The following is a 57671-nucleotide window of genomic DNA, read 5'->3' on the forward strand; positions in this document are numbered from 1 at the left end:
TGACGAGATCGAACTCCAGCCCCTTGGCGCTCACCGGCGTCAAGGACAGCACGCGCTCGTCGCCGGCGAAGTCCGCATCTGCGATGACGCAGGCCGTTCCCTCGGCGTGCGCGGCCCGCCACTCAGCGATGATCGCGGGCAACTCCGCGCGTGTGCGGTAGCGGACGGCACGGCTGGTATGCCGCACGGATGTCGGGATCGGCGCGTCCGGGACGGCGGTCACGATCTCGGCGGCGGCCGCGGCCATAACCTCGGCAGGTGTGCGGTAGTTCACCGTGAGCCTCGCGGTCCGGGCCGCTGGGAGCCCGGCGGCGGCGAGCCTGGCCGGCCACGTCCCGGTGAATCCCGCTCGCGCCTGCGCCCGGTCGCCGACGACCGTGAAGTCACGCGAGGGACACCGCGCCAACAGCATCGTCCACTCGGCGTCAGTGAGTTCCTGCGCCTCGTCGACGACGATGTGCCCGAACGGCCCGGCCAGCGGGTCGCGCGCTTCCTCGTGCCCGGACTGATCGACTAGCGCGGCCCGCAGATCCAACCCACGGAGCATCGACATCACCTGCATCTCGGAGTCGTCGGCGGCGACGAGATGGTCGACGACCGCGTCCATCTCCTGGCGCTGGGCGGCCAGCGCAGCCTCGCGCCGCCGGGTGCGCCGGGCGCTGTCGGGGTCGCCGATGCGGCGCCGAGCCGCATCCAGCAAGGGCAGGTCGGACACGGTCCAGGCAAGGGGGTCGAGCCGCGTCAGTGTCCGAATCTGGGCGGGAGTCAGCCCCGGTGCGCAATGGCGCAGGAATGCCGGGACCGTTAACAGATCCCCGGCGATATCCGTCGGCTGCAGCAGGGGCCACGCGCGGTTGACCGCGGTGCGCATGGCAGGACTCGCCGCCAGGCGGCGTCGCCGCTCGTCCGTCTCGCCCTCAGCGTCGGAGTCCGCGTCGTTCGCGGTGTCGAGCACGATCTCCAGCAGGGTCGACCAGACGGCTTCGCGGGACTCGTTGTGCGAGGCCGCCGGATCGACGGCCGCAACGGCCTCCGCCCAATCGTCGGCGCTGATCCACAGGTCCTCCGACTCGGTCTCGACCAGTTGCCCGCTCGTGGGCGGCTCCTCGTAGAAGCGTGCCGCGGCGTCGATCGCCTCGACCAGGACGGTGCTCGCCTTGAGCCGGGCCACTTCGGTATCGGGCTCGTCCGGCGCGGTGGCCCCTTCGGGGACCAGGTCGCACAGCGTGCACATCCGCACACCGTCCTCCCCCAACCCGGGCAGCACGTCCTCGACATAGGACAGGAAGTGCTGGTTGGGCCCGACGAAAAGCACGCCGCCGCGTCCGGCGGCGAGGTTGGGATCGGCATACAGCAGGTATGCCGCCCGGTGCAGCGCCACGACCGTCTTCCCCGTTCCAGGGCCCCCGTCGACGACGAGCACGCCTCGTGCCGGCGCGCGGATCACCGCGTCCTGGTCGGCTGCGATGGTGCCGAGGACATCGCGCATCCGGCGCGTGCGCGCCTGTCCCAGAGTGGCGATGAACGCCGACTGGTCGTCCAGGGACGCTGGGTTGATCGCCGCGTCGAGGTCGAACACCTCGTCCCAGTAGTCGATCACCCGGCCGGCGTACCAGCGGTAGCGGCGTCGGCTGGTCAACCCGCACGGGTTGGCCAGCGTCGCGGCAAAGAAGGGCTCCGCGGCGGGGGCTCGCCAGTCGAGGAGGAGGTGGTTGCCGTCCGGGCCGCGCATTCCGATGCGGCCGATGTAGACCGGCGCCTCGCCGGCCGGAACGATGCGTCCGAGGCACAGGTCGGCGCCATACCTGCGGAGGAGGTCGATCCGCGCGGCCAGCCTGCGGGCGGCTGCGTCTCGGTCGAGGGCTTCTTGACCCATGCGGGTGGGGCGGCGACGGACTCGGGTTAGTTCCTCGTCGAGGTTGGCCAGGTCGAGCCGGATGCCGGTCTCGATCGCGCTGAACTGGGCGAGGTCCGGCCCGATGAGAGCTGGATCGGCTTTGCGGGCTCGCGACGACGGGATGGCGTAGAACTCCTCAAGGCCCCCCGGCTGAATCGGGTCTGACATGCTGCCTCCTTTGAGTCGCTTGCCGTTGATCTGGTGAAAGGCCCACTTGCACAGTGGATTCCTAGACCGGCATGGGCATGGCGACGCTGCTGAAGTGAGGATTCTGCCCCCGGTGGGGGGCCTTGCCGCAAGGCCCCCCGGGCGGTATAGATTGAATAGCGAGGGGACGTCGTGGGATCGTGGGCGGGACTGCGCCGAGGGGTCACCACGGCTGACGAAACCGAGGCCAGGGCCACCGCCGCGCTGCTGCCCGCCGTGCCTGCGCCGAGGGGTCACCACAGCTAACGAAATCGAGCATGTGCGCGGGCCGGTGAGAATTGCTGGGGACAGGTCTGCCAGGTGCTTCTCGCGCTCCACCACCCCGACCTGCAGGGGGTGCGGTATACCTCACCTTCTGCGGGTCGGCCCCCGCGGGTCTGGCAGTTGGCCTTGTCCCTCGGTGTATTCCTGACCTCAGAAGGGAGGTTCGTCGTCGGTGGGGTCGGGCCGGGGGATGTCGATGTGGACCGGGTGCGGGTAGGTGTGGTTGGGGCAGGTGATGGTGTCGCTGCGGATGGGCCGGCCGGTGCTGACCGTGGCCTCGCCGTTGCCGTCGGGGTAGAGCCGGGCCAGGTCGCGGGTGAGCTGAGCGTGTTCTCGGGTTCGCTGGGGGGCGGCGGTCTCGGTGTGGGCGTCGGCGATGGCGTGTTCGAGGTGGTACTCGAGGGCGGTGATCCGGTCGGTGGGCCGGGTTCGGCAGCCGCGTGGCGGGTGGTGGTCCTGCCGGTGGGCGCCGCGGGCGCGCCGGTGGTCTCGGTATCGCTTGCCCCGGGCTCGGCGGGAACGGTTCTCTCGGCCGCAACGGTGGTCTCGGCGGCAACGGTTGTCTCGGCGGGCCGCGGCTCGGCGGCAGCGTTTGTCTGATCGGTCGCGGTTTCGTCTCTCGGGAGGGTCGAGTCGGTGCGCGCCGTCCCCGGCCCAGGATCTGGCCGGGGATCTGGTTCGGGATCTGGTTCGGGGTCGGGCAGGACGATGGTGTGCAGGCGGTCGATGGGCATGCTCGATTGAACGGTGGCGGTGGGGCTGGTCCAGGTCACCGTCCCATCGGGGTGCAAACGGACGTGCCAGCCGGGGCGTTGTTTGATCCGGTGGTGGCGCCGGCACAGGCAGATCAGGTTGCTCGCGGCGGTCGGGCCGGTGGGCCAGGCGCGGACGTGGTCGAGGTCGCAAAACCGTAGCCCGATCGGGCAGCCGGGGAAGCGGCAGCGCCCGTCCCGGGCGCGCACCAGGGCGGTCAGGTCTTTGCCGGGGCGGTAGGCGGTGGTGGCCAGCCGGTCACCGATATCGAGCAGGGCCCCGGTGACCGGGTGGCACGGAGCCCGGGTGATCGTGGCGGTCGCGGCGATTGCTTCGAGCCAGGCGCGGGTGACCAGCCAGGGCGCGGTCGCGGTGCCGGTCACGATCTCGATTAGGTCCCCACCCGCCGTGCGGGGCGGGCAGCCCGCGCCGCGCACACCGGTGCCGGCGAAGCCAGTACCGCCGGTCTCGTCGGTGTCGTCGGTGTCGCTGCCGGCGGGAGCGAAGGCGGTGCCGGCCAGGTCGCGCGCGGCCCGTTCCTCGCCGGCGTCGCGGTCACCCGGCGCCGGCTGCGCCTCGTCGATGTGCGCGTCGGTGCCTGGGCCCTGACCCGCCAGGTCATCGCGGGTGTCGCCGTCGTCGCTCTCGTCGTCGGTGTCACCGTCGCTGTCGTCGCCGCTGCCGTCGTCGGTGTCGGTGTCGTCGCTGTCGGTGTCGGTGTCGTCGCTGTCGGTGTCGGTGTCCCGGCTGCCAGTGTCCGGGGTGCCGGCGTCATGATCGTCCACATTGTCGGTGCCGCGGCCGGGAGCGTCCGGGCGTCCGGCCCCGCCGGGCCCGTCACCGCGACCATCCGGAGCGTGCCCGCCGAGACCGTGACCGCTGGGGCCGTCGTCGTCCGGTCCGTGGGTGTCGTCACAGCCGGGGTGATCGGCGCGTGGCTCGTCGGTGTCGTCGTCACCAGGAATGTCGTCACCAGGAGTGTGGTCGTCGCCACCGCCGCCCATGCCGCCGGTATCGCCCGTGTCGGGGTCGCCCGGGTCGTCGGGGGTGTCGGGGGTGTCGGGGTCGAGGACGGTGGCGGGCACGCCCAGGGCCAGGGAGACGTCGATGGTCGCGTTCCCGCAGACCAGATCGGTCAACGCCTTGCCGCGGGCGGCCTCGATCGTCGGGCACACCTTGTCCGCCAGGTAGGCGTGGGCCAACGCATCCACCGCCTGCCACGCCACCAAAGCGTCCTCACACGGGAACCGGCCGATCCACTCATCGACCCCATCCCCGACCGCCCGCCGGGTCACCCCCACCCGGGCCCGCTCCCGGGTGGCACGTTGACGCACGAACTCCGGGCTAATCGACGCCAACAACCGCCGGACCCGCCGCCGCAACTGCGGCGCCGTCTCCCCCGGGAAGTACTCGCTGATCGCGGCGACCACCGCCGCCGCCACATCAGGCGGAACCTCAGCCAACTCCTGGGCGACCACCGAGGCCCGGTAACCATCCAAGGTCCCGGCCGCTTGCGCCGCCCGCAACCCGCCCAGGCCGGTGCACGCCGGCTGCGGCGGGGCACCGAGCACCGGCTCGTCCGGCAACCCGCCCGGCGGGTCCTCCCAGGAGTCTTCGTGCAGGGTGAACCGGTCCCCGGCGATCGCCAACGCCGCATCCACCCGGTGAGCGGCGAACGCCCGGGTCGCGGTCAACGCGTGCGCGACCAGGTCTTCCCCGTCCAACACCGCCCGGCCCAGCCCGATCACCCGCTCCGAAAGGGTCCCGTCCTCGTCCCAGTCGTCCTCGATCGCGACCAGCCGCACGATCGCCGCGTCCTGCGCCGCGGTCAAAGTGTTGATCGCGGCCTGGCACTGCCCGACCAGCGCCTGCCAGCCCGCCCGCGACCGGGAGGCACACCCCTGGGACGCCGAGGCCACCACCTCGGCAAGACCCGCGCACAGCGCTGCCATGGCCGGGTCGCCCGACCCGGCACCCGCCATACCCCCACTAACCGCAATCACTCCGGTCTACACCCCCTGTGTATGCCCCTAGCCTACTCCGACAAAATTTCGAGCGCAAGGTCTTACTGAAGGTTTTTCTGTTCGCCAACAGCGGAATCCGGCCTAGTGGCGTATCCAACTCACCGACCCCGGATCACCGCGGGAATCGCCGTCGGCTCGTTCGCCGACGCTCACCCGAAACGCCCCGGTCCGCTCGCTGGAACCCCACCCCCGGTCGCGGCCCGCCGTCGGCGAGGCCACCTCCAAGCGGCGGCCGGTCAGCTGGGGCGCAACCCGGCGGTCGTTCGCACCGGAGCGGGACCACCAGTCGGGTCAGCACCTAGGGCCAACGCCAGCCCCGTCGCTGCCCAGGCCCGCCAATCGAGAGGACCCGGTCGGCACGGTTCTCGCCACAAAACATACCGACACGCTCCTCTCGACCCCGCCGGGCCGGTCATCCGCCGCCCCGGGACAACACCACGACACCTACTAGCGGGTAGATCCAGCAAAACGTGCGCTGCAACGCACCTTTTGCCGGACCTACCCGCCGGTAGCCCTCCTCCAGCCCGCCGGTTGCCGGGGACACGCGGTCGGCAAGTCGCACAGTTGCGCCTGCTCGACTGGCTGCCACGTGCTCGACTGGCTGCCACCTGCGCGCCTCGCCGCCACGTGCGCACCTCGCCGCCACGTGCGCGACTCGCCGCCACGTGCGCGCCTGGCGGTTCAGCAGCGCGTCATTCACGAACTCGTCATTCACCAACTCGTCGAGTCCCCGCGAAGCGAGCGCTCAGGCGCAGTAGTCGCACACCCCGGTCGCCGGGAGCTGCATGAAGCAGGTCGGACACGTGGCGGCCGGTTCGGGCGGGGCGGACGCGCGGGCCGCAGCGACCGACCGGGTGTTGCTCGTGCGACGTGGGCTGCGCTCGCGGCCAGAGCGCAGGGACTGGCGCGGTGCCCACCCGCCCGCCGGGGTTGGCGCACCGGCCCAGCGATAGCACTCGATCCGGTGCTCGGCGGCCAGTCTTTCCCGCTCGCGGCCGGTGTCGGCCGGCGCCAGACCGAGCGCCAGCAAGACCGCGTCGTATGCCGGCCCAACCTTCCCGTTGTCGTCCGCCACGACCAGCGCGGGCAATGGCGGGTCCCCGTTCGCGCGCCCCTCGCGCGCCATCCGCTCCAGGAAGTGACCGAGCCACTTGGACAACGCGCCATTGGCCCGGATGCCGCTGCGCGCCTGGATCTCCTCGGCGAAGTCCGCCTGGGTGACCACCGCGTGGGGTGCGCCGGCGACTCGGGACAACGCCTCCCGGGCCAGCGGCAACCACACCTCCTCGGTAGCCGCGCGCCCGTGCGTGAATCCGGACTCATCCCGTGCGAAGCCGCCGATGCCGGCCATCCGTCACCTCCGAAGCGTCGCCTCCAGGGTAAATCCTCACGGGAGCACATCGGCGATCCGGATCGGCGGGAGGCTCAAGACGCCGGCATACGGCAGGCCGACAATCTCCCGGACGGACGCGAGCAGCGCCCGCCACACGGCCGGTCCCTCGGCGACGCCCCCAAGAATGCCCTCATGCCCGCCACCAAAACCGGCCGTCGCTTCGACCGCGTCCGTGCTGTCCATCGGCTTGAGCAGCTGCAGCGGGCTCGGCTTGGGTATGGCGCGCACGCTCACGTCCTCGACCCCCACGCCGCTGCGCCGACACGCCTCCGCCAACGCGGCCTCGAATCCACCGAGCTGGTCGACCAGACCGCGCTCGGCGGCATCGGCGCCGCTCCACACCCGGCCACGCGCCACCGCCCGCAGATCCTCGACCGGCAGGCTGCGGTCGGCGGCCGCCTTGGCGGTGAAACCGGCATACACCTCATCGAGCCAGCGATCGAGCAGGGCCCACTCCGCCTCGCTGAAACCCTGGTTGGAGGAGAACATCGCCGCGTATGGACCGCTCGCCAGCGTCGCGCGGTTGATCCCGATCCGCTCCAAGCCGCCTCGCAGGACCTGCTTGCCCGCCAGCACCCCGATCGAACCCGTGATCGTCGTGGCGTTGGCGACGATCGCCGTGCACGGCATCGCGAGGTAGTAGCCGCCCGACGCCGCCACCGAGGCCATCGACGCGATCACCGGCTTGCGCCGCCGCACCAGCTGGATCTCGCGCCGGATCGCGTCGGACGCGACATTGGAGCCGCCCGGGCTGTCGATCCGCAGGACGACCGCCCGGACATTGTCGTCCCGGCCGGCCGAGCGCAGGGCCGCGCCGAGCTGCTCCGATGCGACCACCGGCCCGGCGGACAAGCCCGACCCGCCACGCCCGAGCAGGATGGGCCCGGAGGCTTGGATGACGCCGATCACCTGCTTGCCACCTACGCCGACAGGCATCCGAACCACGTCGCCGACGAGCGACTCGATCCGATTGCTGCCGTGCCGCTCCACGAATCTTAGCGTCGGCTCGGCAGCACCGATCCGTTCTTGCGCAGCGGCATACGCTCCATCGCGATAGCCAATGTGGTCGATCAGGTTGCGCGCCAACGCCTCATCGGCGGTCAACGGACCGGCGTCGATCGCCGACCGGACTGCGGCTTCCTCGATCCCCCGCCCACCAGCAATGTCGGCCACGACCGATTCGGTGATCGAGTCGAGCAGCCGCTGCGTCATCTCGGCATTGGGCTCCGACATCTCGTGGCGGTCGAAAATCTCTGTTGCGCTCTTATATTCGTGGCGGCGGCTCATTTGCGGCTCGACGCCGAGCCTCTCGAGCGCACCCCGGGCAAAGGGCGCCTCGGCGTGATACCCGACCAGTCCGAGTCCCCCGCTCGGTTGCAACCAGATCTCGTCGAACGCCGTCGCCAGGTGATACCCAGTCGTGCCGGCGCTCATCTCCCCGAAGCTCGGGCTCCAGGCAATCGCCACCTTGCCGGCGGCGCGGAAATCCTGAACCGCTGACCGCAACTCCTCCGACTGCGACACGGTCAAGGCACCAGGCCCGATGCCGGCGATCAGGCCCGCCACATCGGTGTCCGTGGTCGCCTTGCGCAGGTGCTCCACCAGCGTCCGCAGGATCGGCGTATGCCGCGCCCGGACCACCTCGACCGGGCTCGCTGCCGGCGCCTCCTGCACCCCCCGCGCGATGTCGATTTCGAGCAGGACGGGACCACCGGCAACCCCCAGCGGGCCGATCGGAGTGCGGCGGAGCATGGTTCGCGCCGATTTGGGGAGCTTCACCGGTCGAGCTTAAACGAGGCCCTCGCGGGGCGCGCTGTGCTCATAGCCAGCGCAGGTGACGAAACATCAGATAGAGGCCGCCGGACAGGACCACGATCAACGCGATGCTGAGCCAGAGCCCGAGCGGCGAGGCGAACCCGGGATACGGGATGTTCTGGCCGAACCAGCCGGTCACGGCCGTCGGGATGGCGATGATCGCACCCCACCCGGCCAGCTTTTTCATGATGACGTTGAGCCGGGAGTCCTGCAGCGAGAGATTGGCTTCAAACACCGTGGAGACCAGGTCACGCAGCGACTCGGTCCACTCCGCGGCACGCAGCACGTGATCGTAGAGATCGTCATACCAATGATCGAGGTCCGTGCCGTCCCGGTCGCGGTGGCGCACCAGGGCATTGACCACCTCGCGCATCGGTAGGACCACGCGGCGCAGTCCAACGAGATCCTTGCGGAAACGATAAACCCGCTGCACGAAAGCGCCATCCACCGGGCCGGCGCTGAACAGCTCGTCCTCGAGGTCCTCGATCTCGTCATCGAGCAGTTGGATGGTCTCGAAGTGGCCGTCGACGATCGTGTCGAGCAGGCCGTGCAGCAGCGCCCCGACGCCGGAGCGCAGCAGGTCGGCGTTCTCCTCCCACCGGGAGGCCACGGGCGCGAAGTCGAAGCCGCCGTCGAGGCGGATGGTCACGAGCAGATGGGGCAGCACGAGCCCGGAGAGACGGTGGGTCGCCAACCGACCGATCCCCGGGCTCGAGTCGTCCGCATGCAGGGACGTGGCATAGACGGTGAAGAACAGCGTCTGGCCGTGGCGGGTGACCTTGGGCCGCTCATGTGGTTCGACGACATCCTCGATCGTCGTCGGCGCCAGATCGAGCTTCGTGGCCAGTTCGGCAAGGTCCCCTCGGCTCGGGCGCAGCAGGTCGACCCACGCGACCGTCCCCTCGACCTGAGCAACCGTTGACAGTTCCTCGGCGCTGAGGTCGTCGTCGATGAGTTGACCGTCGCGCCAGGCCAGGCCGCGGTTCACGCAATCGGGCAATGCCATGCCTCCCATCCTCCCCGCGTCCCAGGCTCGAACCCCTCCTATCCGCCGCCCGAATGAGACCAATCCCACCCCGCCAGCGGATGCGAGCACTCCAGGACCGGGTCAATGATGGGAAGGTCCACAGCGAGGACAAGCGTCGGGCCCCATTTGGCTCCGTCACGCATCTGAGGGTCGAAGTTTGCCGCCCGCTGCCGAGAGTCACAGCCGACCGGAGGCATGCGATGTCCGCTCTTATGACCAAGCCCGACCACGACGTCGACGAGGTGTCCCGAGCAGGCACGATCGAGGACTCCGCACCTGACCTCCCCTTCGAGTCTCCCGAACTCGGCACTCGGGGATTCTTCCCCAACAGCCACGAAGACGACGACAACCACGCATAACACCACCTAACCCGCGATAAACCAGTGGGTCGCGGTGGCGCGCGGCCCGTGAGCCCGGACGAGAAAGGTCCGGTGGAGGAAGACAATGACCGCGAACAATCCGACCTACCCAGGCCTGCCCTCTGTCATCAACGGCAACGCCGCCGTGGCTCACGTGATGAGCCACGTTTGCGGCGGGGTCATCGGCTACCCGATCACCCCCTCGACGGAGATCTCCGAGCTGTATGAGGCGACGCGCGCCGAGGGTGGTGTCAACGTCTGGGGCAAGCACGCCTTCTTCTTCGAGCCCGAGGGTGAGCACTCCGCCCAATCTGGTGCTCTTGGTGCGGCTTTGACTGGGGGACAGTTCATTTCGAACGCTTCGTCCAGCCAGGGGATCCTCTATGCGATGGAGTCCCACTTCGTGACGGTGGGCAAGAAGATCGGCGGCTTCGTGCTGCAGGTGGCCGCCCGCGTCGTCTCGAAGCACTCACTGAACGTCATGGCCGGGCACGACGACATCTATGCCCTGCTCTCGTCCGGCTACACCGTCCTCTTCGGGGCCAACCCGCAGGAGGCCGCCGACCTCGCGGCGATCTCCTACCGCGTCTCCTCGACCTCCCTCATCCCGGTCGCCAACGCGATGGACGGCTTCTCCACCAGCCACATGCTCTCCGAGGCGCGTATGCCGGAGCCCGAGCTGCTGCACGACTACCTCGGCGACCCGGCCGGCCGCATCCCGTGCCCGACGCTCGCCCAGGAGATGCTCTTCGGCGCCAAGGGCCGCGTCTTCCAGCTCGAGGGCTTCCTGCGACGCAACACGCGCGACATCCCCGCCGACGACGTGGCCGCGCTGCGCGCCTTCCTCGAGGCCAAGGCCGACGAGGTCGAGACGGACAACGAGGGCGCGCTTGTCGGTATGACGCTTGCCTGGCTCCCCGAGGAACTCCACGGCCCGTGGCGTCGCCAGTGGATCAACGCGTGGGAGAAGGGAACTCGCCAGCTCGTCCCGGCTCTCGTCGACGTCAACAACCCCGGCCTGACCGGCCCGGTGCAAAACCAGCCCGACTTCCAGGCCGGCGCGGTCGACCACCGCACCCACTTCGCCTCGGCCGTCCCCGCCCTGGTGCGCCAGGCGATGTCGGAATACTCCGAGCTGACCGGTCGCGACTATGCCCCGATCATGACCTATGACGTCGAGGACGCCGATGTCGTGATGATCGGCCTCGGCTCGGTCTGCGACGACGTCCGCGCGGTGCTGCCCTATCTGCGCGAGCAGGGCATCAAGGCCGGCCTGATCGCGGTCAAGCTGCTACAGCCCTTCCCCGAGGCCGAGGTCGTCGCCGCTCTCGCCGGCAAGCAAGCCGTCACGGTCCTGGAGCGCTCCGACCAGACCGCGCTCACCTCGCTGGTGACCGCGGCGCTCTTCAAAGCCGCCCAGAACGCCGGCGCTCCCGATCGCCACCCGGGCGTCCCCGCGTTGGAGGAGTCGCCGCGCCTGACCACCGCGATCTTTGGCCTCGGTGGGCACGACCTGCAGCCGCGTCACCTGGTGGCTGCCTTCAAACAGATGGTCGGCGGCTCGCCGGCCCCGCTGATCTATCTCGGCTCGCAGTTCTTCGACAAGAACCCCGACCCGCACATGGCGCAGATCCAGCAACGGCTGCGCACGGCATACCCCGAGACCGAGCTGATGGCGCTCGAGACCGAGGACAACCCCAATCTCCTTCCGGCAGAGGCGATGCGGATTCGCTTCCACTCGGTCGGCGGCTATGGCACGATCGCGACCGGCAAGCTGCTGACCGACATCCTCGCCGGTGTCCTCGGCATGCACAGCAAGTCCGCGCCAAAATATGGCTCGGAGAAGTCCGGCGCGCCGACGAACTACTACATCACGCTGTCGCCGGAGCCGATCCTGGTCACCAACGCCGAGTTGGAGGATGTCGAGGTCGTCATCTCCCCCGACCACAAGGCGTTCATCCACACCAACCCGCTCAAGGGCCTAGCCGACGGCGGCACGTTCATCCTGCAAACCAACCTCTCCCCCGAGGAGGTATGGCGCGACCTGCCCAAGCGGGCCCGCCAGACCATCCGCGAGAAGAACATCCGCTTCTTCGTCGTCGATGCGTTCACCGTCGCCAAGAAGCACGCCCCGACGCCCGACCTCGAGACTCGGATGATGGGCATCGCGTTCATCGGTGCTGTCGCCGCCTATGTCGATAAGGTCGCCGCCGGCGCCTCCCGCGAGCAGATCCTCCAGCGCGTGCGCAAGCAGCTGGAAAAGAAGTTCGGCCGCAAGGGCTCCCAGATCGTCGAGAGCAACATGGCGGTCATCCTCGACGGCATCGAGGCGACCCAGCAGGTGGAGTACCACACCCCGGCGTTCCTCGAGATCGACGACGCCCCGGCGCCCAAGCCGCTGCTCACGGTCGCGCTGTCGGCCTCGATGTGCCCGAGCACCCGCGCCGAGCGGACGTCCGGACTGTTCGACCCGGCCTACTACGAGGACCTGATGGCCCGGCCGTTCCGCGAGGGCACGATCGGCGAAGCCCCCGTGCTCCCCGGTGCCGGCCTGTTCATGCCGCCCGGCACGGCCGCGGGCAAGGACAAGGGTCTCTTCCGGCGCGAGGTGCCCGAGTTCAACCCCGACATCTGCACCGGCTGCATGGACTGCGCGCTCGTCTGCCCGGACGCCGCGATCCCCAACACCGTGCACGAGGTCCACGACCTGATCCTCACCGCGGTCAAGGAGATCGACGCGACCGAGGGCCAGAAGGACGTTCTGCGGCAACAGATCTACGGCATCGCTGAGCGCACTCGCGAGGCGTTACGGCACCGCGAGGAGAAGCCCTTCCACGAGATCGTGGCGACCGCGGCAGCGAGCGTCGCGAGCGACCCGACGCTGCAGCATACGGTCGAGAAGATGGTCGCGCGGCTCGCGAGCTATCCCGTGGCGCGCACCCGGCCGTTCTTCGACTCGCCCGAGAAGGACGAGCCGGGAACCGGCGGACTGTTCGCCGCGACCGTCGACCCGTGGAAGTGCACCGGCTGCCTCGAATGCGTCGAGGTCTGCGGGCCGGGCGCGCTCACCGTCCAGGAGCAGGACGCGGCTGTGCTGCAGACCCTGCAGGAGCGGTTCGCGTTCATGTCGGCCAACCCCAACACGCCGACCCGGTTCACTGAGGGCTCGGACACCCCCGACGGCGACATCAAGCGGCTCATGCTCGACCACGCGAACTTCTGGGCGACCACTGGCGGACACGGCGGCTGCCGCGGCTGCGGTGAGGTCACGGCGATCCGGCTGGTCATGTCGACCTCGCACGCGCTCGGCGAGCGGCGCCGCAAGACTCACATCCGCGACCTGACCGGGATGATCGACCGGCTCTATGCCAAGGCCTCGACCGTCGACTCCGACGAGCGACGCGCCCGGATCAACGAGGCGATTCGCGTTCTGGAGCACCGGCTTTACCTCCAAGAGGGCGGCCCGACCGGCAACGGCCCGGCATCGACGATCATCGCCAACGCCACCGGCTGCAGCAGCGTCTATGCCTCCACGATGCCCTACAACCCCTATGTCGACCCGTGGGTGAACAGCCTCTTCCAGGACACCCAGCCGCTGGCCAAGGGGATCTTCGAAGGCACCGCGGCGCAGGTCGTCACCGACGTCAAGGCGCTGCGGGTCGCCGAGCTCGAGCTGAGTGACTCCTATGACCCGGCCGTCCACGACAAGAAGCTGCAGATGCTCACCTGGGGCGACTTCGACCGGGGCGAGATGGACCTGCTCCCGACGGTGCTGACCATCGGCGGCGACGGCGCGTCATACGACATCGGCTTTGGCGCGATGTCGCGAATCCTGGCCTCCGACACCCCGATCAAGGTGATGGTGCTCAACTCCGGGGTCTATTCCAACACCGGTGGCCAGGCGTCGACGGCGAGCCTGACGGCCCAGGACTCCGACCTGGCCCGCTTCGGCTCGGCGCACGACGGCAAGCATGAGTCCCGCAAGGAGCTCGGGCTGCTCGCCTCCTTCCACCCGCATGTCTTCGTCTGCGCGACGAGCACGGCGATCCAGGGGCACTTCCTCACCAACGCGATGGAGTTCCTGCGCTACACCGACGCGCCGGCGGTGCTCGACATCTACACCCCCTGTGGATCCGAGCACGGCATCAGCGAGGACGCTTCGGCGGCCCGGGCGCGGCTGGCCGTGGAGAGCCGGATGAACCCGGTCTTCGTCCACGACCCGCGGCGCGGCTCGACGCTGCACGACTGGTTCAGCCTCGAGGGCAACCCCGACGTCGACAAGACCTGGACGACGACGAATATCGCCTACAAGGATGACGACGGCAACATCCAGCTGCTCAAGGCAGCGCTGACGCCGGCCGAATTCGCGTTGGGCGAGACGCGGTTCCGCAAGCAGTTCACCAGGCTGCCCGCCGACCTGGAGCCGGTGGCGCTGCCGATGGACGAATACGTCGAGCTGCCCAAGGAGCAGCAGGCCTCCCGCGTGCCCTTCGTCTGGGCCACCGATGAGGACCAGAAGCTGATCAAGGTCCAGTGTTCCGGCTCGATCGTCTCGCTCGTGAAGGACCGGCGCCGCTACTGGCAGATGCTGCAGTATCTCTCCGGCGTGCACGAAGCCGAGCTGACCTCGCTGCACAAGAGCGACCTGAAGGACCTGCAGGAGCGCTACGAGAGCGCGATGCGCGACCGTGAGAACGCGATCGACGAGATCGCAAACGCGATGTCGTCGCTCGCCTCGGCGAGCCGGGCCCCGGTCTCGCTCGGTGGCTCCATCCCCGTTCGCCCAAGCGGAGGAGCCGGTATGCCGCCCGGTCCTGCCCCAGCGGCGGCCCCCGCTGCGGCGGCGACCGCAACGATCGACGCGCCGATCTGGTTGGCCGAGAACGACATCCCGAAGTGCAACGACTGCGGGACGTGCTACCAGGAGCTGCCGCAGATCTTCGAGCAGCACACAATGATCATCGACGGAGCGCCGCAAGCGGTCGCCCGGATGATCCCGGGCGCCCTCGACACCCTCGAGGTCACCCCGGAGCTGGAGAAGCGGATGGACCGGGTCAAGAAGACCTGCGACGCGGAGATCATCCAATGAGCGGCGAACTGACCGACTGGCTCAGCGCGACCGACGAGCTGGAGGCGACGAAGTCCCGGGTCGAGACCCTGGAGCACACCGAGGAGGTCGAGTCGTACAACCGGCAGATCGAGCTGCTGCGGCGCCGGCTGATCGCCGAGCCGCAGGCCTTCCGACAGATGTTCATCGACGACGGCATGAACGCCGTCAAATGGGAGTTCGCCCAGGACGACCTCAGCCCCGACTTCGTCCGCGAACTCTGGCGCGTCCTGCTGCGTGAGGACGACGCCTCCCGGGTGATCATGCGCTTCCTGTGGGCCCAGCCGCTGAAGGGCAAGCGGAAGTTCGTCCGCGCCATCGACGCCCACCTGTCCGACCGGTATCCGATGTTCAAGGGCCTGTCTGTGGACTGGCCGGCGGGCAACAGCATCCCCCCGCACATCCGCGAGCCGGAGGGCCGCAGCCACGACTTCGGCCTGGTCAACGAGGGCTATCTCGGCTATATGAACGTCGGCTACAGCCGCGCCGAGGTCGACCTGCTCGTCTGGCTGGAAGCGTTGCGCGACAAGCAGTGCGAGGAGAAACCGTGCGAGGTCGGCGTGCACATCGCCGGCAAGCCGGACCTCAAGGGCGGCTGCCCGGTCAAGATCCACATCCCCAAGGTGCTGGAACTCGTCGGAACCGGGAAGTTCCACGAGGCGATGGAACTCATCGAGTCGTGCAACCCGCTCCCCGACGTCACCGGCCGGGTGTGCCCGCAGGAGCTGCAGTGCCAGGGCGTGTGCATCCAGAACAAGATGCCGATCGCCATCGGGCAGTTGGAATGGTTCCTCCCCGAGCGGGAGAAGCTGGTCAACCCCGACGCCGACGCGGCTCGGTTCGCCCGTCGGCTCGACCCGTGGCTGGTGGCGAGCAAGCCGCCGGTGGCGATCATTGGTTCCGGCCCGTCCGGGCTGATCAACGCCTATCTGCTTGCGGCCGAGGGCTTCCCGGTCACGGTCTTCGAGGCGTTTCACGCGCTCGGCGGGGTGCTGCGCTACGGCATACCCGAGTTCCGGCTCCCGAATGATCTCGTCGACGACGTCGTCGGCAAGATCAAGCTGCTCGGTGGACGGTTCGTCTCGAACTTCGTCGTCGGCAAGACGGCGACGATCGAGCAGTTGCGGGAGAACGGATTTTGGAAGGTCTTCGTCGGAACCGGCGCCGGCCTGCCGCGATTCATGGACGTCCCGGGTGAGCATTACCTGAACGTCATGTCCGCCAACGAGTTCCTCACCCGGGTCAACCTCATGCAGGGCCTGCGGGAGGACTACGAGACGCCGCTGCCCGAGACCGCGGGCAAGGAGGTCCTCGTCATCGGCGGTGGCAACACCGGGATGGATGCGGCCCGCACGTCCAAGCGCCTCGGCGGCAACGTGACGATCGTCTATCGCCGCACCCAGTCCGAGATGCCGGCCCGGGTCGAGGAGTTGGAGCACGCGCTGGAGGAGGGCATCAAGCTGCTGGTCCTGCGCGGGCCGACGGAGTTCCTCGGCGACGACAAGACCGGCTTCGTCTCCGCGGCGGTGCTCGACGTCATGGAGCTCGGTGAGCCGGACGCCTCCGGGCGCCGGCGCCCGGTGCCCACCGGGCAGTCCGAGACGATGAAGGCCGACCTGGTCATCATGGCGCTCGGCAACGCGGCCAACCCGATCGTCAAGGACTCCGAGCCGACCCTGCATACGACCAAGTGGGGAACGATTGACCTGGAGAACAAGGGCTCCCAGGAAACCTCGATCATGGGTGTCTATTCCGGTGGCGACGCCGCGCGCGGTGGCTCGACGGCGATCAACGCCGCCGGCGACGGCCAGGCCGCGGCCCGCGAGATCATCGGCCACCTCGACGTGCCGGCCGACCAGATCCCGCTGATGGTGGCCAAGGCCAAGGACTACACCGACCGCGCCGGATCCTCCCAGGTCATCGTCGCCAAGGCCCATCTGGCCGACGGGATTGAGGAGATCGTGGTCCACTCGCCGGTCATCGCCGAGGCCGCCCAGGCCGGGCAGTTCGTCCGGGTGCTCCCGTGGGAGGACGGCGAGTTGATCCCGTTGACCCTAGCGGACTGGGACACCGAGAAGGGCACGATCTGCCTGGTCATCCAGGGCGTCGGGACCTCGAGCATCGAGATGAACCAGATGAACGTCGGCGACGCCTTCGCCGGGATCGCTGGGCCGCTCGGTCGCCCGAGCGAGATCACCGCCTACGACCCGGAGAAGGAGACCGTGGTCTTCACCGCCGGCGGGCTCGGCCTGCCACCGGTCTATCCGATCGCCCGCGAGCACCTGCGCCGCGGCAACCACGTCACTCTGATCGCCGGATTCCGTTCTGCCAGTTTCCTGTTCTGGACGGATGAGGACGAGCGCGTCGCGCAGTTGCAGCGCGAGTTCGGTGACCGGCTGGAGGTCATCTATGCGACCAACGACGGCACCTTCGGCGTGGAGGGCTTCGTCACCACGCCACTCGAAGGGCTGTTGGAGGCCGCCAAGGCCGGCACCGGCCGGCAGATCGCCGAGGTCGTCACGATCGGCCCGCCGCTGATGATGCGCGCCGTAGCCGACCTCTCCGGCCGGTATGGCGTGCATACCGTCGCCAGCCTCAACTCGATCATGGTCGACGCCACCGGCATGTGTGGCGCGTGCATGGTCCCGGTGACCCTCGAGGGCAAGACCGTGCGCAAGCACGCCTGCATCGACGGCCCCGAGATCGATGCCCACATCATCGACTGGGAGAAGTTCCTGCCCCGCTTCGGCCAGTTCAAGAAGCAGGAGCAGGCCAGCCGGGCCCGCCACGGCCTGGCCTGAGAGAATCGATCGCTGCCGGGCCTCTTCGCGGTCAGCGCCCGGCGGCGGTCGATCCTCAGTTCACTGTCGAGGTTGCGGCAGGGGCATCGGGGCCGGTGCCAAAATAAGTGCCTGGATCGACAAAGTCATATCGACGCTGCCGAACGTAGCCTGGATTCGCAGACCGAGCGCCAAAACCCTGCTTCCAGCACAGTCCAGGGTCATGGCAAAGTCCAGTTTGTGCAGGTCAGCAGGGTGATGACCTTGTCTGGTCGTCGGTTGTGGTGGCGTAGCGCGGTGGTGATGTTGGTGGTGCCGGCCAGGCGGTGGAGTCCGATGGCGATGGTGCGGAGGGTGGCCATGACCCGGGGTGCGTTCCCGGTACGGATCCGGGAGGCGTCCTCGTTGTAGGCGACGTCGCGGACGTAGGGGAGCTTGTTTTCGATCCCCCAGTGGCCTTGAACCATCGCGGCGAGGTCGGCCGGGGTAGCGGTCGTGGAGGTGGTCAGGTAGACGACCTCGACGCTCTTCTTCCCGTTCACCGTGACGGTGCGGGGTAGCTGAGCGACGTGGGTAGCGACGGGGAAGGAGATCCAGGTTGGGACCTGGACGGTCTTGATGGTGCGCCGGGCCCGGCGGCCCTTGGTTTTCTCCACGGTGGAGTGTTCCGGGACCTGCGCCCAACGGCAGCGTCTTGAGCGCAGCCCGTAGCTTCGGGCGGTTGTTCTTGACGGTGAAGATGTCGTCCGCCCGGGCGCCGGTGATGGTTGTCGCGATCTCGTCCTGGCGGTGCATCGCATCGATCGTGACCACGGTCCTGGCCAGGTCGAACACGCTGGCCAGGGACGTCAACAGTGTTCTGACGGTGGGGATCTCGTTGGTTTTCTCACCCGCGGCGGCCTGACCGATGACGACACCACGCGGGTGGTCGAACGCCGCGACCAGGTGGGGCGTGACCACGCCAGCCCGGCGGGCGCCGCGGATGGTCTTGCCGTCCACGGCGATCACCCGCCGACCCTTGACCACCGTGGTCGTGGTCCACATCCATGCCCCGATCACCGCATCCAGCACCTCGGGGTCCAGCCTGGTAAACAGCCGCCGGAACACCGATGCCTCCGGGCTGCGAGGCCTCGAGGGAAACCCCAACGCTGCCGCGGTCGACGCGTCTTGGTCGGCCAGCCAGGACGCGACCGCCACGGAAGAGCTGGCTCCAGCCAGCGTGGCCGCTATGGCCGCAGCCACCAACGGCACCAGGTCGTAGCGCCGGCCCCTGCCGAGCCCGAGGATCCGACAACTGAGTTTGGCAGCCTGATTTGGCCCCACTGTGACGGCTTGAACTGGCCCCACCTGTGTGTCTGTGTGGGGGTGTCGTGACGGTCTGATTTGGCCCCAACCCGGGTTGGCTCGATGTGACAGGTGTCGTCGAGTCGAAAGCGGGGCGCGGGGTCGTGTGGAGGTCGAGGGTGGAGTTGTTCGAGCAGATCCGCCGGGATAGGCGGCTGGATGAGTCGATCTCGATCCGGGGGCTCGCGGATCGGTATGGGGTCCATCGCCGTACGGTCCGGGCGGCGTTGGCGGATCCTGTTCCGCCGCAACGGAAATTGGCGGAGCGTCGGGCTCCGGTGCTGGATGGGGCGCGGGAGTTGATCGACGCGATGTTGACCGCGGACCTGACCGCGCCGCGGAAGCAGCGGCACACCGCGGTCCGGGTCCGGGACCGGCTGGTGACCGAGCACGGGCTGGTGATCTCGTATTCCACGGTCCGTGATTATGTCCGCGTGGCGCGGCCGCGGATCGCCGCGGAGGCCGGCCGCAGTCTGGATGAGGTGTTCGTGCCGCAGTGGCACGAACCGGGCGCGGAGGCCGAGGTCGACTTCGCTGATTTGTGGGTTGACTGCCAGGGGCAGCGGGTCAAGTGGTATTTGTTCACGTTCCGGATGTCGTACTCGGGCAAAGCGGTTCACCGGGTGTACCAGTCCGCGTCGCAGGAGTCTTTCCTGGCTGGGCATGTTGCCGCGTTCACCGAGCTCGGTGGGGTCCCGGTGGGCGCGATCCGGTATGACAATCTCTCGGCCGCGGTGAAGAAGATCTGCCAGGGCCGCTCGAGGGTCGAAACCGACCGGTGGACGATCTTCCGCTCCTACTACGGCTTCGACGCCTTCTACTGCCGTCCTGGCCGCGACGGCGCCCACGAGAAGGGCGGTGTCGAGGGTGAGGGCGGCCGGTTCCGCCGTACCCATCTGGTCCCGGTCCCGGCGGTGACCAGTGTCGGGGAGCTGAACGCGTTGTTGGCCGGGTACGACACCGCCGACGATGCCCGGCGGGTCGGATCGCGCACCAGCACAGTGGGGTTCGACTTCGCCCACGAGAAGCCGCTGCTGCGGCCGCTGCCGGCTGAACCGTATGAGGTCGCGACCACGTTGACCCCGCGGGTTGATCGACACGCCCGGGTCAGCGTGCGGCAGGTCTCCTACTCCGTCCCGGCCCGGCTGGTCGGGCGGCGCGTGCGGGTGGTCCTCGACGACGAGCACGTGAGTGTCTATGACGGGCAAGCCCTGGTCGCGGTCCATGCCCGCTCCACCAATCGCGGCTCCCAGGTGCTGGTGCTCGATCACTACCTCGATGTGCTGGCCCGTAAACCCGGGGCGCTGCCCGGCGCGTTGGCGCTGGCCCAGGCCCGCACCTCCGGGGTGTTCACTTCCACCCATGACGCCTGGTGGGACGCGGCCCGCCGCGCCCACCCCGACGACGACGCGGCCGCGACCCGCTCCATGATCGAGGTGCTCCTGCTGCACCGGAACCTCCCGGCTGCGGCCGTGCTGGCCGGGATCCAGGCCGCCCTGGCCATCGGGGCCACCAATCCCGATGTCGTGGCCGTCCAAGCCCGCCACGCCGCCACCGCCCCGGACAGCGGGATCGTCATCCCCCTCCCCGCCCGGATCGAGCCCGACCCGCGCCCGGTACCCGACCTGACCGCCTACGACACCCTGCTCAACCCCGCCACCACCACCGAAACACACTGAGACAGAAAGAAGAATCCTCATGCCAGCACGAACTGCCACCCACGCCCGCGGCACCAGCAGCATCGGCGGCGGCGACGCCGCCGCGATCGCCCCCGTCGCCATCGCCGCCCGCACCCTGGGCCTGCCCACCGTGCGCGACGACCTCGACGAACACCTCGCCACCGCCGAACGGGAACACCTCTCCTACGCCGGATTCCTCGCCGACCTCCTCAGCGCCGAATGCGACGACCGCGCCACCCGACGGCAAGCCCGCCGCGTCCGCGAAGCCGGGTTCCCGAGACCGAAACGGTTGGAACAGTTCAACTTCGACGCCAACCCCGCGATCAACCCCGCGACCATCAACACCCTCGCCGCCGGCGAATGGATCACCACCGGATCCCCGCTATGCCTGATCGGGGACTCCGGCACCGGGAAAACCCACCTGCTCATCGGGCTCGGCACCGCCGCCGCCGAACAAGGCCACCGGGTCCGCTACGTGCTGGCCTCGAAACTGGTCAACGAACTCGCCGAAGCCGCCAGCGAGCACCAACTCGCGAAAACCATCGCCCGCTACGGCCGGCTCGACCTGCTCTGTATTGACGAACTCGGCTACCTCAGCCTCGACCGCCACGGCGCCGAACTCCTCTTCCAACTACTCACCGAACGCGAGGAAAAGGCCTCCATCGCCATCGCCGCGAACGAGCCATTCTCCTCCTGGACAACAACATTCACCGACCCGCGCCTCTGTGCCGCGATCGTCGATCGCCTCACCTTCAACGGCCACATCATCCAAACCGGCACCACCAGCTACCGACTCGCCCACACCCGCAAGAACTAAGACAGAACCACCAGCCTGGGGCCAGTTCAAGCCGTCACAGTGGGGCCAGCCCAGGTTGACATACTCAGACAACAGTGTGAGCACCGACAACAACGACCGTGTCGAGACCCGCCCTGGGGCAGGAGTACGCGAAAATGACATGCGCGGGTGTGGTCTCTCGGCTCGGCAGCAGTGTGGTAACCGCCAGTCAAGCCCCGCAGGCCATATCCGCCCCACACGCCACGCCGGTCACGCCGATGTGTGCGGAGAACCCGGCGCGACACAACGGCAACCGCCGCCGCACAAAACCCCAGGTCAGCGCGCCTACCTCCGGACTTTGCCACGACCCTGGGTGGCGGGTGAGGGCGGCGATGTTCGCGCCTGGGTGTGCTTGTCGGATCCGGCCGATGGCGAGGTTGCGCAGGGTGGCCATGACGCGTGGCAGGGTGGCGGTGCGGACTTGGGAGCGGTCTTCGTCGTAGGTGACATCGCGGACGTAGTGCACGCCGTTCTCGATTCTCCAGTGGCCGCGGATCATGGTGGCCAGGTCGGCGGGGGTGACTTGGCCGAAGCGGAGGCTGGTGATCGCGTACACCACCTCTCGGGTGGTCTTGTCTTGGGTGCGGCGCTGGCGGACGATCCGGATGGCTTGTTTGGCGTGGGGGAAGGCGATGCCAGCGCGGACCTCGACGATTTGGAGGGCGCGGGTCTCGATCCGCCCGTGGCCCTTGCCGGTGGTGATGTCCAGGATGGGGATTTCTCGCCAGGGCAGTCGAGCCAGTTGCGCGTGCACCCTCGGCTGGTTGGCCTTGACGATGAGGATGTAGTGCCCGCCGTGGCGGTGGAGGTAGTGGGCGTGCCCGGTTTGGGTGTGCAAGGCGTCCGCGGTGACCACGACACTGTGGAGGTCGATCCGGTCCAATAAGGGTGCGAAGCAGGCGATCTCACTAGTTCCGGTGGCATCGACCTGCCCCAACGGGACCCCGGTGGCCTGGTCCACCACGGATACCAGGTGCACCCGCGAAGTGTCACTGGTGCGGGCGCCGCGGCAGCTCTTGCCATCCAGGGCGACGGCCCGGAACGCGTCCGGGGTCGGCGCCGGGTCGAGCGCGGCGAGCCAGGCGTGGACCACGGCGTCGAGGATGTCGGGGTCCAGGCCGAGCAGCACCCGCCGGATCGTTGAGACCGCCGGCACACCCCGGGTGATCCCCAACCGGGGCCCTACCCACACCGGCAGATCGCCCGCCCACTGCGCGATCGCGGCAAGGGAGCGTTGCCCGGCCAGAACCGCAGCGATCGCGATGACCACGACCGTGGCCAGCGAGTGCCGTCGCCCCCGCGCCGAGCGCGGATCAGGCAGCGTGGTCAACACCTCCCACACCGCGACCGGCACCACCTGCCCGGCACAAACCTGGCCCTCATGCAAGGCGTCAGCGGAAGGGATGAGCGACGATACGAGTGCGGGCACGAGCAGTCCCTTTCAACGGATCGGACCGGCATTGACACCCACCACGATCCCGGGCGCTCGTGCCCGCCCGCCTTGCACACCCGGCGTGTCACATCACGATGCAGACACGCCGCCCAACCGAGAATGAACTGGCCCTGGCGTCCACCTGTTGACCGTCGCTCTGGGTGACGACGTGGGGGCCGTGATCTGTCATCGAGGTTGCCGACGGGCGGTCGCATTGGTTTGAGTGTGGTGTTCGTGGTCCTCGGCGCCATCACTGTGCCGGGCTCGGGCAAGATGGGTGGGGTATTGGACGTTCACGGCCCTCGCGCGTGAGGTGTCGTGGAAGACGTCGCGGGAGGGCCGTGCCGGATGCGCGGAGGCATCGGTGCTCACAGTAGAAGGTGATCAGGCTCGGGTCGAGTCGCGGTTGGTGTCCGGACAGATCGGTTGTCCGGGGTGTTCTGGAGAGCTGCGCCCGTGGGGGTGGGCGCGGCCGCGGCGGGTGCATGGCATCGAGGCGGTGGTGCGTCCGCGGCGGGCTCGCTGTCCGGGGTGTTTGCTGACGCACGTGCTGTTGCCGGTGACGCTGTTGTTGCGGCGGGGGTACGCGGCCGGGGTGGTCGGTGCCGCGCTGACCGCTCGCGCGAGGGGGTTGGGACACCGGCCGATCGGGCAGGCGTTGGGGGTGCCGGGGGCGACGGTCCGAGGCTGGCTGCGGGTGATGGGCTCCCGGCTTGACCCGGTCCGGTCGTGGTTGCTGCAGGTCGCGGCCCTGGCCGGGGTGGACTGGGTGGTGCCCCAAGCGCAGGGGTGTCGGTGGCGGGACCTGTTGGCTGCCCTGGCCGCGGCGAGCGAGGCGGTCACGGGCCGGTTCGGCCGGGATGGGGTGCTCGGCCCGGTGACGGGCTGGCAGGTCGCCGTCGCCTGTTCCGGTGGTCGGCTGTTGGCGCCGGGGTGGCCGCCGGTCTGGCCGGGGCGGGGCGGCAACACGAGTTGCCCCTGACGCCTGGCCCGGGCAGGCGGCATCGTCGTAAGGGTTGTCCCTGACCGTGCCGCGGTCAGGTATTCCCCTTGCTTCAGAGGAGTTGTCGTGGAGTGCACACCCGAGCAGGAGGCGCACAAGCGGCGTGAGCGCGCGCAGCTGGTGGCGTTGTTCCGCTACCAGCTGATTAGTCCGGCCCTGGATCCGGGCTTGTCGCGCAAGGCCCGCGGGAAGGTGGTGCGCGCGATCGCGGCCCGCAGCCACGTCGGCCCGTTCGGTGGGCAGCACACCTACTCGCGGGACACATTGGATCGGTGGATCCGCCGGTACCGCGCCGGCGGGTTCGAGGCGTTGACGCCCTCGCTGCGTCAGCCGGGTTCCCGGATCGACACGGCGGTGCTGGAGCTGGCGGTCGCGCTCAAACGGGAGAACCCGGCCCGGACAGCGGCGCAGGTCGCGCGGATCCTGCGGGCTTCCTCGGGGTACTCCCCGTCCGAGTCGACGCTGCTGCGGCTCTTCCACCGGCACGAGCTGATCGGCCCAGCGACCGGGCAGGCGCCGGTGTTCGGCCGGTACGAGGCCGACGCGCCGAACCAGCGGTGGGTCGGGGACGCGTTGCACGGGCCGAAGATCGGCGGGCGCAAGACCTACCTGTTCGCCTTCTTGGACGATCACTCCCGCCTGGTGGTCGGCTACCGGTTCGGGTTCGCCGAGGACGTGATCCGACTGGCCGTCGCCTTGGAGCGCGCGTTGGCCTGCCGCGGGGTGCCCGGCGCCTGCTATGTCGACAACGGCTCGGCCTACGTCGATGCGTGGCTGCTGCGAGCCTGCGCCAAGCTCGGTATCCGGCTGATCCACGCCACCCCACACCGACCCCAAGGCAAAGGCAAAATCGAACGATTTTTCCGCACCGTACGCGAGCAGTTCCTCGTCGAGGTCCCCGACACCAGCGCCGCCGACCTGGCCGAACAGGCCACCACCGCCGCGGCGGCGCTGCTGGAACTGAACGCGCAGTTCACCGCCTGGGTCGAGTCGCTCTATCACCACCAGGTGCACTCCGAAACCGGTCAGAGCCCACTGACCCGCTGGAACGACGGCTGGCAGGCCGCCGGGCACGGCCCGACCATGCCAGCCGCGGACGCGTTGACCGAGGCGTTCTTATGGTCCCAGCTGCGCACCGTCACCAAGACCGCCACCATCAGCCTGCACGGCAACACCTACCAGGTCGAACCCGCCCTGGTCGGACGCAAGGTCGAACTCGTCTTCTCCCCGTTCAACCTCGAACAGATCGAGGTCCGCCACAGCGGACGCTCCTACGGCCAAGCCGTCCCACACGTGATCACCCGACACACCCACCCCAAGGCCCGACCCGAGACCCCCGAACCAGCCCCCGCCACGACCGGGATCAACTACCTGAACCTGCTCACCGACACCCACCACACCCACGTCGCCGACGACGAACGGATCGGCTTCCACGCCCTCTACGCCAACAGCCCCGAAGCCACCACCGAGCAGATCCCCGGGCAACTGTCCCTCGATGAAATGCTCACCGACACCACCTCGCGGCAGGACGCGGCCCGGTGAGTATCCAACGCCTGCAATCCTACTGGGGATTCACGGCCATGCCGTTCGGCCGGTCCCTGGCCCCCTCGATGCTGCACCGCCACGCCGGGCACGCCGAGGCCATGGCCCGCATCGACTGGTGCATCAGCCAACACGCCCTCGGGGTGATCACCGGCGAGGTCGGCGCCGGCAAGACCGTCGCCATCCGCGCCGCCACCGCCGCCCTGGACACCTCCCGACACGTGGTCATCTACCTGCCCAACCCCTCCGTCGGCGTCCGCGGCATGCTGCACCACATCACCTCCGCCCTCGGGCAAACCCCCACCTTCTACACCGCCACCCTGGTCCCCCAAGCCGCCGAGGCCCTCGCCGCCGAACACGCCGAACGCGGCCGCACCCCCGTCCTGGTCTTCGACGAAGCACACCTGCTCGACAACCCCCAACTCGAAGCCGTCCGCATGATGACCAACCACGGCATGGACTCCGGCGCCCCGTTCGCCGCGCTGCTAGTCGGACAACCCACCCTGCGCCAACGACTCCGCCTCGGCGTGCTCGCCGCCCTCGACCAACGCATCGCCGTCCGATACACCCTCACCGGGATGACCCCCGACGAAACCAGCGACTACATCACCCACCACGTCAAGATCGCCGGACGCACCGACACCCTCTTCAGCAACGACGCGATCACCCTGATCCACAACGCCTCCCGAGGATACCCACGCGCCATCAACAACCTCGCCGTCAACGCCCTGATGGCCGCATTCGCCAAAGACACCAACATCGTCGACGAGAAAGCCGCCCGCATCGCGATCTCCGAAACCGGCGCGGACTAACCAACCCCCGTCACCACGCCGAGCACCCCGTCACCACGCCGACCACGGCCCCGCCCGCCAACCGCGGACGGGGCCGTTCCACACCCAGACCATCGGCAAACCCGATGACGCCGCCATCCGCAGAATGAGCGACGGTCAACATCCACCCGGGCCAAAGACCAACGCAACAGATCAACCAATCTTCCTCACCCACGGCGCGCCCGGAACGGGCGCGGGGGTGCTGACCAGCAGGAATAGCCGATAGATTACGAAAAACGCCAACAGATGGCACCGACTCAGGCCGGAAACAGCGAGGCTTATTCAGGGGGAGGAACGTAATACAAACGCGACATTCTGACCGGAGCGCCTAACAAAGCGACAGCCCGCCCTTAGAGAGAATTGGGTTAGCACACTCAAACACTCCAGAACGGACTGTCGCGAATGTATTCTACCACCGGTTTCACCAGGGGCCAGATCGACCGTCTCGTCATCATGATCCGCGACCTGCAGAACGCAGGATATCCAGTGGCTTACCCACCGTCGCTGGGGCTGCGAAAGTCGATCATCATCACCATGACCTATTTGCGGCGAAACAGCACCCAAGAAGACCTGGCCGACCGGTACGCCACCTCCCAGCCCACGATCTCGCGGACGATCGCCGCGATGACCCCCGCCCTCGCCGACGCCACCGCCGACTGGATCCCGGTCGCGGACGACCTCGACCCCGACGTCCCCCTGATCATCGACGGAACCCTGCTCCCGTGCTGGTCCTGGGCCGACATCCCCGACCTGTACTCCGGCAAACACCACACCACCGGTGTCAACGTCCAAATCGCCGCCACCCTCTCCGGCCGGCTGCTGTGGGTCTCCGATCCCCTTCCCGGGTCCACCCACGACCTGACCGCCCTGCGCACCCACGGAGTCCTCGACACCGAGGACCTCCTCACCATCGTCGCCGACAAAGGCTATATCGGCGCCGGCCTGATCACCCCGATCAAGAAACCACCCGGTGGAGAACTCACCGACGACCGGAAGCAATTCAACAAAGAACTCAACGCGATCCGCGCCACCATCGAACGAACCATCGCGCATTTGAAAACCTGGCGGATCCTCCACACCGACTACCGGCGGCCCTACCACACATTCGCTCAAACCATCACCGCTGTCCTCGGGCTACAATTCCTGAAACTAGCCTCGTGAATAAGCCTCAGCACATCATCTGCCAACGATATGCCCGGTTAAGTTCGAAGAGCCATGATCGCAAGCCCGCCAGCGTTGCCGAATCAGTTCGCGACGCTTAGTTCGATCAAACATCTCACGATGTTAGGCGGAGATTCCATCGGAGCTCTGACCCGGATCCGCGAGTAGCTTGCGTGTGGGTTGGGCGGCCAGTGAACGGCGGATAGATTTTGTGTTGTGGCAGTGTGTTTTTGGGTGCGGGCAGCGCGGATGGCCCGGTGGCGCTCGGGTGGGCGGGTCTTCGGGGTCCTGGGTCGTCGGGACGGGGGATTCGCGGGTTAGGCCGCGGTGGGTAAGGCCCGGATCCGGGCCAGGACGGTGGGCAGGAGTTGCTGTCCGGGTGGCAGCCGCAGGATCAGCTGGCGGCCGTGGCGGACTATGCGGGCTGGGACGCAGAGCAGTTCGTGGCGTAGGCGGGCGCCGTGGGCGCGGTGACGCTGGTCGATCCCGGTCAGGGCTTGCAGCAGAACGGAGATGTTCCCGGCGAGCAGGGCAGCCCACATCCACACCGTGTTGATGGCGTGGTCGCCCGACGGCAGATGCCGCAGCGCGGCCCCGAGTTTGGCTTCCCGGATCCGGTCCTCAATGTCGGTGCGGCGGCGGAACCAGGACTCGACCTGCGTGATCGAGGCAACCGGTGCGGCCGCCTCACCCGGCTCCGCCGGCTCCGCCGGCTCGGCCGGCTCGGCCGGCTCGGTGGGGTTGGCCGGGTGGTCGTTGGCGGGGATATTGGTGACGATGAAGGAGACCGCGTGGGCGTGGGTGGCCGCGCCCTCCAAGGCGAGGGTGAGTTGGTTCTTCTCGATGGTGCGTCGACGCCGTGAGCGGGGGTCGTCGGAGATGTCCTCGGCCTCGATGCGGACCCGGCGCACGATGGTGTACGTGTGCGGCGGCCACCCCTGCGGGGCGTAGTCGACCGCGGCGACCTGCGCGCCGGGCATCCCCTCCGCCGCACCCCAGGCGTCCTCGGGGATGGCGGCGTAGGCGCGCCACATCGCGGTGTTCCGTTTCGCGGCGATGGCGAAGTCACACCCGGCCGCCACCGCGGCGTGGGCCAGGTCGGCGGTGAAGTAGCCGGCATCCGCGCGCACCCGCAACCGATCCCAGTCGGCCGCGGCCGAGCGGATGTCCTCGGGGATCCCGGCCAGGGTGCGGCGCAGCAGGTCAGCGGCCCGGGGCCTCACATCCTCATTCCCCGCGAGCAACTCCGCGGCCAGGGTCAACCCGGCCTCGGCCCAGGTCCCCAGATGCGGACGGCCCGCGCGCTGACCGTGATAGTTGTAGGCCACGCCCTGCTTCTTCGGCCCGTACACCTCCACATCGGTGGAATCCAAGTCCACCGTCACCGCCGCCGCCAACACCGCCCGGCGGGACGCCGGCAACAACGCCGACCGCATGACACCGGTCAGGTCCGCGACCGCACTCTCCAGGCCGGCCAGCTGCGCCGGCCCGAACCGGCGGGCCAACCCCGCCGCCGTGGTCGAGGCCAACACCGGCACCGCCGACAACGCGGACCCGGCCACATCCTGGCGCTGCCGGTCCAACGCGGCCAGCACATCCCCGCCGAGCAACTGGCACTGCGCCAGCGACACCAGCACCTGCCCGGCCGTCGCGCCCCGCTCCCGCTCCTTGATCGCACCGATCCCCCGGTCAAGGCGCCCGACCAGGTCCAGTTTCTCGATGAACTCCGCGAGCGCTGCCACCCCCGAGGTCCCGGTCAACGACGGATCCGGCGCGCCGATCCGCACCCGCTTCCGCACCCGGCCACGACCACGTACTCTCTTCATCGACAAGGTGCTTCTCCTCGCTGGACGATCGAAGGCTTCGTAACCCCGATTCTCCCAGCAGGACAAGCACCTTCGTCACATCACACGCCGATCACCCCACCACTACTCGCGGATCCGGGTCTGATCAGAACGGGCACGCAGCACCAACGCAGCACCATGGATGCCCGACGTCACCGACCAGCCACCCCCTGCTTTCCGGTACCGGCGTGGCCCGCAAGGGCCCGGATTACTCAGCGATTCAGGCGGACCTCTTGACACACACACGGACACATGCGACCTTGCCTAGGCGATAGCTCGTTCTGGCCGCCGCCCGCTGTCTGCCACCCACTCGACTAGATCGGAGAGCGTGTGCGAACTCCAAAGCCCGCGCTTGCGCTTGCCCTTGTACTCCTCGTATGTGGAATAATCCCTCACGCGTCTGCGGCTCCGGTTGAAGTGAAGGGCGGCTACCGCAGCTGCGCAGGAGTAGGAGGTGGGGTTGTGGTGACATATGGAAAAACTAAAGGCTATGTGTCTCATACTCAAAATTCTGAGGATAAGGACTTCGGCTATTCTTCAGGATGGAAGACCACTCAGTGGAGAAAAGGTTATCGCACCGCTTTCTGGGAGGTTTCTGCGTCTATAGAATTAGATGGAGGCTACACGCGAGCAGCCTGCCCGGAGTAGTATACAAGTCCAGGAGAGCTGGGCTGATGGTGCTTTCTCGGGCCTAACGGAGGGGAGAGATCGTGTCGAGGAGAACTTCCTGTCTTATCGCTATCGCTATGGGATTTCTACTTGTGTACTTCCCAAGTGCCTACGCGGTTGAGTACGAAAGTGGCTATCGGAGTTGCGCGGGCGTGGGGGGCGGGATCGTCGTCACTTACGGCAGGACCAAAGGCTATCCGCGACACGTTCAGAATACCGTTTACAAGGATTTAGATTGGTCTGTAGGATGGCAGACTACCTCGTTTAGGAAGTCCTACACAACTGCGAATTGGCAAGTCTCGGGCAGCACTGATTTGGAGGGTGGTTACACGCGGGCTGGTTGCCCGGAGTGACCAGGCGTTGGGCGATCTTCTGGCTATGTACCTCCCTCCTTTTCGGATGTGGCAAAAGCGATCAGATATCGCCAGCGGATCAGACAGCGACCTCCATTTCAAGCATGGATCTCAAATCCTTGCCTTATGGAAAGCGCTCCGTTGAGTTTAAACGACGGTGCCTTCAGGAAAAGGGATGGGTTGGCACCATAGACCCAACGGATGGTGGTTTGTTAATGACGGTCCCACCAGACCAGCGGGCTGCATACGAAAAGGTGCGGGACGGCTGTGAAGCAGAATTTCTTCAGGAGTTCCCACCCCCGGTGCTAACGGAAAAAGACTACAAGGAACTGTATCGCCAGGAATTGGTTGCGATGGCCTGCCTTGAGCGAGAAGGCTACCCACCGCGTTCCGAGCCGATCTCGGAACAGGCGTACGTGGATGCATATCTGGCTGATGAACCGCCACCTTGGATGGCATACGATGCCTATACTGGCGCGGACTTAGCTGGCATGGAGCAGAAGTGTCCGCAGCCGAGTATTGAACGCGGATAACGACTATTTTGATTTTCCTTTCGGAATGGTTGCTTGTGCTCCGTCTTTTCCGAGTGAAAGGACGACACCAGTGGTGGCGCGGATCGCGTTGAGTTCTTTGTTGATTTGTTTCCGGTCCTCGGCGAGTTCTCTCCCGGACGGTTTCTTGATGGGGGTGATCAGGCCGGCGCCGATATAGCCTTTGTCCGCGATGAGGGTGACCGGCGGGTCGGATTCGAGCAGGCCGTGGGTGCGCAGGGAGGTCAGATCGTGGGTGCATCCGGGCAGCGGGTCGCAGACCCACATGAGGCGAGCAGACAGTGTGGCGGCGACCTGGACGTTGACACCGGTGGTGTGGTGTTTGCCGGAGTACAGGTCGGGAACATCGGCCCAGGACCAGCACGGGAGTAGAGTTCCGTCGATGATCAGCACGACCTCGGGGTCGAGGTCGTCGGCGGCGGGGACCCAGTCGGCGGTGGCGTCGGCGAGGGCGGGGGTCATCGCGGCGATGGTCCGCGAGATCGTGGGCTGGGAGGTGGAATACCGGTCGGCCAGGTCATAGGTGATTCAGACAAGCGTAGCCTAGACGGACGATCCGTCTCTGCGGCACCTCGCGGTCGAGCCCACGACCGACCGCGGTCAGATCAGAAGTCGAGAACGGGCGACTACGCCCTGGGACGACCGCGAGTGTCTCTGTTCACAGAGCTGTCGGGTCCACGCGCCTTAATCCCGGGATGCCGTCGAAGTCGCTGTCGCAGCTGACGATCGAACCAAAGCCGGCCGCAAGCGCGGTGGCTGCGTGCACGGCGTCCCGACCGCGCAGGTGGGTATCGCGAACGAGGTCACGTGCGGCGTGCAGGATCGCTCGGTCGAAGGAATGCCACACCGCAAGCGCATCGACGTCGCCGAACTCGGCGACCGCGGCCTCCCGGCTCGTGCACCGAAGCCGGTGGAACAGATACTCCTGGCCACCTTCGACGCTCAGATTGAGTCGCGTGGTCCCATCCGCGGCCGATGCGAGCACTCGGCGGCAGGCCGCACGCCACAGATGCTCGCCCCCCACCGCAAGAAGCAGCACGGACGGATCGAGGAAGATGTCCGTCACCGTTCGCCCGCGACCCGCTCGAGATGCCGCCCGTAGGCCTCCTTGAGTTCCCGAGGCCCCTCCCCCCGTCCAGGGTCCCGGAAAGGTCGTATCTCACCAGGTCAGCGCGCATGTGATGGCTCGTTCTGGGTTGCGTGAGTGATGCCTGGTCGCGGCTGCGATGTTGGAGCGGCCGGTCAGCCTCAGGATGCTGATCGCGGTGTTCCGAAGGCTGGCCATGATGCGGGGCAAGACGCCGGTGCGGACCTGGGAGCGGTCCTCGTCGAAGGTGGCATCACGCACCCAATGGACGCGGTTCTCGATTCCCCAATGGCCCTGCACCCACGCGGCCAGGGTGGCCGGTTGTGCGTCGTGATGGCTGGCGGAGGTGATGAGGTAGACCACCTCCACGGACTTCTTCCCGTTCTTGGTGACGGTCCTGCGTAGTTGCGCGACCTGGGCGACACCGACGAACTCGGGCCAGTCCGGCAGCATCGGTAGGTCGATGACCTTGATGGTCCGGGTCGCACGACGGCCGTGACCGAGTTGGGTCGTCCGCGAGCCGACGGGGACCTTGTTCCAGGGCAGCTTCTTCAACGCGCTCAGGAGCGTGGGGCGGTTGGCTTTGACAGTGAACACGTAGTCCGCGCCCGCGTCGAGGATGGTCGCGTGCCGACGGTTGTGGGACGACGTGGCGGAGGCGACCGGGCCGGACGCTGACTACGACTTTGAGCTGTGGTCGATGGACGGCAACCTTCGAGCGGGTGACGACTTCGACCAGGAGATCCAGGACGCCTTGCGCGCCAGCACGACGGGTGTGTTTGCGGTCAGCCACGCGATGCTCACCTCGCCCTACATCCAGAACATCGAGCTCAGGCACTTTCTTGATACCGGCAAACTGCTCGTTCCCATCTTGTTGACCGAAATCAATGCATTTGCCGATCTCCGGGGCTTGGCCCCGAGACAGATCCTCGGTTGGAACAATCCCTACGAACGGCAGAGCTCTCGAGCCACCCGGCGGCGCTGGGCGACGAAATTGGCAGAGGAGCTGCATCGAGTGCTCGACGAACGGTCGGCCCGGTGATCCTTCCATCGGACGAGTGGGCGCAATGGCAGAACTCCATGAAACCTGCCCAGAAATTGCGGATGTCGTTGTTGCGCCATCTCCTGGAGGCTGGGGGAGCCGCCACGGTAGGCCGCGTGGTCCGGGAACTGCTTCCCAACAGCAAGAGCGAGGTTTCCCGGCAGCGCGCCTTCCACCGCTTCATCGAGGAGGCGAATGCGGCAGCGTCGGCGGCGGGACTGGGAGTCCACCTCAGGGTTGATGGGGCCAAGAGCGATGGCGATGAGCGAACAGTTGCCGCGGTCCGTGGCCTGCCTCACGAACCGGTCGCGCACTCGGGCCTGGCCGAGAGCGCGCATCTGCCCGAGGTCTACCAACGCGGAGCCGTCCGGCTGCCGGTGAAGCAGTCACGGCAAGTGGCCGTCGTCGCCACCGCTGCTGACCAGCACGACGCCCGGGACCTGTTCGACCGCCTCAGCACGGCCTTGGCAACGTCGTCGAGCTATTCCTTCACGGTGCACTTTCACGCGAGCCAGGGGAACGCGACCGCGGCGCGGAAAGCGGCCCTTTCGGCGGCAATCGGTGCGGCCGACCTGTGGATCCTGTGCTTGTCGAATGCCGCGGCGGCAGATGACATCCATGCGTATCTCGCCGACTGCGGCCGGTCCCGATGCGTCCCGATTGCGCTGAGCGAGCTGGCGAATCTGCCGGAGAAGGTGGGCCGCATCTACGGCGCGGGCCACGCCGGAATTGGCAGCTATCAGGCGCAGCGCGCCCCTGCCAACCGGACAACCTGGATCAACGGACTCACGGGGGACGTGCACGCGCGGCTGAAACGTGACGAAGCGCGGGCGGGCGAGCAGAGCGTCGCGCACCCTCGCACCCTCGCGCACGCCCACGCCCGTATGCAGGATGTGGAGGGGCTCGACGCATACCCGTTGCGCGGCAAGCGCGGATTGCGCGCACACGCGGACGGGGTCCGCGCGGATGTTGAGGACGTGTTGCAGGAATTGGAAAGCTGGGCGGCCGCAGAGGACAGCCTTCCATTGGCGGCGCTGCTCGGCGAATACGGCATGGGCAAGACCATTACCAGCCAACTACTGGCCAGAAGTCTGTGGGCGCGCGCCACTCCCGACGCACACTACTTCGACCTGCGCGACCTGCCCTCGACGCATCGGGTGGAGGAGGGTGGCACGATCATCGACGTCCTCGCCGGCGTCGTGCGCGCGGGTTGGAGTATCGACGGGCAGCCGTTCACCTCGGCGGAACAGGCCGTTGCCCACGTCGGGCACCTGTTGGAGCGTTCGCGGAAGCGGCGGACGGTGTGGATTCTGGACGGGCTGGACGAGATCCTCGTCCACTTGTCGAGCCGGGGACAAGTGAGCTTCCTGAACCAGGCGCTTCGGCTCAGGCCGCGTGGTGGGGACGATATCGTCGGTGCCGACAATCGGTTGTTGCTGACCTGCCGCACCCACTACTTTCCGACGCTGCTGGCCCAAGTTGGCGCATTCACTGACCATCACCGAAGTGTGACAACCGACCTCGACTACCTGGGGCTGGTCCTCCTCCCGCTCACCGACGACCAGATCGCGTCCTATCTCGACACGACGCTGCAGTGGGGTCGTCCCCGGGTCCAGGAGTTCTTGGCCTCGGTCCACGACCTGGGAGATCTCTCGTCCCGCCCGTTTCTGCTATCGCAGATCGAACGCTTCGCACCGCGACTCGAAGAACGGGCCTTGGGGGGCATCAAGACCACCGCCGCCGGCATCTACGTCGAGCTGGTTGCCGACTGGCTGACCCGGGACGCCGGCAAGCACGAGATACGCCGACGAGCACAAGGTCGACCTGATGGGCTTTCTTGCCGCGCAACTCTGGCGGGCCGGCATCCGCTCGGCGAAGGTCGAGACGTTGAACCGCTGGCTTTTCGACTATTTGACCCGGGCGGAGTTGCTCGCTCAGTATGGCCGCAAGGAGCGTGATGCACTGGTCGCAGACCTGCGCACCGCGACATTCCTGGTCCGTCCCGATGCCGGAGACGGGGACACCTTCCGGTTCGCGCACACGTCGTTCCAGGAGTTCTTCCTGGCTCATCACCTGCTTCGAGCACTGGAGAGTGACCGGCGGTCCGACTGGCAGATGCCGCTGCCCAGCCGCGAGACACTCCGATTCCTCGGCGAGCTGCTGAATGCCCACCCCCACGGGAAGGGCTTGCTGGCCACGCTCGAGCTGTGGCGCTCTCCCTACCTTCCGATGTCCAGCGAGGTGCAGCTCGGGTATGGCCTCGTTGCGCGCGAGGTCGGTCTGCCCGCGCCGCGCTTGTCGGGAATGGACCTTCGCGGGGCGCAGCTTGCCGGATGGACGTTCACGGGCACCGCCAGCAGCCCTTTGGATCTCAGCCGGTGCGCCTTCACCGCCGCAACGCTGGCTCGCACGACGGCCCAGCACGTCCGATTGGACCGCGCCAACCTTGGCGCCGCCGACGTGAGGCACGTGGTATGGGACGACGTGAGCCTGCGCGATGCCGGGCTTGCCGGATCGCGGTGGGACGGCGCCGTGGTTCGCGGTTCCGCGTCCGCAAGCCTGCCTGCTGCGCCAGGGCTGCGCGAGATCCCCAGGAGCCTTGCCACTCCCGTCCCCGAACGACGTCAGCTCTCCCGTCCGACCGGCCACACCGGCTGGGTGGGGGCGGTGGCCTACAGCCCGGACGGCGCCCGGGTGGTCAGCGCCGGTCGCGACGGGAGCGTGCGCTGCTGGGATGCCGCCACCGGCGAGCCGATCGGGGCGCCGTGGACCGGCCACACCGGCGGGGTGGCGGCGGTGGCCTACAGCCCGGACGGCGCCCGGGTGGTCAGCGCCGGCGGCGACGGGAGCGTGCGCTGCTGGGATGCCGCCATCGGGCAATGGCTCGTCGCCATGGTGGGCGCCGCTGACGGCTCGTCCGCCACGTGGCGCTCCGACCAGACGCTGACCTCCGTGCACGTCGAGGCGTGGCGCTGGCTGCGCGTCACAACCTACGACGCGGCCGGCCGGGCGTTGAGCGTGGACCCGTACGAATGGCACTACCCCACCGACGGCGGACAGGCGTTCGCCACTAGATGATTAATTCCCGGGGGTCAGTGGTCGTAGGCGGTCAGGGAGCGTAGGGGTCGGGCGCCGGCGTGGTCGTTGTGCCAGATGGCGGCGGTTAAGGCCAGGAGTCGTTGCAGGACCCGGACGATCACGCCGGCGGGGGTGCGTCCGCCGTGGCGTTCGAGGTCGAGTTGGCCTTTGCCGGTGTCGAAGACGGACTCGATGATCTGTCGGAGAGGTTTGAGCAGGTGGGCTCCCGGGCGTGGTCTTTCCCCGGCGCGTGCCTTGCGGATGAGGGTGAATTCTGCTGCCGCTAAGGAGGTTTCGAAGTCGCGGCCGAAGTAGTGCTTGTCTGCCATCAGAGTCGAGGGTGCGGGGGCGGTCAGGGTGGGGTCGGTCTCGATCAGGTCGAGCAGCACCTGGCGTTCGTCGGCTTTGGCGCCGGTGAGGGCGTAGGCGATGGGCAGCCCGTGCAGCGTGGTGATCAGGTGCAGCCGTAGCCCCCAGAAGTAGCGGGAGTGGGAGGCGCAGTAGCCGTATTCGGCCCACCCGGCCAACTCGGAGCGTTTGACGGTTGAGTATGTCAACCTGGGCTGGCCCCACTGTGACGGCTTGAACTGGCCCCAGGCTGGTGGTTCTGTCTTAGTTCTTGCGGGTGTGGGCGAGTCGGTAGCTGGTGGTGCCGGTTTGGATGATGTGGCCGTTGAAGGTGAGGCGATCGACGATCGCGGCACAGAGGCGCGGGTCGGTGAATGTTGTTGTCCAGGAGGAGAATGGCTCGTTCGCGGCGATGGCGATGGAGGCCTTTTCCTCGCGTTCGGTGAGTAGTTGGAAGAGGAGTTCGGCGCCGTGGCGGTCGAGGCTGAGGTAGCCGAGTTCGTCAATACAGAGCAGGTCGAGCCGGCCGTAGCGGGCGATGGTTTTCGCGAGTTGGTGCTCGCTGGCGGCTTCGGCGAGTTCGTTGACCAGTTTCGAGGCCAGCACGTAGCGGACCCGGTGGCCTTGTTCGGCGGCGGCGGTGCCGAGCCCGATGAGCAGGTGGGTTTTCCCGGTGCCGGAGTCCCCGATCAGGCATAGCGGGGATCCGGTGGTGATCCATTCGCCGGCGGCGAGGGTGTTGATGGTCGCGGGGTTGATCGCGGGGTTGGCGTCGAAGTTGAACTGTTCCAACCGTTTCGGTCTCGGGAACCCGGCTTCGCGGACGCGGCGGGCTTGCCGTCGGGTGGCGCGGTCGTCGCATTCGGCGCTGAGGAGGTCGGCGAGGAATCCGGCGTAGGAGAGGTGTTCCCGTTCGGCGGTGGCGAGGTGTTCGTCGAGGTCGTCGCGCACGGTGGGCAGGCCCAGGGTGCGGGCGGCGATGGCGACGGCGGCGATCGCGGCGGCGTCGCCGCCGCCGATGCTGCTGGTGCCGCGGGCGTGGGTGGCAGTTCGTGCTGGCATGAGGATTCTTCTTTCTGTCTCAGTGTGTTTCGGTGGTGGTGGCGGGGTTGAGCAGGGTGTCGTAGGCGGTCAGGTCGGGTACCGGGCGCGGGTCGGTCTCGATCCGGGCGGGGAGGGGGATGACGATCCCGCTGTCCGGGGCGGTGGCGGCGTGGCGGGCTTGGACGGCCACGACATCGGGATTGGTGGCCCCGATGGCCAGGGCGGCCTGGATCCCGGCCAGCACGGCCGCAGCCGGGAGGTTCCGGTGCAGCAGGAGCACCTCGATCATGGAGCGGGTCGCGGCCGCGTCGTCGTCGGGGTGGGCGCGGCGGGCCGCGTCCCACCAGGCGTCATGGGTGGAAGTGAACACCCCGGAGGTGCGGGCCTGGGCCAGCGCCAACGCGCCGGGCAGCGCCCCGGGTTTACGGGCCAGCACATCGAGGTAGTGATCGAGCACCAGCATCTGGGAGCCGCGATTGGTGGAGCGGGCATGGACCGCGACCAGGGCTTGCCCGTCATAGACACTCACGTGCTCGTCGTCGAGGACCACCCGCACGCGCCGCCCGACCAGCCGGGCCGGGACGGAGTAGGAGACCTGCCGCACGCTGACCCGGGCGTGTCGATCAACCCGCGGGGTCAACGTGGTCGCGACCTCATACGGTTCAGCCGGCAGCGGCCGCAGCAGCGGCTTCTCGTGGGCGAAGTCGAACCCCACTGTGCTGGTGCGCGATCCGACCCGCCGGGCATCGTCGGCGGTGTCGTACCCGGCCAACAACGCGTTCAGCTCCCCGACACTGGTCACCGCCGGGACCGGGACCAGATGGGTACGGCGGAACCGGCCGCCCTCACCCTCGACACCGCCCTTCTCGTGGGCGCCGTCGCGGCCAGGACGGCAGTAGAAGGCGTCGAAGCCGTAGTAGGAGCGGAAGATCGTCCACCGGTCGGTTTCGACCCTCGAGCGGCCCTGGCAGATCTTCTTCACCGCGGCCGAGAGATTGTCATACCGGATCGCGCCCACCGGGACCCCACCGAGCTCGGTGAACGCGGCAACATGCCCAGCCAGGAAAGACTCCTGCGACGCGGACTGGTACACCCGGTGAACCGCTTTGCCCGAGTACGACATCCGGAACGTGAACAAATACCACTTGACCCGCTGCCCCTGGCAGTCAATCCACAAATCAGCGAAGTCGACCTCGGCCTCCGCGCCCGGTTCGTGCCACTGCGGCACGAACACCTCATCCAGACTGCGGCCGGCCTCCGCGGCGATCCGCGGCCGCGCCACGCGGACATAATCACGGACCGTGGAATACGAGATCACCAGCCCGTGCTCGGTCACCAGCCGGTCCCGGACCCGGACCGCGGTGTGCCGCTGCTTCCGCGGCGCGGTCAGGTCCGCGGTCAACATCGCGTCGATCAACTCCCGCGCCCCATCCAGCACCGGAGCCCGACGCTCCGCCAATTTCCGTTGCGGCGGAACAGGATCCGCCAACGCCGCCCGGACCGTACGGCGATGGACCCCATACCGATCCGCGAGCCCCCGGATCGAGATCGACTCATCCAGCCGCCTATCCCGGCGGATCTGCTCGAACAACTCCACCCTCGACCTCCACACGACCCCGCGCCCCGCTTTCGACTCGACGACACCTGTCACATCGAGCCAACCCGGGTGGGGCCAAATCAGACCGTCACGACACCCCCACACAGACACACAGGTGGGGCCAGTTCAAGCCGTCACAGTGGGGCCAAATCAGGCTGCCAAACTCAGACGGTCTCGCGGGAGCGGGCGCACTCGATGGGGGTGGAGTCAACGACCAGCACGTCATCGCCGAAGACGCTGGTGTCCGCGGCGAGGTGGTGGATCAAGGCGTCCATCAGGCCACCGAGTCGGCGCAGCCGTTTGTTGTACCCCGGCTGCTGGGGCAGGTAGGGGAACAGATGCCGTAGATGGGCGGCGGCGTAGCGCATCCAGCGGGCCTCGCTCGAGATCGTCAACACCGCGGCCAGCATCGCCAATGTGACGATCTCCGCGTCGCTGATCTGCGGTTTCTTCCCGATCGGCGGCCGCCACGGCGCCAGCTCGGGACGTCGGGTCAACAGATCGTCACAGGTGACATACAGTGCGGTGGCGAGGGTGTCCAGATCGGTGTCCACGATGAGCCTCCTGCTCGACGTTGGTTGCAACACCGAGTCTGGGCACCCTCACCTAATCACCACACACGCCACGCCAGCCACACCCATAACACCTTGGAATCAATCATCTAGCTGACCCGGGAGTGACGAACCAAGAAATCCAGAACGAATACAACCGGCGGGGCGTTCCGGCCTTGTCACACATCTCGCCCTGCCGTAGGTTACCCGTAGCAGCAATCGTAGTTCCTTCGTAGGAGAACGTCATGCCGGTCGCGCCGCAGGAATTGCCCCACCATGAAGAGCTTCGGATCGAGCGAACGATCTTTCTGACCCGGATCCGCGAGTAATGGTCGGGGGTGCGGCGTGTGATGTGACGAAGGTGCTTGTCCTACTGGGAGAATCGGGGTTACGAAGCCTTCGATCGTCCAGCTAGGAGAAGCACCTTGTCGGTGAAGAGAGTACGTGGTCGTGGCCGGGTGCGGAAGCGGGTGCGGATCGGCGCGCCGGATCCGTCGTTGACCGGGATCTCGGGGGTGGCAGCGCTCGCGGAGTTCATCGAGAAGCTGGATCTGGTCGGGCGCCTGGATCGGTGCGATCAAGGAGCGGGAGCGGGGCGCGACGGCCGGGCAGGTGCTGGTCGCTGGCGCAGTGCCAGTTGCTCGGCGGGGATGTGCTGGCCGCGTTGGACCGGCAGCGCCAGGATGTGGCCGGGTCCGCGTTGTCGGCGGTGCCGGCGTTGGCCTCGAGCACGGCGGCGGGGTTGGCCCGCCGGTTCGGGCCGGCGCAGCTGGCCGGCCTGGAGAGTGCGGTCGCGGACCTGACCGGTCATGCGGTGGCCTTGTTGCCGGCGTCCCGCCGGGCGGTGTTGGCGGCGGCGGTGACGGTGGACTTGGATTCCACCGATGTGGAGGTGTACGGGCCGACGAAGCAGGGTGTGGCCTACAACTATCACGGTCAGCGCGCGGGCCGTCCGCATCTGGGGACCTGGGCCGAGGCCGGGTTGACCCTGGCCGCGGAGTTGCTCGCGGGGAATGAGGATGTGAGGCCCCGGGCCGCTGACCTGCTGCGCCGGGTCCTGGCCGGGATCCCCGAGGACATCCGCTCGGCCGCGGCCGACTGGGATCGGTTGCGGGTGCGCGCGGATGCCGGCTACTTCACCGCCGACCTGGCCCACGCCGCGGTGGAGGCCGGGTGTGACTTCGCCATCGCCGCGAAACGGAACACCGCGATGTGGCGCGCCTACGCCGCCATCCCCGAGGACGCCTGGGGTGCGGCGGAGGGGATGCCCGGCGCGCAGGTCGCCGCGGTCGACTACGCCCCGCAGGGGTGGCCGCCGCACACGTACACCATCGTGCGCCGGGTCCGCATCGAGGCCGAGGACATCTCGGGCGACCCGCGCTCCCGGCGTCGGCGCACCATCGAGACGAACCAGCTCGCCCTGGCGTTGGAGGGCGCGGCCAGTCACGCCCACGCGGTCTCCTTCATCGTCACCAATATCCCCGCCAACGACCACCCGGCCAACCCCACCGAGCCGGCCGAGCCGGCCGAGCCGGCGGAGCCCGGCGGAGCCGGGTGAGGCGGCCGCACCGGTTGCCTCGATCACGCAGGTCGAGTCCTGGTTCCGCCGCCGCACCGACATTGAGGACCGGATCCGGGAAGCCAAACTCGGGGCCGCGCTGCGGCATCTGCCGTCGGGCGACCACGCCATCAACACGGTGTGGATGTGGGCTGCCCTGCTCGCCGGGAACATCTCCGTTCTGCTGCAAGCCCTGACCGGGATCGACCAGCGTCACCGCGCCCACGGCGCCCGCCTACGCCACGAACTGCTCTGCGTCCCAGCCCGCATAGTCCGCCACGGCCGCCAGCTGATCCTGCGGCTGCCACCCGACCGCCAGCTCCTGCCCACCGTCCTGGCCCGGATCCGGGCCTTACCCACCGCGGCCTAACCCGCCGCGCCCCTGCCCCGACGACCCAGGACCCCGAAGACCCGCCCACCCGAGCGCCACCGGGCCATCCGCGCTGCCCGCACCCAAATACACACTGCCACAACACAAAATCTATCCGCCGTTCACTGGCCGCCCAACCCACACGCAAGCTACTCGCGGATCCGGGTCTGAGCTGGGCACATGCCGATCAACCCGTCGTCGAGCGGTTGATGTCGCGGTTGCGACCGGAGCTGGAATCGCTGGCCGGAATGAGGGTGAAGCTCTGGTCCGACTCCGAGATCCATCTGGGAGACGACTGGCGCCGGGAGATCCTCGCGCGGCTGGACGAGTGTGACTACGCCCTCGCGTTAATCAGCCCGCACTACATCACCCGGCCGTTCATCGTCGAGGAGGAGATCCCGCGCATTGCCGGATCGCAGGCGGTGACGTGGGTGCTGCCGGTCGGCCTGAAGCCGGTCTCGTTCGACGGCAGCCGGGACCTGCACGGCCTGGAGATCCCCCAGTCCTATCTCCATCGGGCAAGTTCGGGCCGGGACCGCTTCTTCAGCGAACTCACCACGCCGGCCGCACAGGACAACTTCGCCGCCAAGCTGGCCACCCGGATCCGCCACCGGATCCTGCGGGACGTCGGACGCGCGCCATGACTCGGCCAGCGCGAAGAAGGCCGGCGCAACGACTCGCCGCGAACGCCGTTCGACGGCACCTGAGCGCACTCACGACCTATGTGTCCCAGCGCCAACGCGACCGACTCGAAGCCCTGGTCACGCTCTTGGATGACGCGCGACTCATTCCCCTCGACCAAGCGCTCGATGTGGCGACCACGCCGGGCGAGGACGAAAAGCGCCTCTCACTCTTCCGTCAACTCCGCGCCGCGGTCGCGCAGGCAGCAGAGGAGGCCGGCATCGACTTCCGCCTCGTGGTGGATGGTGGCAAGGAGCCGCCGGCGAGGCGGCACTGTTGGTTCGAGGGAGCCGACACCACCGCCGACGAACTCTCCGAGATGTCCCGGGCGCGCGCTGAGGACGGCGTGCCTGCCGACCCCGTGGCGCCCATGGTCACGCGCGGCATACCGGCCCGGATCCACGTCAGCCACGCCTGCGAAGAATCCGCCCGGCGCAAGCTTGTCGATGATTTCGTCTCCCGACTGCGGCAGCACCTGCGTGGCCGAGGAGGAATCAACGAATGCCAGGTGAGCGCCTCGTGCGAGGTTGCGCTGGGCGACGATCCTGACGAGGCGCGCGCCGAAGCAATTCGGTCGGCCGAGGTCGTCATCGTCCTGGCGAGCACGGCATACGTGGTCGAGGCGGGTGGCGACCTGGATCGCCTCGGCGACGCGACGGTCGTCCCGGTCGCGTTGACCACGATCGAAGCCGAGCGCTCGTGGGACCCGATCGTCGTGGGCGAGATCGTCGGCCAACACCGCCCGTATTCTGCGTGCCGGCGGGCCGAGGACAGGTCAAGTCCTGATGCGTGGTGTTTGAAGGTTTTTCATCCTTCGGGCGTGTCGGGGTTACGCGGTGATCGCGGTGAGTGGGTTCTGGGCGGGGGTTTCCTCCTTGGGGGTGAGGGCTTTGCGGCATTGGGCGAGGAGTTCGAGGCCGAGGTAGCGGCGTTGTTCGGTCCACTCGTCGTGTTGTTCGGCTAGGACCGCGCCGACCAGCCGGATCAGGGCGTCGCGGTTGGGGAAGATCCCGACCACATCGGTCCTCCTGCGGATTTCCCGGTTAAGCCGCTCCTGGGGGTTGTTCGACCAGATCTGCTTCCAGGCGCCTTTGGGGAAGACGGTGAAGGCCAGGATGTCGGCGCGGGCGTCGTCGAGGTGCGCGGCGACCGCGGGCAGTTTCTCGGTCAGGGTCTCGACGATCCGGTCGAACTGGGCGTGCACGCTTGCAGCGTCGGGCTGGTCATACACGCTGTGCAGCAACGCTTTCACCCACGGCCAACTGTTCTTCGGGGTCACCGCCATCAAGTTCGCCGCGTAGTGAGTACGACAACGCTGCCACGCCGTCCCGGGCAGCGTCGCGCCGATGGCCTCGACCAGTCCGGCGTGGGCATCGGAGGTCACCAGACCGACCGGGCCGGCGCTGGTCAGGCCGCGGGCGACCAGATCCCGGAAGAAGGTGAGCCAGCCGGCGCCGGTCTCGGCCGTGGACGCCTGGACACCGAGGATCTCCCGGTACCCCTCGGCGTTGACGCCGGTGGCGAGCATGGTCGCGATCTTGACCACGCGCCCGCCTTCACGCACCTTGATCGTCAACGCGTCCGCGGCGACAAAGGTGTACGGCCCGGCGTCCAACGGGCGGGTCCGGAACGCCTCGACCTGACCGTCGAGATCCTTGGCCATCTCACTGACCGTGGACTTCGATAGGCCGGTGATCCCGAGCGCTTGGACCAGCCGGTCCATCCGCCGGGTCGAGACCCCCAGCAGGTAGCAGGTCGCGACCACGCTGGTCAGCGCCTTCTCCGCCCGCGAATGCCGGGTCAACAACCAGTCCGGGAAGAAGGTGCCTTCCCGCAGTTTCGGGATCGCCACATCGATGGTGCCGACCCGGGTGTCGAGATCACGGTGGCGGTAGCCGTTACGACGATTCGACCGTTCCGGGGTGCGGGAGCGGTACTCCGCCCCACACACCGCATCGGCCTGCGCGGACAGGATCGTGTGGATGAACGTGGACAACATCTCCCGCATCAAGTCCGGGCTCGCCTGCGCGAGCTGTTCGTCCAAGAAACGGGCAGGGTCGATACTGGGCAATGCGACGGTCATCGGGACCATCCTTTCGAGAGTGCTGTGATGGGTTCACTCGAAGGATGCCCGGTGGCCGTCGTGTCTCCCGGGAAGGACACGAACAACCACCGGCCTCGTACACCAACGTTACGGACTCAACTCGAGGACAAGGACGCCTTCGTCCAGCAGGTGCTCGTCGCGGTCCGTCATCGCCTGGCTTCGTCGGCGACGCCCTCGGGGCAGGAAACCGCCGCTGCCAGCGCGGTCCGGGCCAGCCGGGGCCACATCCGTCCTCCTGACCGGGACGTCGATCCCATCGACCCGATTGCCGGCTATTCCGACGACGCCGCCTGGTGGCAACGTCCAGAGCACAAGCTCGTGGACGTCACCATCTCGAGTGGCGCGCTGGAAGGCTGGGTCGGGGCTCGCGAGCGCACCATTCGGCCAAACGGTAAGGCGCTGCCTGCGGTGGAGACCCTCGCGTCCTGGGCCGGCGACGTCCAATCCCCTTCCCTGCTGACGGCCGTCCTCGGCGACCTCGGCACGGGCAAGACCACCACGATGAAATTGCTCACCGACGAGCTCCTCGACCGCCGCGAACGGTCCGGACCGGACGCGGAACCGCTGCCCATCCTCTTCGATCTGCGGCGGATGACAGTCGAGCAATACCGGCGGTCCCCGAATCTGCGCGGTGTGATCGAAGCCCTCCTCGACGCCGAAACGACTGCGGGGCACCGGCCGTCGGTGGAGGCCGTCCTCGACGCCATCAGTTCCGGTGGCTGCCTCGTCATCTTCGACGGCCTCGATGAGATCCTCGTCCACCTCAGTGGCCGCGAGGGGCAAGAGTTCACCCGGCACCTTTTGGAGAGCACGCGGACGTTCTGGCAACCGACGCGACGGCGCCCCGCAGCTAGCGCCGGTCTTCGCCCGAGCAAGCTGCTGGTTACCTGCCGCACGCACTACTTCCGGGACGTCAAGGACGAGACGGCACATCTGACGGCGCAGGATCGGGGCGGCCCGGTCAAGGACGCCTGGCAGTTGCTCTTCATGCTCCCCTTCACGGAGGCCCAGATCCGGGACTACCTGGCCGCCAATCTTGCTGGGGCGGACGTCGATCGCCTCATGGACCTGCTGGCCGGTGTTCACGATCTGCGCGGCATGGCCGAGCGGCCGCTCACTCTGATGATGATCAGCGAGGAACTCGAATACGTCGAGCAGGCCAAGCTGGCCGGGGCAACGGTCCGTCCGGTCGACCTGTATGCCGCGATGACCGACCGCTGGCTCGCTCGCGACTCCGGCAAACACACGCTCTTGCCGGAGCACAAGCAAGAGCTCATGGAGCACCTCGCCGCCGAACTCTGGCGCCACGGCCGCCGGTCCTGGTCGGCAGCGCACCAAGATCAGTGGGTGGTGGACTTCCTTGCCGCGAGGCCCGACATGCGCCGCCACTATCCGAACGAGATGAAACCCGACCTGTGGAAAGAGGATCTGCGCACCGCAAGTTTCGTCTCGCGACGCGGCGACGACGAATTCACCTTCGGGCACAGCTCCCTGCACGAATACTTCCTCGCTCGCTACCTCGCCGCAGCGCTTGCCCTGGGCCCGGACAAGGTCGACACGGTGCGCGAACTCTGGGCCATGCCGGTGCCGAGCCGGGAGACTCTCGACTTCCTCGGCCAACTCGGGGCCACCACGCCGGAGTCCGCGCGCGTGGCCCGAGAAACCCTCACCGCTCTGAACGGCCGGTATGCCGCGCAAGCCAGCGAACTGGCGCTCGCCTACGCCCTCGCGGCGGCGGACAACGGCCACCCGCATCAGCCGCTCGCCGGAGCTCACTTATCCGACGCGCAACTGGCGGGGTGGACCATCGGATCGCCTCGTCGGCGAACGGACCTGTCGCGCGCACACTTAGAACGCGCGGACCTGTCGCGTGCCAGGCTCACTAATGCATCGCTGGCGGGGTCTCAGCTCGTGCAGGCGGACCTCAGCCACGCGCTAATTCGCGGGTCCACCTTTAGCGACGCTGATCTCACCGGAGCGACTCTCACTGGCACGACCTTCCGGGAGTGTCAATTGGACGCGATGGGCATCACGTCGGCGCACACTTATCGCACGGCCGCCCTGCGCTGCCAAGCGGCGCCCGAGCGCCCAGGCTGGCTGATCGCCCCGAGGGCCGACCCACCCTTACCCGTCGGCACCATGCTCCCCTTCACCGGCCACACCGGCTGGGTCTTGGCGGTGGCGTATGCCCCGGACGGGACCCGCCTGGCCAGCGGCAGCGACGGGGAGGTGCGGATCTGGGATGCCGCGACCGGGCAGCCGATCCACACCCTGACCGGCCACACCGGCGGGGTCTGGGCGGTGGCGTATGCCCCGGACGGGACCCGCCTGGCCAGCGGCAGCGGCGATGGGACGGTGCGGATCTGGGATGCCGCGACCGGGCAGCCGATCCACACCCTGACCGGCCACACCGGCGGGGTCTGGGCGGTGGCGTATGCCCCGGACGGGACCCGCCTGGCCAGCGGCAGCGAGGATGGGACGGTGCGGATCTGGGATGCCGCGACCGGGCAGCCGATCCACACCCTGACCGGCCACACCGGCCTGGTCCGGGCGGTGGCGTATGCCCCGGACGGGACCCGCCTGGCCAGCGGCAGCGGCGATGGGACGGTGCGGATCTGGGATGCCGCGACCGGGCAGCCGATCCACACCCTGACCGGCCACACCGGCCTGGTCCGGGCGGTGGCGTATGCCCCGGACGGGACCCGCCTGGCCAGCGGCAGCGGCGATGGGACGGTGCGGATCTGGGATGCCGCGACCGGGCAGCCGATCCACACCCTGACCGGCCACACCGGCCTGGTCCGGGCGGTGGCGTATGCCCCGGACGGGACCCGCCTGGCCAGCGGCAGCGAGGATGGGACGGTGCGGATCTGGGATGCCGCGACCGGGCAGCCGATCCACACCCTGACCGGCCACACCGGCCGGGTCTGGGCGGTGGCGTATGCCCCGGACGGGACCCGCCTGGCCAGCGGCAGCGACGGGGAGGTGCGGATCTGGGATGCCGCGACCGGGCAGCCGATCCACACCCTGACCGGCCACACCGGCGGGGTCTGGGCGGTGGCGTATGCCCCGGACGGGACCCGCCTGGCCAGCGGCAGCCGCGATGGGACGGTGCGGATCTGGGATGCCGCGACCGGGCAGCCGATCCACACCCTGACCGGCCACACCGGCGGGGTCTGGGCGGTGGCGTATGCCCCGGACGGGACCCGCCTGGCCAGCGGCAGCGAGGATGGGACGGTGCGGATCTGGGATGCCGCGACCGGGCAGCCGATCCACACCCTGACCGGCCACACCGGCGGGGTCTGGGCGGTGGCGTATGCCCCGGACGGGACCCGCCTGGCCAGCGGCAGCGGCGATGGGACGGTGCGGATCTGGGATGCCGCGACCGGGCAGCCGATCCACACCCTGACCGGCCACACCGGCGGGGTCTGGGCGGTGGCGTATGCCCCGGACGGGACCCGCCTGGCCAGCGGCAGCGAGGATGGGACGGTGCGGATCTGGGATGCCGCGACCGGGCAGCCGATCCACACCCTGACCGGCCACACCGGCGGGGTCTGGGCGGTGGCGTATGCCCCGGACGGGACCCGCCTGGCCAGCGGCAGCGACGGGGAGGTGCGGATCTGGGATGCCGCGACCGGGCAGCCGATCCACACCCTGACCGGCCACACCGGCGGGGTCTGGGCGGTGGCGTATGCCCCGGACGGGACCCGCCTGGCCAGCGGCAGCGACGGGGAGGTGCGGATCTGGGATGCCGCGACCGGGCAGCCGATCCACACCCTGACCGGCCACACCGGCGGGGTCTGGGCGGTGGCGTATGCCCCGGACGGGACCCGCCTGGCCAGCGGCAGCCGCGATGGGACGGTGCGGATCTGGGATGCCGCGACCGGGGAGCCGGACGGCATCCGGCTGCACTATCTCGGTGACGGCGAGACGGCGGTGTTCGACGCCGATGGGACGCTGATCGGCGCCTCCGAGGAAAGCTGGCAGTGGCTGGGCTGGAACGCCATCGTGGACGGGCAGATCACCCGACTGCCGGCCGAGACCTACGGTCCTCTGCCACCACTGCGCACCGCGCCGACTGACCACCCAAAGGAGGCCCACCGATGAAGGACGCCCCAGAGTCGTGGGCGATCGTCGTGTCAATCGTCGCGCTTGCCTTGTCGGGGATGGCGACCTGGCTGACCCTTCGGCACAGCTCGCGCAGCCAGCGGCTGGCGACCTTTGAGCGGATTCACGAAGCGCTCATCGACCCCAAAGCGGCTGGTGGTCGCAAGCTCCTGTACCAAGCCGCAAAGTCGGGCAACTTCCCCGTGCTGGGCGACGAGGACTGGGACCAGGTCAACTATGCACTGGCTCTCTACGACACTCTCGGTAGCTATCTGAGCCTGAGACTCGTCGATCGGGACGTTGTCACGGCCGCCTGGTATCACCCCGTGATCGACATCGCCGGTCCGGTCGAGCAGTTCCTGGCCCACCGGCGCAGCCTCGGCATCAACCAACCCTGGACCTATCTGCTGGACCTGATCTCCCTGATGCGGCAGACCACCTGTCCATGCCGGGTCTGCCGAGAAAGCCGCCGCGGCTGATGCTGACCCGGCAAACTCACCACCGTTCGGCACAGCAGCCGGCGGCCGTGCTGGATTTCGCCGAGACGCGATCGGCACCTCGGGATCAATTGGCCGGATAGAGACTCTCGACTTGCGGCGCGAAGTGGTCGAGCACCACCGACCGGCGCAGCTTCATACTCGGGGTCAATTCGCCGGCTTCGAGGGTCAGATCGCGGTCGAGGATGGCGAAGCGTTTGATCGTCTCCCACCGGTTCAGGCCCCGGTTGAGTTCGTCGACATAGCCCTGGACAAGGTCTCGTGCCTGCGGTGAGGTGACGATCTCGGCATAGCTGCCCCCGTCCAGGCCCTGTTCGGCGGCCCAGGGCGTGATCGCCTCGGCGTCGAGGGTGACCAGGGCGCTGGCGTAGTTGTGGCCGTCGCCGAGGACGACGAATTGGCTGACATAGGGGCACAGCCCCTTGACGTGCGCCTCGATCAGGCCCGGGGCGACATACTTGCCGCCGGAGGTCTTGAAGACGTCCTTCTTGCGCCCGGTGATCCGGATGAAGCCGCGCTCGTCGATCTCGCCGAGGTCGCCGGTGCAGAACCGGCCGTCCTCGGTGAACACGGCCGCGGTCGCGTCGGGGTTGCCGTGGTAGCCGCGCATGACACCGGGACCCTTGACGAGGATCTCGCCGTCCGCGGCCGTCGTGATCTCGGTTCCGGGCGCGGGTCGACCGATCGACCCGAAGACGTGCCTGCCCGGCTCGGGGAGGTTGACGGTCGTGAACGCCGAGGTCTCGGTCAACCCGTAGCCCTCGCACACGGTCAGGCCAACGGCCGCGAACCAGCGGGCCACATCGGCATCCAGCGGCGCCGACCCCGAGATGAGGAACCGGATCCGCCCGCCGAAGCGCTCGCGAACCTTGGCCAGGACGAGCGGATCGGCCACCGCGAACTGGGCCCGCGTCACCAACCCCACCGGTTCACCGCGCTCGCGGCTGGTCGCGACGTCGCGCCCCACACCGAGTGCCCACGACGTCAACGCCCGCTTGACCGGGCTGGTCTCGGCGTCGAGGACGGACGCCGTCGAGGACGGACGCGACCTTGGCCTTCTCGAAAACGCGCGGCGCCGCACCCATCCACGTCGGCCGGATGATCGCCAGGTTGTCGACGATGCGGTCCTGGCGCCCATCGATCGCGGTCGGGAACCCGATCTGCATCGGGATGGTGAGCAGCACCTTGCCGAAGACGTGCGACAGCGGCAGCCACAGGAACTGCAGGTCCTCCGGGCGCATCAGGCCGATCGCATCGGCGGCGGCGGCGACATAGACAAACGCGTCGTGGGTCAGCTCGGCGCCCTTGGGCCTGCCGGTCGTGCCGGAGGTATAGATGATCGTGGCCAGGTGATCGGGCTCTAGAGCATCGATGCGGGCATCGATCACGCCGGAATCGTTGCGCAGCAGCGCCTCGCCGCGCCGCGCCAACTCGTCGGTGGAGATCAGCCAATCGTCGTCGGCGGCCGAGGAGTCGAAGCAGACGACCGTGCGGACCGAGGGGATCTGCGCGCGCTGCTCGCGCAGTTTGGCCACCTGGTCGGCATCCTCGGCGAAGACCACCGTGCAGCCGGCGTCGGCGAGCAGGTAGGCGACGTCGGCGGACATCGTGTTCGGATAGATCGTCGTCGTCGCCGCGCCCGCGCACATGATCGCCAGGTCCGCGAGAACCCATTCGTAGCGGGTCGCGGAGGCGATGGCCACCCGGTCTTGCGGCCGCACCTCCAGCGACCAGCCCCGCCGCCCACGCCCAGACGATCGTGCGCACGTCGCGCCAGCTGACGTGCTCGAGGGAGTCACCGCGGAAGTACTGATAGGCGACCTCGTCGGGAGAACGCTCCACTCGATCGCGGAAGAGATGGGCGACACTGGGCTGCCGGTTGTCCAGGGCGGTGACGTCGGTGGTTGTCTGAGTGTCCGGCATACGGCCCATGTTAGAGCATTGCTCTAGAGCAGAACTCCAGGAGGATTGTGGCACCAACGCCTACCCGCGACGCCGTGCTCGACGCCGCCCTCCAGCTACTGGCCGAGGACGGCCCCGGCGGGGTGACGATCGCCCGGATCACCGGACTCTCCGGTGTGTCCAATGGCAGCATCTATCACCATTTCGGCAGCCGCGAGGGAGTCCTGTTGGCGCTGCTCGTCGACTGCTTCGCCGATCTGGTGGCCACGCTGGCCCAGGCGCTCGACGACCGGCCGGCACGGGAGTGCATCCGCGATCTGGTGGCCCGGCATCTGGCCTGGGTGCGCGAGCACCCGGGCAAGGCGGCGGTGCTCTATCGCGTGCCGCTCGATGCCACCGTGCTGTCCGGCACCGCCGACTCCCAGCGGGCCGTGCACACCAAGGACCTCGCCGCGGCCCCCCTCGTGCGCTGGATGCGCGCCCGGCAAACGGCCGGCGAACTGCGTTCCGTCCCGGACTGGGCGCTCGATCCGATCGTTCTCGCGCCGGTCCATGAGGCCGCCCGGCGCGGCCTGCTCAGCGCCGAGGCGGAGGAGCAGGTCGCCGCGATGGTCTGGGCCGGGCTCGAAGCCTGACCGAACCCTGCCGCGGCTCAGTTCACCTTCCGGCCGCGGTCCTCCCAATACGGGGCGCGCAGCTTGAACTTCTGCAGCTTGCCAGTTGCGGTGCGGGCCAAGGCATCGCGGAACTCCACCGACGACGGCGCCTTGAACCGGGCCGCGCGGGTCTTGCAGTAGTCGATGAGTTCCGCCTCGGTCACGGTGGCGCCCTCGCGGCATACGACCAGCGCCTTGATCGTCTCGCCCCATTTGGCGTCGGGGACCCCGATGACCGCGACCTCGGCGACATCAGGGTGAGAGAACAGGACGTCCTCGACCTCGATCGAGCTGACGTTCTCACCGCCGGTGATGATCACGTCCTTGCGCCGGTCGGAGATCGTCAGATAGCCGTCGTCGTCCAGCGAGCCGCCGTCGCCGGTGTGGAACCAGCCGCCCTCCAGGCAGCGCTCCGTCTCGGCCGGGTTGTCCCAATAGCCGGCGAGCACGACATTGGAGCGGGCCAGCACCTCCCCCTTGGGGTCGACCGACAACTCGACACCAACGGCCGGGTTCCCGGCCCGCACCAGCTTGGCCGCGCGCTCCTGGGTGCCCAGGCCGTCCCACTCGGCGCGGCTGCGGTTGACCGTCAGCAGCGGCGCGGTCTCGGTCAGCCCATAGATCTGGATGAACTCCCAGCCGAGTTCCTCCTCGACCCGGGCGATCGTCCGGCTCGGGGGCGGGGCGCCGGCGACGATGATCCGCACCCGACCGCGCCCGGGGACCGGGCCGTCCCAGTTCTTCGCCGCGTCGAGCACGGTCGCGACCACCGCCGGCGCGCCGCACATCAGCGTCACACCATGGCGCTCGACCCGGCGCAGGATCTCCGGCCCGTCGACCTTACGGAGCACCACCTGCGGGACGCCGAGCCCGGCGCAGACGAACGGCATACCCCAGCCGTTGCAGTGGAACATCGGCAGCGTATGCAGGTAGACGTCGCGATCGGTGACGCCCAGGTGCAGGCCCATCATCATCGCGTTGGTCCACAGATTGCGGTGGGTCAACTGCACGCCCTTGGGGCGCGCGGTCGTCCCGGAGGTGTAGTTGATCGTCGCCGTGGCGTTCTCATCGGGCGCCGACCACGGCGTCGGCTCGCCGCCACTGTCGGCGAAGAGGTGCTCGTCCTCGCCGAGGACGAAGGTATGCTCACACGGCACGCCGGCGAGATCGTCGCGTAGCTCCGGGTCGACGAAAAGCACTCGGGCACCGGACTGTTCGACGATGTATGCCACCTCGGCGCGGGAGAGCCGGAAGTTGACCGGCACCAGGATGCGGCCGAAGCCGCATACCCCGAAGATGGCGGCGAGCAGGCGCGCCGAGTTGTGCGTCACCATCGCGACCCGCTCCCCCTCCCGTATGCCGAGGCGCTCCATCGCTCGCGCGATCGCCCGCGCGCGCTCGGCCAGATCGGCATACGTGATCTCGCCGAGGGAGGCGGCCGGCTGGTCCGGCTCGTCGATGACACCCGTGCGCTCGCCATAGACGAGCGCGCCGCGGCGGATGAAGTCGGAGACGGTCAACGGCACGAGCACGGCAAACCTCCGGGCAGTCAGGTGGTGTGCAGCCTACCCGGGCGCTCGGCGCCGTGCCCTGGCCAAACCGGCCGGATGCCGTCACCATGGTGGCCAGGCCCGACGAGCGGAGTGGCGATGGACGAGGACTTCGCGGCATACCTGCACAAGGTGCGCGCCCACCGCGGCGAACTCGGTGACGCGATGCGCGCGCTCGACGACGCGCTCGGCCTCCCCGCCGGGCTCGGCACCCTGTGGCGCCGCCGGGTGCGGGCCGCCCTGACCGAGTTGGCCCACGACCTGCGGGTTCATGTCGAACTCACCGAGTCCGAGGGCGGGCTGCATGCCGATGTCCGTTCCCGGTCGCCGCGCCTGATATCCAAGTTGGAGGCGCTGCAGGCCGACCACGTGTACTTCCTCGACGAGGTCGACCGGCTGCTCGCCGCACGCGATGACGGCGCTGCGGCCGTCGACACGAACGCGCACCGCGAGGCCGTCGGCGCCCTGCTACGCCGTCTCGTCCGCCACCGCCAGCGCGGCTCCGACCTGGTCTACGAGGCCTACGTCGTCGATATCGGCGGGTCGGATTGACGGTTCCGGCGATCGGCTCCCGCGAGCGCGCTCCCGCGGGCCGGCTGGACGGTTTAGGCTGCCCGCCATGAACAACGTCGTGCCCCTGCACCGGCCCGAGCCACGGCCGCAGCCGGCGCCGGAGAAGCTGTGGCGCGAGGCGCTCGGTGAGCAGTTGCGCGCCGAGCGGAACGAACGCGGCGAGCGGATCGCCGACATCGCCGAGCGCGCCGGGGTTTCCCCGCAGTACCTCTCCGAACTCGAGCGGGGCCGCAAAGATCCGTCGTCGGAGATGCTGTCCGCGCTCGCGGGCGCGCTCGACTTGTCCACCCGCGAGCTCACCCGCCGGGTGGCGACGCGCGTGACGGCAACCTGCCTCGCGGCTTAGCAGTCAGGACGCGATCGCGCGTGCAGCGATGACCGCGTCGACCACGCCATAGTCGAGCGCGGCTTGGCCGCGCAGGATCAGGTCGCGCTCGGTGTCGGTTCGCACCTGCTCGGCCGTCTTGCCCGTATGCCGCGCCAGCAGTTCCTCCTGCATTGTCCGGACCCGCTCGACTTCCTCGGCCTCGAGGATCAGGTCGGGCACGGTCCCCCGTCCCTGGGCCGCGGGGGCGTGGATGACAACCCGGCCGTGAGGCAGGATGCTGCGGTGCCCGGAGGCGCCCCCGGCCAGCAGCAGCGCCGCGCTCGCGACCGCCTGGCCGACACAGGTGGTGTCGACCCGGGGACGGACGAACTGCATCGCGTCATAGATCGCCAGCGTCGCCGGGATGGAGCCGCCAACCGAGTTGACATACAACGCGATCGGATGATCGGGGTTCTCGTTCTCCAAGTGCAACAATTGCGCGATCACGGCGTTGGCGACGCCGTCGTCGATGCCGGTCCCGAGATAGACGATCCGGTCGGCGAGCAGCCGGCTGTAGATGTCCACGGTGCGCTCGCCCGCCGGGGTCCGCGTTGTCACGTAAGGGATCGGGTAGCTGCTCACAACGACACCCCCGAAGAGGCCCCCAGCCCGACCGGCCGTCGACGGCTCGGCAGCACCTCCTCGACCCGCTCGACGATCGCGTCGACGAAGCCATAGGCCAGCGCCTCCTGCGCGTCGAACCACCGGTCGCGCCGGGAGTCCTCCTCGACCCGTTCAACCGGTTGGCCCGTGTCCGCCGCGATGAGCGCGAGCACGGTGTCGCGGGTGCGGCGCAGCCCGTCAGCCTGGATGGCGATGTCCATCGCCGTCCCGCCGATACCCGCGGATCCCTGGTGCAGCAACACTTTTGAGTGCGGCATCGCATAGCGCTTGCCCTTGGTGCCGGACGAGAGCAGGAATTGCCCTGCGCTGTAGGCCATCCCGATGTTGACCGTGCTCACGTCGTTGGGGATCGCCCGCATGCAGTCGCGGATCGCCAGCATGCCCGGCACCGACCCCCCCGGGGAGTTGACGAACAGCCGGATGTCGGCGGCCGGGTCCTCGGCGGCAAGCAGCAGCAGCGCGGAGCACAGCCGGTTGCTGTTGTGGTCCGCCAGCTCCTCGCCGAGGACGAGGGTGCGCTGGGCGAAGAGCCGTCGATAAAGTTCCTTGTCCAGCACCAGGACGGGATCGCGTTTGCTCATGCCGATCACTGTGCGCCGCAGCCCGGATGCCGCGAAACCCCGCGCTGCTGTTGGCAGCGCTGCCCGCAGCAGCGCAGCCGCGGCGGCTGCTATCCGAGCACGGCCCAGGAGTGCGGTGCGATCGACACCTGCGCGGTGTGCCTCCGGCCGCCGGCGACCCGACCGGCGGCGGCATCACCGATGTCGGCCACACCTGCCAGCACCTGCGTCACGCGGAGATCGTCGAATGCCATGGTCTCCCCGGAGATGTTGAGGCACACCACAATCCGTTCTCCCAGGCCATCTCCGATGACTTCGAAGGCGTAGCCCGGATTGGTCAGCACGAGGTCCCGGGTGCGGCCGCGGTGCAGCCACGGATGCCGGCGGCGCAGGCAGACCAGCTCGCGGACGATGGCAAAAACCTCGTGCCCGAGAGCAAGTTCCGACGGGCTGCGGGGCATCACCGGACGGACCTGATCGTCGCCGCCGACCCGCTGCTCCTTGGTGCCGGTGTAGCCCATCTCGTCCCCGTAGTAGATCGACGGAGTTCCACCCAGAGTGAGCAGCACGGCATACGCGTGCCCGATGTGCCGAGCATCGCCGATCTGGGTGGCGATCCGGGTCACGTCGTGGTTGCCGAGGAAGGTCTGCGGGACGAAGCTGTCCAGGAAGCCGTCGTGTCGCCCGAGCGCGTGCGACAACTCCCAGAAGTTGACGCTCTGCAGGCTCGACCAGATCGCCTTCCACAGCTCGTACTGCGTCACCGAGTCCACACCCGAGCCAGCGACGAACGCGGGATAGTCGCCGTGGATGACCTCGCCGAGGATGTAGGCGTCCGGATGGCTCTCGCGCACGCGTGGAAGGACCTGCGCCCAGAAGGATTCCGGCACCGCATAGGCCGCATCCAACCGCCAGCCGTCGATGCCGCGGCCGAGCCAATGGGTCATCACCTCGACGACGAGATCGACGACCTCGGGGGCGTCATGGTTGAGTTCCACGAGCGACTGGTGCCCTTCAAAGCAGTCGTATGCCGGCAGCCCGAGTTCGTTGGTGTGTCCCCAGTGGAAGCGGAACGCCCGGCTGGCCGCCGACCCCTCGCCCTGCTCGACGGCCTGGCGGAAGAGCGGGAACTCGGTGCCGACATGGTTGAAGACACCGTCGAGGAGAATCCGCAGCCCCCGATCGCGGCACGCGGTGACCAGATGGTCGAAGTCAGCGTCGTCGCCGAGTCGCGGATCGAGGCGCCGGTAGTCGATCGTGTCGTAGCCGTGAGTACCCGAGTCGAAGATCGGGCCGAGCAACAACCCGTTGAGTCCCAGCCCGATCGCGTGGTCGAGCCAGGCCTCGATGTGCCCGAGCCGGTGGCGCACCCGGCCGTCACCGCCGGCGTCACCGGGTTCGTGGGCGGCCCCGACGAAACCCAGCGGATAGACCTGCCACCACAACACGTGTTCAACCCAGCCCGGCATGTCGCTCCCTTCCTGCGCTCTCGTTCACCCTGCCACACGCTCGCGCCGTGACAGCATGACCTCCCAGCTCACCGCCGACGACGACCCCGCCCGGCGCACTCCGGTGTATGCCGAGCGCTCACCGCTGAACGACGTCGCGCGGTTGCACGGCGACCTGCTGCTGCTTCACGGGAGCGACGATCTCGTGGTGCCACTCGACCAGGCCACCGACCTGGTCGAGGCCCTCCGCGCAGTCGACAAGCATGTGGAGCTGATCGTGTATCCGGGTGAAGGTCATGGCTTCCGCCGCGCCGAGACGATCGCGGACAGCATGGAGCGCGAACCTGACCATTACCAGCGCGCGTTCGCCCGCTGAGCGGTGGGCGTGATCCGCGCCATAGCTGCGTCCTAGGGTTTGCGTCTGCTTGCTATAGCAAGCATACTGGGAGGTGTTCCATCCAGCCGCGAGATCCAGGAGAGATCATGAGCGAGCAGACCCCAGCCAAGAAGACCACTAAGAGCGCTCCGGCGAGCGACAAGGCCTCCCTCGACCTCGGCCCGCTGGCCGACCTCGTCGACAGCCGCCCGGTCTATGCCTACCTCGGCATGGCTGACCTGGTTTTCGAGAAGATCCGCGAGGAACTCGGCAAGGCCGGCGAGTTGGCCGAGAAGTCCCTCAAGGATCTGACCGACCTGCCCAGCGAGGCGCGCGAGTACATCGAGAAGTTCCTCGACCAACTTCCTTCCAGCCCCAAGGAGGCCGCCGACAAGTCCGCGGAGTTCTATGACGACCTCGCCGATCGCGGCGAGAAGCTCGTGGAGCGCATTCAGAGCCAGCAGTCGGTCAAGGACCTGATCGACGGCGTCAACAAGTCGACCGAGCATGGCGTGGCTGCCATCACCGGTGTCCGCGACTCCGCGGGCAAGCTCCCCCGGGCCGCTGCCGACACCGTCGAGTCCGTGGGCGAGGAGGACTGACCGCAAGCAGATCGGGCAACGCGCCGACAATCAGGGGGCCTACGAGGCCCCCTGATCGTTGCCTCACCGGGTTCGTCGCGCGA

General features: G+C 68.3%; 43 protein-coding genes and 5 pseudogenes (1 of these 48 cut by a window edge). 24 read left to right on the forward strand and 24 right to left on the reverse strand.

Annotated features, from left to right (window positions below; all coding sequences use genetic code 11):
• The 5 genes from helR to V9G19_RS21835 form a co-directional block, all read right to left on the reverse strand.
• Window positions 1–2065 carry the 5' portion of an RNA polymerase recycling motor ATPase HelR gene (gene helR / locus V9G19_RS21815; RefSeq protein WP_462287493.1) on the reverse strand. The gene continues 101 nt to the left of window position 1, outside the view, so the window shows 2065 of its 2166 coding nt (coding positions 1–2065); the start codon lies at window positions 2063–2065; its stop codon lies off the left edge, out of view.
• A gap of 281 nt (window positions 2066–2346) precedes the next feature.
• The gene (locus V9G19_RS21820) at window positions 2347–5103 is read right to left on the reverse strand and encodes an HNH endonuclease signature motif containing protein (protein ID WP_462287494.1); all 2757 of its coding nucleotides are present in this window, start codon (window positions 5101–5103) and stop codon (window positions 2347–2349) included.
• 787 nt (window positions 5104–5890) lie between these two features.
• Entirely contained in the window at window positions 5891–6496 is a 606-nt protein-coding gene (locus V9G19_RS21825) for a hypothetical protein (RefSeq protein ID WP_462287495.1), read from the reverse strand.
• 36 nt (window positions 6497–6532) lie between these two features.
• Entirely contained in the window at window positions 6533–8317 is a 1785-nt protein-coding gene (gene sppA / locus V9G19_RS21830; RefSeq protein ID WP_462287496.1) for a signal peptide peptidase SppA, read from the reverse strand.
• A 40-nt stretch (window positions 8318–8357) separates the two neighbouring features.
• Window positions 8358–9359 carry a magnesium transporter CorA family protein gene (locus tag V9G19_RS21835; protein ID WP_462287497.1) on the reverse strand — a complete coding sequence of 334 codons (1002 nt, stop codon included), beginning with the start codon at window positions 9357–9359 and terminating at the stop codon, window positions 8358–8360.
• A gap of 233 nt (window positions 9360–9592) precedes the next feature.
• Here V9G19_RS21835 and V9G19_RS21840 point away from each other — a divergent pair, with 233 nt between their 5' ends.
• The 3 genes from V9G19_RS21840 to V9G19_RS21850 all read left to right on the forward strand — a co-directional run bounded on the left by V9G19_RS21840 (window position 9593) and on the right by V9G19_RS21850 (window position 17647).
• Complete coding sequence (locus tag V9G19_RS21840) at window positions 9593–9739, forward strand: hypothetical protein (protein WP_462287498.1); 147 nt, start codon at window positions 9593–9595, stop codon at window positions 9737–9739.
• Window positions 9740–9824: 85 nt separating this feature from the next.
• Window positions 9825–14828, forward strand: coding sequence for a 2-oxoacid:acceptor oxidoreductase family protein (locus tag V9G19_RS21845; protein ID WP_462287499.1), 5004 nt, complete (start codon window positions 9825–9827; stop codon window positions 14826–14828).
• Complete coding sequence (locus tag V9G19_RS21850) at window positions 14825–17647, forward strand: sulfide/dihydroorotate dehydrogenase-like FAD/NAD-binding protein (protein ID WP_462287500.1); 2823 nt, start codon at window positions 14825–14827, stop codon at window positions 17645–17647. Before V9G19_RS21845 ends, V9G19_RS21850 begins: the two co-directional genes overlap by 4 nt.
• A gap of 200 nt (window positions 17648–17847) precedes the next feature.
• Here V9G19_RS21850 and V9G19_RS21855 read toward each other — a convergent pair whose 3' ends face one another.
• Together V9G19_RS21855 and V9G19_RS21860 are read right to left on the reverse strand one after the other, a co-directional pair.
• Window positions 17848–18426, reverse strand: coding sequence for an ISAs1 family transposase (locus tag V9G19_RS21855; protein WP_462287501.1), 579 nt, complete (start codon window positions 18424–18426; stop codon window positions 17848–17850).
• Window positions 18341–18973, reverse strand: a pseudogene (locus V9G19_RS21860) (ISAs1 family transposase); the annotation flags it as partial. The gene V9G19_RS21855 and the pseudogene V9G19_RS21860, both read right to left, overlap by 86 nt.
• Before the next feature lie 101 nt (window positions 18974–19074).
• Here V9G19_RS21860 and istA (V9G19_RS21865) point away from each other — a divergent pair.
• Window positions 19075–20649: an IS21 family transposase gene (gene istA, locus V9G19_RS21865; RefSeq protein WP_462284231.1), complete on the forward strand. Its 1575-nt coding sequence runs from the start codon at window positions 19075–19077 to the stop codon at window positions 20647–20649.
• A 19-nt stretch (window positions 20650–20668) separates the two neighbouring features.
• The gene (istB, locus tag V9G19_RS21870) at window positions 20669–21466 is read left to right on the forward strand and encodes an IS21-like element helper ATPase IstB (protein WP_462287204.1); all 798 of its coding nucleotides are present in this window, start codon (window positions 20669–20671) and stop codon (window positions 21464–21466) included.
• 187 nt (window positions 21467–21653) lie between these two features.
• Here the strand turns inward: istB (V9G19_RS21870) and V9G19_RS21875 are convergent, their stop codons facing one another.
• Window positions 21654–22913, reverse strand: coding sequence for an ISAs1 family transposase (locus V9G19_RS21875; RefSeq protein ID WP_462287502.1), 1260 nt, complete (start codon window positions 22911–22913; stop codon window positions 21654–21656).
• 550 nt (window positions 22914–23463) lie between these two features.
• On the opposite strand from V9G19_RS21875, the gene V9G19_RS21880 reads away from it, so the two are divergent.
• From V9G19_RS21880 to V9G19_RS21895, 4 genes are all read left to right on the forward strand, one after another.
• Window positions 23464–23898 carry a hypothetical protein gene (locus tag V9G19_RS21880; RefSeq protein ID WP_462283544.1) on the forward strand — a complete coding sequence of 145 codons (435 nt, stop codon included), beginning with the start codon at window positions 23464–23466 and terminating at the stop codon, window positions 23896–23898.
• Between the two features lie 87 nt (window positions 23899–23985).
• The gene (locus V9G19_RS21885) at window positions 23986–25461 is read left to right on the forward strand and encodes a DDE-type integrase/transposase/recombinase (RefSeq protein WP_462283670.1); all 1476 of its coding nucleotides are present in this window, start codon (window positions 23986–23988) and stop codon (window positions 25459–25461) included.
• Window positions 25458–26273, forward strand: coding sequence for an ExeA family protein (locus V9G19_RS21890; RefSeq protein WP_462283669.1), 816 nt, complete (start codon window positions 25458–25460; stop codon window positions 26271–26273). Before V9G19_RS21885 ends, V9G19_RS21890 begins: the two co-directional genes overlap by 4 nt.
• 420 nt (window positions 26274–26693) lie before the next feature.
• Entirely contained in the window at window positions 26694–27452 is a 759-nt protein-coding gene (locus V9G19_RS21895; protein ID WP_462286498.1) for a transposase, read from the forward strand.
• A 317-nt stretch (window positions 27453–27769) separates the two neighbouring features.
• On the opposite strand, the gene V9G19_RS21900 is transcribed toward V9G19_RS21895, so the two are convergent.
• Window positions 27770–29278: an IS1380 family transposase gene (locus tag V9G19_RS21900; protein WP_462287503.1), complete on the reverse strand. Its 1509-nt coding sequence runs from the start codon at window positions 29276–29278 to the stop codon at window positions 27770–27772.
• Between the two features lie 1144 nt (window positions 29279–30422).
• On the opposite strand from V9G19_RS21900, the gene V9G19_RS21905 reads away from it, so the two are divergent.
• The gene (locus V9G19_RS21905; RefSeq protein ID WP_462287504.1) at window positions 30423–30851 is read left to right on the forward strand and encodes a hypothetical protein; all 429 of its coding nucleotides are present in this window, start codon (window positions 30423–30425) and stop codon (window positions 30849–30851) included.
• Between the two features lie 3 nt (window positions 30852–30854).
• Here the strand turns inward: V9G19_RS21905 and V9G19_RS21910 are convergent, their stop codons facing one another.
• From V9G19_RS21910 to V9G19_RS21920, 3 genes and pseudogenes are all read right to left on the reverse strand, one after another.
• Window positions 30855–31331, reverse strand: coding sequence for a transposase family protein (locus V9G19_RS21910; protein WP_462287505.1), 477 nt, complete (start codon window positions 31329–31331; stop codon window positions 30855–30857).
• 196 nt (window positions 31332–31527) lie between these two features.
• Entirely contained in the window at window positions 31528–31935 is a 408-nt protein-coding gene (locus V9G19_RS21915) for a type II toxin-antitoxin system VapC family toxin (RefSeq protein WP_462287506.1), read from the reverse strand.
• Window positions 31936–32028: 93 nt separating this feature from the next.
• Window positions 32029–32580: pseudogene (locus tag V9G19_RS21920) on the reverse strand (ISAs1 family transposase); the annotation flags it as partial.
• A 25-nt stretch (window positions 32581–32605) separates the two neighbouring features.
• Here V9G19_RS21920 and V9G19_RS21925 point away from each other — a divergent pair.
• From V9G19_RS21925 to V9G19_RS21935, 3 genes are read left to right on the forward strand one after another with little or no spacing between them, the layout of a single operon-like run.
• Window positions 32606–32998, forward strand: coding sequence for a TIR domain-containing protein (locus V9G19_RS21925; RefSeq protein ID WP_462287507.1), 393 nt, complete (start codon window positions 32606–32608; stop codon window positions 32996–32998).
• A complete protein-coding gene (locus V9G19_RS21930; RefSeq protein ID WP_462287508.1) occupies window positions 32995–34956 on the forward strand; it encodes a hypothetical protein in 1962 nt (653 codons plus the stop codon). Before V9G19_RS21925 ends, V9G19_RS21930 begins: the two co-directional genes overlap by 4 nt.
• On the forward strand, window positions 34886–36076 hold the full coding sequence (locus V9G19_RS21935) for a hypothetical protein (RefSeq protein WP_462287509.1): 1191 nt from the start codon (window positions 34886–34888) through the stop codon (window positions 36074–36076). The genes V9G19_RS21930 and V9G19_RS21935 overlap by 71 nt, the downstream gene beginning before the upstream one ends.
• Before the next feature lie 14 nt (window positions 36077–36090).
• Here V9G19_RS21935 and V9G19_RS21940 read toward each other — a convergent pair.
• From V9G19_RS21940 to V9G19_RS21960, 5 genes and pseudogenes are all read right to left on the reverse strand, one after another.
• A pseudogene (locus tag V9G19_RS21940) lies at window positions 36091–36621 on the reverse strand (transposase); the annotation flags it as partial.
• Between the two features lie 67 nt (window positions 36622–36688).
• Window positions 36689–37486 carry an IS21-like element helper ATPase IstB gene (gene istB / locus V9G19_RS21945; protein ID WP_462287510.1) on the reverse strand — a complete coding sequence of 266 codons (798 nt, stop codon included), beginning with the start codon at window positions 37484–37486 and terminating at the stop codon, window positions 36689–36691.
• A 19-nt stretch (window positions 37487–37505) separates the two neighbouring features.
• Window positions 37506–39080 (reverse strand): IS21 family transposase, encoded by a 1575-nt coding sequence (gene istA / locus V9G19_RS21950; protein ID WP_462287511.1) that lies wholly within the window; start codon window positions 39078–39080, stop codon window positions 37506–37508.
• A gap of 152 nt (window positions 39081–39232) precedes the next feature.
• A pseudogene (locus tag V9G19_RS21955) lies at window positions 39233–39619 on the reverse strand (transposase family protein); the annotation flags it as partial.
• Between the two features lie 385 nt (window positions 39620–40004).
• A complete protein-coding gene (locus V9G19_RS21960; RefSeq protein ID WP_462287512.1) occupies window positions 40005–40154 on the reverse strand; it encodes a hypothetical protein in 150 nt (49 codons plus the stop codon).
• 33 nt (window positions 40155–40187) lie between these two features.
• On the opposite strand from V9G19_RS21960, the gene V9G19_RS21965 reads away from it, so the two are divergent.
• From V9G19_RS21965 to V9G19_RS21980, 4 genes and pseudogenes are all read left to right on the forward strand, one after another.
• On the forward strand, window positions 40188–41174 hold the full coding sequence (locus tag V9G19_RS21965; RefSeq protein ID WP_462287513.1) for a transposase: 987 nt from the start codon (window positions 40188–40190) through the stop codon (window positions 41172–41174).
• 22 nt (window positions 41175–41196) lie between these two features.
• Window positions 41197–41544, forward strand: a complete 348-nt coding sequence (locus V9G19_RS21970; RefSeq protein ID WP_462284294.1) for a transposase — start codon at window positions 41197–41199, stop codon at window positions 41542–41544.
• A gap of 167 nt (window positions 41545–41711) precedes the next feature.
• A complete protein-coding gene (locus tag V9G19_RS21975; RefSeq protein ID WP_462287622.1) occupies window positions 41712–42188 on the forward strand; it encodes a toll/interleukin-1 receptor domain-containing protein in 477 nt (158 codons plus the stop codon).
• Window positions 42185–42544, forward strand: a pseudogene (locus V9G19_RS21980) (hypothetical protein); the annotation flags it as partial. The gene V9G19_RS21975 and the pseudogene V9G19_RS21980, both read left to right, overlap by 4 nt.
• Window positions 42545–43054: 510 nt before the next feature.
• Here the strand turns inward: V9G19_RS21980 and V9G19_RS21985 are convergent.
• Window positions 43055–44308 (reverse strand): IS256 family transposase, encoded by a 1254-nt coding sequence (locus tag V9G19_RS21985; RefSeq protein WP_462283538.1) that lies wholly within the window; start codon window positions 44306–44308, stop codon window positions 43055–43057.
• 51 nt (window positions 44309–44359) lie between these two features.
• Between V9G19_RS21985 and V9G19_RS21990 the strand changes: the two genes are divergently transcribed.
• Entirely contained in the window at window positions 44360–48433 is a 4074-nt protein-coding gene (locus tag V9G19_RS21990; RefSeq protein WP_462287514.1) for an NACHT and WD40 repeat domain-containing protein, read from the forward strand.
• On the forward strand, window positions 48430–48912 hold the full coding sequence (locus V9G19_RS21995) for a hypothetical protein (protein ID WP_462287515.1): 483 nt from the start codon (window positions 48430–48432) through the stop codon (window positions 48910–48912). The genes V9G19_RS21990 and V9G19_RS21995 overlap by 4 nt, the downstream gene beginning before the upstream one ends.
• 85 nt (window positions 48913–48997) lie before the next feature.
• Here the strand turns inward: V9G19_RS21995 and V9G19_RS22000 are convergent, their stop codons facing one another.
• Window positions 48998–49846, reverse strand: a complete 849-nt coding sequence (locus tag V9G19_RS22000; RefSeq protein WP_462287516.1) for an AMP-dependent synthetase/ligase — start codon at window positions 49844–49846, stop codon at window positions 48998–49000.
• Window positions 49847–49859: 13 nt separating this feature from the next.
• Entirely contained in the window at window positions 49860–50651 is a 792-nt protein-coding gene (locus V9G19_RS22005) for an AMP-binding protein (protein ID WP_462287517.1), read from the reverse strand.
• A 249-nt stretch (window positions 50652–50900) separates the two neighbouring features.
• Here V9G19_RS22005 and V9G19_RS22010 point away from each other — a divergent pair, with 249 nt between their 5' ends.
• Complete coding sequence (locus V9G19_RS22010; protein WP_462287518.1) at window positions 50901–51467, forward strand: TetR/AcrR family transcriptional regulator; 567 nt, start codon at window positions 50901–50903, stop codon at window positions 51465–51467.
• Window positions 51468–51484: 17 nt separating this feature from the next.
• Here the strand turns inward: V9G19_RS22010 and V9G19_RS22015 are convergent, their stop codons facing one another.
• A complete protein-coding gene (locus V9G19_RS22015; protein ID WP_462287519.1) occupies window positions 51485–53020 on the reverse strand; it encodes an AMP-binding protein in 1536 nt (511 codons plus the stop codon).
• 117 nt (window positions 53021–53137) lie between these two features.
• Between V9G19_RS22015 and V9G19_RS22020 the strand changes: the two genes are divergently transcribed.
• Together V9G19_RS22020 and V9G19_RS22025 are read left to right on the forward strand one after the other, a co-directional pair.
• Window positions 53138–53590, forward strand: a complete 453-nt coding sequence (locus V9G19_RS22020) for a hypothetical protein (RefSeq protein ID WP_462287520.1) — start codon at window positions 53138–53140, stop codon at window positions 53588–53590.
• A gap of 67 nt (window positions 53591–53657) precedes the next feature.
• Window positions 53658–53957 carry a helix-turn-helix domain-containing protein gene (locus V9G19_RS22025; RefSeq protein ID WP_462287521.1) on the forward strand — a complete coding sequence of 100 codons (300 nt, stop codon included), beginning with the start codon at window positions 53658–53660 and terminating at the stop codon, window positions 53955–53957.
• A gap of 3 nt (window positions 53958–53960) precedes the next feature.
• On the opposite strand, the gene V9G19_RS22030 is transcribed toward V9G19_RS22025, so the two are convergent.
• The 3 genes from V9G19_RS22030 to V9G19_RS22040 form a co-directional block, all read right to left on the reverse strand.
• Window positions 53961–54560: a ClpP family protease gene (locus tag V9G19_RS22030; protein WP_462287522.1), complete on the reverse strand. Its 600-nt coding sequence runs from the start codon at window positions 54558–54560 to the stop codon at window positions 53961–53963.
• Window positions 54557–55183, reverse strand: a complete 627-nt coding sequence (locus tag V9G19_RS22035; RefSeq protein ID WP_462287523.1) for a ClpP family protease — start codon at window positions 55181–55183, stop codon at window positions 54557–54559. Before V9G19_RS22035 ends, V9G19_RS22030 begins: the two co-directional genes overlap by 4 nt.
• A gap of 89 nt (window positions 55184–55272) precedes the next feature.
• Window positions 55273–56631: an alpha-amylase family protein gene (locus V9G19_RS22040; RefSeq protein ID WP_462287524.1), complete on the reverse strand. Its 1359-nt coding sequence runs from the start codon at window positions 56629–56631 to the stop codon at window positions 55273–55275.
• Between the two features lie 55 nt (window positions 56632–56686).
• Here V9G19_RS22040 and V9G19_RS22045 point away from each other — a divergent pair, with 55 nt between their 5' ends.
• A complete protein-coding gene (locus V9G19_RS22045; protein WP_462287525.1) occupies window positions 56687–56986 on the forward strand; it encodes an alpha/beta hydrolase family protein in 300 nt (99 codons plus the stop codon).
• A 107-nt stretch (window positions 56987–57093) separates the two neighbouring features.
• Window positions 57094–57588 (forward strand): hypothetical protein, encoded by a 495-nt coding sequence (locus tag V9G19_RS22050; protein WP_462287526.1) that lies wholly within the window; start codon window positions 57094–57096, stop codon window positions 57586–57588.
• Window positions 57589–57671 lie beyond the last annotated feature (83 nt).

This window comes from Nostocoides sp., assembly GCF_037045025.1.
GTDB lineage: Bacteria > Actinomycetota > Actinomycetes > Actinomycetales > Dermatophilaceae > Nostocoides_A.

What these genes read in the sequence shown, in the direction of transcription:
- V9G19_RS21820 (WP_462287494.1), bottom strand. Translation starts at nt 5,103, where the DNA reads ATGGCGGGTGCCGGGTCGGGCGACCCGGCCATGGCAGCGCTGTGCGCG.
- V9G19_RS21825 (WP_462287495.1), bottom strand. Translation starts at nt 6,496, where the DNA reads ATGGCCGGCATCGGCGGCTTCGCACGGGATGAGTCCGGATTCACGCAC.
- V9G19_RS21835 (WP_462287497.1), bottom strand. Translation starts at nt 9,359, where the DNA reads ATGGCATTGCCCGATTGCGTGAACCGCGGCCTGGCCTGGCGCGACGGT.
- V9G19_RS21840 (WP_462287498.1), top strand. Translation starts at nt 9,593, where the DNA reads ATGACCAAGCCCGACCACGACGTCGACGAGGTGTCCCGAGCAGGCACG.
- V9G19_RS21845 (WP_462287499.1), top strand. Translation starts at nt 9,825, where the DNA reads ATGACCGCGAACAATCCGACCTACCCAGGCCTGCCCTCTGTCATCAAC.
- V9G19_RS21850 (WP_462287500.1), top strand. Translation starts at nt 14,825, where the DNA reads ATGAGCGGCGAACTGACCGACTGGCTCAGCGCGACCGACGAGCTGGAG.
- V9G19_RS21855 (WP_462287501.1), bottom strand. Translation starts at nt 18,426, where the DNA reads ATGCGATGCACCGCCAGGACGAGATCGCGACAACCATCACCGGCGCCC.
- istB (WP_462287204.1), top strand. Translation starts at nt 20,669, where the DNA reads ATGCCAGCACGAACTGCCACCCACGCCCGCGGCACCAGCAGCATCGGC.
- V9G19_RS21895 (WP_462286498.1), top strand. Translation starts at nt 26,694, where the DNA reads ATGTATTCTACCACCGGTTTCACCAGGGGCCAGATCGACCGTCTCGTC.
- V9G19_RS21900 (WP_462287503.1), bottom strand. Translation starts at nt 29,278, where the DNA reads ATGAAGAGAGTACGTGGTCGTGGCCGGGTGCGGAAGCGGGTGCGGATC.
- V9G19_RS21905 (WP_462287504.1), top strand. Translation starts at nt 30,423, where the DNA reads ATGGATCTCAAATCCTTGCCTTATGGAAAGCGCTCCGTTGAGTTTAAA.
- V9G19_RS21910 (WP_462287505.1), bottom strand. Translation starts at nt 31,331, where the DNA reads ATGACCCCCGCCCTCGCCGACGCCACCGCCGACTGGGTCCCCGCCGCC.
- istB (WP_462287510.1), bottom strand. Translation starts at nt 37,486, where the DNA reads ATGCCAGCACGAACTGCCACCCACGCCCGCGGCACCAGCAGCATCGGC.
- V9G19_RS21960 (WP_462287512.1), bottom strand. Translation starts at nt 40,154, where the DNA reads ATGAACTCCGCGAGCGCTGCCACCCCCGAGATCCCGGTCAACGACGGA.
- V9G19_RS21985 (WP_462283538.1), bottom strand. Translation starts at nt 44,308, where the DNA reads ATGACCGTCGCATTGCCCAGTATCGACCCTGCCCGTTTCTTGGACGAA.
- V9G19_RS21995 (WP_462287515.1), top strand. Translation starts at nt 48,430, where the DNA reads ATGAAGGACGCCCCAGAGTCGTGGGCGATCGTCGTGTCAATCGTCGCG.
- V9G19_RS22020 (WP_462287520.1), top strand. Translation starts at nt 53,138, where the DNA reads ATGGACGAGGACTTCGCGGCATACCTGCACAAGGTGCGCGCCCACCGC.
- V9G19_RS22025 (WP_462287521.1), top strand. Translation starts at nt 53,658, where the DNA reads ATGAACAACGTCGTGCCCCTGCACCGGCCCGAGCCACGGCCGCAGCCG.
- V9G19_RS22035 (WP_462287523.1), bottom strand. Translation starts at nt 55,183, where the DNA reads ATGAGCAAACGCGATCCCGTCCTGGTGCTGGACAAGGAACTTTATCGA.
- V9G19_RS22040 (WP_462287524.1), bottom strand. Translation starts at nt 56,631, where the DNA reads ATGCCGGGCTGGGTTGAACACGTGTTGTGGTGGCAGGTCTATCCGCTG.
- V9G19_RS22045 (WP_462287525.1), top strand. Translation starts at nt 56,687, where the DNA reads ATGACCTCCCAGCTCACCGCCGACGACGACCCCGCCCGGCGCACTCCG.
- V9G19_RS22050 (WP_462287526.1), top strand. Translation starts at nt 57,094, where the DNA reads ATGAGCGAGCAGACCCCAGCCAAGAAGACCACTAAGAGCGCTCCGGCG.